This window comes from Bacillus pretiosus, assembly GCF_052947655.1.
In genome coordinates this window covers 155,001-212,671 of the sequence record NZ_CM129593.1, presented here as the reverse complement: position 1 = coordinate 212,671, position 57,671 = coordinate 155,001, and the positions used below count along the sequence as shown (strand labels likewise).

The 57,671-nt window shown below is 35.9% G+C and carries 55 protein-coding genes, 9 tRNA genes, 2 rRNA genes, 2 pseudogenes and 3 riboswitches (2 of these 71 cut by a window edge); of the genes and pseudogenes, 23 read left to right on the top strand and 45 right to left on the bottom strand.

Going from position 1 to position 57,671, the window contains the following annotated elements:
* Positions 1 to 44 carry the 5' end (the start) of a transglycosylase SLT domain-containing protein gene (locus ACU8YW_RS01220; RefSeq protein WP_048542991.1) on the bottom strand. Its footprint begins 490 nt before the window's first position, so the window shows 44 of its 534 coding nt (coding positions 1-44); it begins with the start codon at positions 42 to 44; its stop codon lies off the left edge, out of view.
* A gap of 250 nt (positions 45 to 294) precedes the next feature.
* On the opposite strand from ACU8YW_RS01220, the gene ACU8YW_RS01215 reads away from it, so the two are divergent.
* A complete protein-coding gene (locus ACU8YW_RS01215; RefSeq protein WP_106102574.1) occupies positions 295 to 1,944 on the top strand; it encodes a DUF2334 domain-containing protein in 1,650 nt (549 codons plus the stop codon).
* Between the two features lie 113 nt (positions 1,945 to 2,057).
* On the opposite strand, the gene ACU8YW_RS01210 is transcribed toward ACU8YW_RS01215, so the two are convergent.
* From ACU8YW_RS01210 to ACU8YW_RS01190, 5 genes are all read right to left on the bottom strand, one after another.
* A complete protein-coding gene (locus tag ACU8YW_RS01210) occupies positions 2,058 to 2,822 on the bottom strand; it encodes a TatD family hydrolase (RefSeq protein WP_306008149.1) in 765 nt (254 codons plus the stop codon).
* Between the two features lie 744 nt (positions 2,823 to 3,566).
* Positions 3,567 to 3,923: a YxeA family protein gene (locus ACU8YW_RS01205; RefSeq protein WP_048563001.1), complete on the bottom strand. Its 357-nt coding sequence runs from the start codon at positions 3,921 to 3,923 to the stop codon at positions 3,567 to 3,569.
* Positions 3,924 to 4,061: 138 nt separating this feature from the next.
* Positions 4,062 to 4,898, bottom strand: coding sequence for a YitT family protein (locus ACU8YW_RS01200; protein ID WP_000248044.1), 837 nt, complete (start codon positions 4,896 to 4,898; stop codon positions 4,062 to 4,064).
* A gap of 117 nt (positions 4,899 to 5,015) precedes the next feature.
* The gene (locus ACU8YW_RS01195; RefSeq protein WP_060486406.1) at positions 5,016 to 5,345 is read right to left on the bottom strand and encodes a PH domain-containing protein; all 330 of its coding nucleotides are present in this window, start codon (positions 5,343 to 5,345) and stop codon (positions 5,016 to 5,018) included.
* A 147-nt stretch (positions 5,346 to 5,492) separates the two neighbouring features.
* Positions 5,493 to 6,470 carry a LacI family DNA-binding transcriptional regulator gene (locus tag ACU8YW_RS01190; RefSeq protein ID WP_446894027.1) on the bottom strand — a complete coding sequence of 326 codons (978 nt, stop codon included), beginning with the start codon at positions 6,468 to 6,470 and terminating at the stop codon, positions 5,493 to 5,495.
* A 305-nt stretch (positions 6,471 to 6,775) separates the two neighbouring features.
* On the opposite strand from ACU8YW_RS01190, the gene ACU8YW_RS01185 reads away from it, so the two are divergent.
* Positions 6,776 to 6,871: a DUF3948 family protein gene (locus ACU8YW_RS01185; RefSeq protein ID WP_001060007.1), complete on the top strand. Its 96-nt coding sequence runs from the start codon at positions 6,776 to 6,778 to the stop codon at positions 6,869 to 6,871.
* 73 nt (positions 6,872 to 6,944) lie between these two features.
* Here ACU8YW_RS01185 and ACU8YW_RS01180 read toward each other — a convergent pair whose 3' ends face one another.
* A complete protein-coding gene (locus ACU8YW_RS01180) occupies positions 6,945 to 7,550 on the bottom strand; it encodes a lysophospholipid acyltransferase family protein (protein WP_000277788.1) in 606 nt (201 codons plus the stop codon).
* Positions 7,551 to 7,886: 336 nt separating this feature from the next.
* On the opposite strand from ACU8YW_RS01180, the gene ACU8YW_RS01175 reads away from it, so the two are divergent.
* A complete protein-coding gene (locus ACU8YW_RS01175; RefSeq protein WP_001060007.1) occupies positions 7,887 to 7,982 on the top strand; it encodes a DUF3948 family protein in 96 nt (31 codons plus the stop codon).
* Between the two features lie 60 nt (positions 7,983 to 8,042).
* Here ACU8YW_RS01175 and ACU8YW_RS01170 read toward each other — a convergent pair whose 3' ends face one another.
* Together ACU8YW_RS01170 and ACU8YW_RS01165 are read right to left on the bottom strand one after the other, a co-directional pair.
* Complete coding sequence (locus ACU8YW_RS01170; RefSeq protein WP_000894064.1) at positions 8,043 to 8,183, bottom strand: YrzO family protein; 141 nt, start codon at positions 8,181 to 8,183, stop codon at positions 8,043 to 8,045.
* 21 nt (positions 8,184 to 8,204) lie between these two features.
* Complete coding sequence (locus tag ACU8YW_RS01165) at positions 8,205 to 9,173, bottom strand: DMT family transporter (protein ID WP_142954002.1); 969 nt, start codon at positions 9,171 to 9,173, stop codon at positions 8,205 to 8,207.
* A 127-nt stretch (positions 9,174 to 9,300) separates the two neighbouring features.
* Between ACU8YW_RS01165 and ACU8YW_RS01160 the strand changes: the two genes are divergently transcribed.
* Positions 9,301 to 10,167: a LysR family transcriptional regulator gene (locus tag ACU8YW_RS01160; RefSeq protein WP_262800295.1), complete on the top strand. Its 867-nt coding sequence runs from the start codon at positions 9,301 to 9,303 to the stop codon at positions 10,165 to 10,167.
* Between the two features lie 267 nt (positions 10,168 to 10,434).
* Complete coding sequence (locus ACU8YW_RS01155; RefSeq protein ID WP_001060018.1) at positions 10,435 to 10,536, top strand: DUF3948 family protein; 102 nt, start codon at positions 10,435 to 10,437, stop codon at positions 10,534 to 10,536.
* A gap of 218 nt (positions 10,537 to 10,754) precedes the next feature.
* Here the strand turns inward: ACU8YW_RS01155 and ACU8YW_RS01150 are convergent, their stop codons facing one another.
* Positions 10,755 to 11,702, bottom strand: a complete 948-nt coding sequence (locus tag ACU8YW_RS01150) for a substrate-binding domain-containing protein (protein ID WP_087984958.1) — start codon at positions 11,700 to 11,702, stop codon at positions 10,755 to 10,757.
* A 143-nt stretch (positions 11,703 to 11,845) separates the two neighbouring features.
* Here ACU8YW_RS01150 and modA point away from each other — a divergent pair, with 143 nt between their 5' ends.
* From modA to ACU8YW_RS01115, 7 genes are all read left to right on the top strand, one after another.
* Positions 11,846 to 12,652: a molybdate ABC transporter substrate-binding protein gene (gene modA, locus ACU8YW_RS01145; protein WP_426934597.1), complete on the top strand. Its 807-nt coding sequence runs from the start codon at positions 11,846 to 11,848 to the stop codon at positions 12,650 to 12,652.
* Between the two features lie 5 nt (positions 12,653 to 12,657).
* A complete protein-coding gene (modB, locus tag ACU8YW_RS01140) occupies positions 12,658 to 13,332 on the top strand; it encodes a molybdate ABC transporter permease subunit (RefSeq protein ID WP_087984959.1) in 675 nt (224 codons plus the stop codon).
* 300 nt (positions 13,333 to 13,632) lie between these two features.
* Positions 13,633 to 14,484 carry a GRP family sugar transporter gene (locus ACU8YW_RS01135; RefSeq protein ID WP_000353549.1) on the top strand — a complete coding sequence of 284 codons (852 nt, stop codon included), beginning with the start codon at positions 13,633 to 13,635 and terminating at the stop codon, positions 14,482 to 14,484.
* A gap of 212 nt (positions 14,485 to 14,696) precedes the next feature.
* Complete coding sequence (gene proC, locus ACU8YW_RS01130; RefSeq protein WP_426934596.1) at positions 14,697 to 15,500, top strand: pyrroline-5-carboxylate reductase; 804 nt, start codon at positions 14,697 to 14,699, stop codon at positions 15,498 to 15,500.
* Position 15,501: 1 nt separating this feature from the next.
* Positions 15,502 to 16,335, top strand: coding sequence for a glyoxal/methylglyoxal reductase (pgoN, locus tag ACU8YW_RS01125; RefSeq protein WP_088061710.1), 834 nt, complete (start codon positions 15,502 to 15,504; stop codon positions 16,333 to 16,335).
* Positions 16,336 to 16,488: 153 nt separating this feature from the next.
* A riboswitch (SAM riboswitch) is annotated at positions 16,489 to 16,593 on the top strand.
* A gap of 132 nt (positions 16,594 to 16,725) precedes the next feature.
* Positions 16,726 to 18,366: a peptide ABC transporter substrate-binding protein gene (locus ACU8YW_RS01120; RefSeq protein WP_097907319.1), complete on the top strand. Its 1,641-nt coding sequence runs from the start codon at positions 16,726 to 16,728 to the stop codon at positions 18,364 to 18,366.
* Between the two features lie 408 nt (positions 18,367 to 18,774).
* Positions 18,775 to 20,403, top strand: coding sequence for a peptide ABC transporter substrate-binding protein (locus ACU8YW_RS01115; protein ID WP_097907320.1), 1,629 nt, complete (start codon positions 18,775 to 18,777; stop codon positions 20,401 to 20,403).
* A 42-nt stretch (positions 20,404 to 20,445) separates the two neighbouring features.
* Here ACU8YW_RS01115 and ACU8YW_RS01110 read toward each other — a convergent pair whose 3' ends face one another.
* The 3 genes and pseudogenes from ACU8YW_RS01110 to ACU8YW_RS01100 form a co-directional block, all read right to left on the bottom strand.
* Entirely contained in the window at positions 20,446 to 20,793 is a 348-nt protein-coding gene (locus ACU8YW_RS01110) for an ABC-2 transporter permease (protein ID WP_097891789.1), read from the bottom strand.
* Positions 20,790 to 20,981 (bottom strand): hypothetical protein, encoded by a 192-nt coding sequence (locus ACU8YW_RS01105; protein ID WP_097907321.1) that lies wholly within the window; start codon positions 20,979 to 20,981, stop codon positions 20,790 to 20,792. Before ACU8YW_RS01105 ends, ACU8YW_RS01110 begins: the two co-directional genes overlap by 4 nt.
* A gap of 11 nt (positions 20,982 to 20,992) precedes the next feature.
* A pseudogene (locus ACU8YW_RS01100) lies at positions 20,993 to 21,890 on the bottom strand (helix-turn-helix transcriptional regulator).
* Between the two features lie 172 nt (positions 21,891 to 22,062).
* Between ACU8YW_RS01100 and ACU8YW_RS01095 the strand changes: the two are divergent.
* Positions 22,063 to 22,530 (top strand): YusW family protein, encoded by a 468-nt coding sequence (locus ACU8YW_RS01095; RefSeq protein ID WP_088061704.1) that lies wholly within the window; start codon positions 22,063 to 22,065, stop codon positions 22,528 to 22,530.
* Between the two features lie 16 nt (positions 22,531 to 22,546).
* Here the strand turns inward: ACU8YW_RS01095 and ACU8YW_RS01090 are convergent, their stop codons facing one another.
* The 5 genes from ACU8YW_RS01090 to ACU8YW_RS01070 are packed head-to-tail and all read right to left on the bottom strand — an operon-like array spanning position 22,547 to position 27,846.
* Entirely contained in the window at positions 22,547 to 24,157 is a 1,611-nt protein-coding gene (locus ACU8YW_RS01090; RefSeq protein ID WP_097891795.1) for a peptide ABC transporter substrate-binding protein, read from the bottom strand.
* Between the two features lie 13 nt (positions 24,158 to 24,170).
* Complete coding sequence (locus ACU8YW_RS01085) at positions 24,171 to 24,944, bottom strand: ABC transporter ATP-binding protein (protein ID WP_060486393.1); 774 nt, start codon at positions 24,942 to 24,944, stop codon at positions 24,171 to 24,173.
* Entirely contained in the window at positions 24,941 to 25,951 is a 1,011-nt protein-coding gene (locus ACU8YW_RS01080) for an ABC transporter ATP-binding protein (protein WP_088609470.1), read from the bottom strand. The genes ACU8YW_RS01085 and ACU8YW_RS01080 overlap by 4 nt, the downstream gene beginning before the upstream one ends.
* Positions 25,908 to 26,912: an ABC transporter permease gene (locus ACU8YW_RS01075; protein WP_088061701.1), complete on the bottom strand. Its 1,005-nt coding sequence runs from the start codon at positions 26,910 to 26,912 to the stop codon at positions 25,908 to 25,910. Before ACU8YW_RS01075 ends, ACU8YW_RS01080 begins: the two co-directional genes overlap by 44 nt.
* A gap of 16 nt (positions 26,913 to 26,928) precedes the next feature.
* The gene (locus ACU8YW_RS01070) at positions 26,929 to 27,846 is read right to left on the bottom strand and encodes an ABC transporter permease (protein WP_000289321.1); all 918 of its coding nucleotides are present in this window, start codon (positions 27,844 to 27,846) and stop codon (positions 26,929 to 26,931) included.
* A 134-nt stretch (positions 27,847 to 27,980) separates the two neighbouring features.
* A riboswitch (SAM riboswitch) is annotated at positions 27,981 to 28,086 on the bottom strand.
* Positions 28,087 to 28,482: 396 nt separating this feature from the next.
* Here ACU8YW_RS01070 and ACU8YW_RS01065 point away from each other — a divergent pair.
* Positions 28,483 to 28,617, top strand: a complete 135-nt coding sequence (locus ACU8YW_RS01065) for a DUF3951 domain-containing protein (protein WP_087984984.1) — start codon at positions 28,483 to 28,485, stop codon at positions 28,615 to 28,617.
* An 18-nt stretch (positions 28,618 to 28,635) separates the two neighbouring features.
* Here the strand turns inward: ACU8YW_RS01065 and ACU8YW_RS01060 are convergent, their stop codons facing one another.
* Positions 28,636 to 29,139 (bottom strand): hypothetical protein, encoded by a 504-nt coding sequence (locus tag ACU8YW_RS01060; RefSeq protein WP_000756533.1) that lies wholly within the window; start codon positions 29,137 to 29,139, stop codon positions 28,636 to 28,638.
* A gap of 274 nt (positions 29,140 to 29,413) precedes the next feature.
* On the opposite strand from ACU8YW_RS01060, the gene ACU8YW_RS01055 reads away from it, so the two are divergent.
* On the top strand, positions 29,414 to 29,860 hold the full coding sequence (locus ACU8YW_RS01055; protein WP_000282867.1) for a hypothetical protein: 447 nt from the start codon (positions 29,414 to 29,416) through the stop codon (positions 29,858 to 29,860).
* A gap of 33 nt (positions 29,861 to 29,893) precedes the next feature.
* Here ACU8YW_RS01055 and ACU8YW_RS01050 read toward each other — a convergent pair whose 3' ends face one another.
* The 5 genes from ACU8YW_RS01050 to ACU8YW_RS01030 form a co-directional block, all read right to left on the bottom strand.
* Positions 29,894 to 31,144: a multidrug effflux MFS transporter gene (locus ACU8YW_RS01050; RefSeq protein ID WP_080377454.1), complete on the bottom strand. Its 1,251-nt coding sequence runs from the start codon at positions 31,142 to 31,144 to the stop codon at positions 29,894 to 29,896.
* 126 nt (positions 31,145 to 31,270) lie between these two features.
* Positions 31,271 to 32,989, bottom strand: coding sequence for a DUF3981 domain-containing protein (locus ACU8YW_RS01045; RefSeq protein WP_070169275.1), 1,719 nt, complete (start codon positions 32,987 to 32,989; stop codon positions 31,271 to 31,273).
* A 78-nt stretch (positions 32,990 to 33,067) separates the two neighbouring features.
* Entirely contained in the window at positions 33,068 to 33,601 is a 534-nt protein-coding gene (locus ACU8YW_RS01040) for an MFS transporter (RefSeq protein ID WP_048567287.1), read from the bottom strand.
* Complete coding sequence (locus tag ACU8YW_RS01035; protein ID WP_097891797.1) at positions 33,598 to 35,034, bottom strand: FAD-binding oxidoreductase; 1,437 nt, start codon at positions 35,032 to 35,034, stop codon at positions 33,598 to 33,600. Before ACU8YW_RS01035 ends, ACU8YW_RS01040 begins: the two co-directional genes overlap by 4 nt.
* A gap of 112 nt (positions 35,035 to 35,146) precedes the next feature.
* Entirely contained in the window at positions 35,147 to 35,911 is a 765-nt protein-coding gene (locus ACU8YW_RS01030; RefSeq protein WP_426934594.1) for a hypothetical protein, read from the bottom strand.
* A gap of 145 nt (positions 35,912 to 36,056) precedes the next feature.
* On the opposite strand from ACU8YW_RS01030, the gene ACU8YW_RS01025 reads away from it, so the two are divergent.
* The 4 genes from ACU8YW_RS01025 (at position 36,057) to ACU8YW_RS01010 (ending at position 39,754) form a co-directional block, all read left to right on the top strand.
* Complete coding sequence (locus tag ACU8YW_RS01025) at positions 36,057 to 36,965, top strand: NAD(P)-dependent alcohol dehydrogenase (RefSeq protein ID WP_426934593.1); 909 nt, start codon at positions 36,057 to 36,059, stop codon at positions 36,963 to 36,965.
* A gap of 80 nt (positions 36,966 to 37,045) precedes the next feature.
* A riboswitch (SAM riboswitch) is annotated at positions 37,046 to 37,160 on the top strand.
* An 85-nt stretch (positions 37,161 to 37,245) separates the two neighbouring features.
* Positions 37,246 to 38,058 carry a MetQ/NlpA family ABC transporter substrate-binding protein gene (locus tag ACU8YW_RS01020; RefSeq protein WP_087984969.1) on the top strand — a complete coding sequence of 271 codons (813 nt, stop codon included), beginning with the start codon at positions 37,246 to 37,248 and terminating at the stop codon, positions 38,056 to 38,058.
* 12 nt (positions 38,059 to 38,070) lie between these two features.
* Positions 38,071 to 39,111 carry a methionine ABC transporter ATP-binding protein gene (locus ACU8YW_RS01015; protein WP_098230802.1) on the top strand — a complete coding sequence of 347 codons (1,041 nt, stop codon included), beginning with the start codon at positions 38,071 to 38,073 and terminating at the stop codon, positions 39,109 to 39,111.
* The gene (locus ACU8YW_RS01010) at positions 39,086 to 39,754 is read left to right on the top strand and encodes a methionine ABC transporter permease (protein ID WP_088061690.1); all 669 of its coding nucleotides are present in this window, start codon (positions 39,086 to 39,088) and stop codon (positions 39,752 to 39,754) included. Before ACU8YW_RS01015 ends, ACU8YW_RS01010 begins: the two co-directional genes overlap by 26 nt.
* 37 nt (positions 39,755 to 39,791) lie before the next feature.
* Here the strand turns inward: ACU8YW_RS01010 and ACU8YW_RS01005 are convergent.
* Positions 39,792 to 40,568 (bottom strand): annotated as a pseudogene (locus tag ACU8YW_RS01005) (SDR family oxidoreductase).
* Between the two features lie 460 nt (positions 40,569 to 41,028).
* Between ACU8YW_RS01005 and ACU8YW_RS01000 the strand changes: the two are divergent.
* The 4 genes from ACU8YW_RS01000 (at position 41,029) to ACU8YW_RS00985 (ending at position 44,625) form a co-directional block, all read left to right on the top strand.
* Positions 41,029 to 42,330, top strand: a complete 1,302-nt coding sequence (locus ACU8YW_RS01000; RefSeq protein ID WP_088061687.1) for a DUF5068 domain-containing protein — start codon at positions 41,029 to 41,031, stop codon at positions 42,328 to 42,330.
* 140 nt (positions 42,331 to 42,470) lie between these two features.
* Entirely contained in the window at positions 42,471 to 42,962 is a 492-nt protein-coding gene (locus ACU8YW_RS00995) for an RNA polymerase sigma factor (RefSeq protein WP_088061685.1), read from the top strand.
* Entirely contained in the window at positions 42,962 to 43,873 is a 912-nt protein-coding gene (locus ACU8YW_RS00990) for a sigma factor regulator N-terminal domain-containing protein (RefSeq protein ID WP_426934592.1), read from the top strand. The genes ACU8YW_RS00995 and ACU8YW_RS00990 overlap by 1 nt, the downstream gene beginning before the upstream one ends.
* A 245-nt stretch (positions 43,874 to 44,118) precedes the next feature.
* A complete protein-coding gene (locus ACU8YW_RS00985) occupies positions 44,119 to 44,625 on the top strand; it encodes a DoxX family membrane protein (RefSeq protein WP_446894026.1) in 507 nt (168 codons plus the stop codon).
* A 72-nt stretch (positions 44,626 to 44,697) separates the two neighbouring features.
* Here the strand turns inward: ACU8YW_RS00985 and ACU8YW_RS00980 are convergent, their stop codons facing one another.
* From ACU8YW_RS00980 to ACU8YW_RS00885, 20 genes are all read right to left on the bottom strand, one after another.
* Positions 44,698 to 45,264 carry a DUF4256 domain-containing protein gene (locus ACU8YW_RS00980; RefSeq protein WP_088061681.1) on the bottom strand — a complete coding sequence of 189 codons (567 nt, stop codon included), beginning with the start codon at positions 45,262 to 45,264 and terminating at the stop codon, positions 44,698 to 44,700.
* Positions 45,265 to 45,381: 117 nt separating this feature from the next.
* The gene (locus tag ACU8YW_RS00975) at positions 45,382 to 47,346 is read right to left on the bottom strand and encodes a S9 family peptidase (protein ID WP_426934591.1); all 1,965 of its coding nucleotides are present in this window, start codon (positions 47,344 to 47,346) and stop codon (positions 45,382 to 45,384) included.
* 269 nt (positions 47,347 to 47,615) lie between these two features.
* Complete coding sequence (glmS, locus tag ACU8YW_RS00970; RefSeq protein ID WP_088061678.1) at positions 47,616 to 49,418, bottom strand: glutamine--fructose-6-phosphate transaminase (isomerizing); 1,803 nt, start codon at positions 49,416 to 49,418, stop codon at positions 47,616 to 47,618.
* A gap of 12 nt (positions 49,419 to 49,430) precedes the next feature.
* Positions 49,431 to 49,616, bottom strand: a complete 186-nt coding sequence (locus ACU8YW_RS00965; protein WP_033659100.1) for a hypothetical protein — start codon at positions 49,614 to 49,616, stop codon at positions 49,431 to 49,433.
* Positions 49,617 to 49,902: 286 nt separating this feature from the next.
* A complete protein-coding gene (gene glmM, locus ACU8YW_RS00960; protein WP_088609461.1) occupies positions 49,903 to 51,249 on the bottom strand; it encodes a phosphoglucosamine mutase in 1,347 nt (448 codons plus the stop codon).
* On the bottom strand, positions 51,242 to 52,741 hold the full coding sequence (locus tag ACU8YW_RS00955; protein ID WP_431145200.1) for a CdaR family protein: 1,500 nt from the start codon (positions 52,739 to 52,741) through the stop codon (positions 51,242 to 51,244). Before ACU8YW_RS00955 ends, glmM begins: the two co-directional genes overlap by 8 nt.
* Positions 52,734 to 53,555 (bottom strand): diadenylate cyclase CdaA, encoded by an 822-nt coding sequence (gene cdaA / locus ACU8YW_RS00950; protein WP_097907823.1) that lies wholly within the window; start codon positions 53,553 to 53,555, stop codon positions 52,734 to 52,736. The genes ACU8YW_RS00955 and cdaA overlap by 8 nt, the downstream gene beginning before the upstream one ends.
* Before the next feature lie 277 nt (positions 53,556 to 53,832).
* On the bottom strand, positions 53,833 to 54,726 hold the full coding sequence (gene rocF / locus ACU8YW_RS00945) for an arginase (protein ID WP_426934589.1): 894 nt from the start codon (positions 54,724 to 54,726) through the stop codon (positions 53,833 to 53,835).
* A gap of 209 nt (positions 54,727 to 54,935) precedes the next feature.
* On the bottom strand, positions 54,936 to 56,081 hold the full coding sequence (locus tag ACU8YW_RS00940) for a glycerate kinase (protein WP_426934588.1): 1,146 nt from the start codon (positions 56,079 to 56,081) through the stop codon (positions 54,936 to 54,938).
* A 116-nt stretch (positions 56,082 to 56,197) separates the two neighbouring features.
* A tRNA-Ala gene (locus ACU8YW_RS00935) sits at positions 56,198 to 56,270 on the bottom strand.
* A gap of 10 nt (positions 56,271 to 56,280) precedes the next feature.
* Positions 56,281 to 56,352 (bottom strand) — tRNA-Gly (locus ACU8YW_RS00930).
* Between the two features lie 5 nt (positions 56,353 to 56,357).
* A tRNA-Lys gene (locus ACU8YW_RS00925) sits at positions 56,358 to 56,433 on the bottom strand.
* A gap of 5 nt (positions 56,434 to 56,438) precedes the next feature.
* A tRNA-Gln gene (locus ACU8YW_RS00920) sits at positions 56,439 to 56,513 on the bottom strand.
* Positions 56,514 to 56,578: 65 nt separating this feature from the next.
* Positions 56,579 to 56,662: transfer RNA gene (locus ACU8YW_RS00915), tRNA-Tyr, on the bottom strand.
* A 17-nt stretch (positions 56,663 to 56,679) separates the two neighbouring features.
* Positions 56,680 to 56,755 (bottom strand) — tRNA-Val (locus tag ACU8YW_RS00910).
* Positions 56,756 to 56,760: 5 nt separating this feature from the next.
* Positions 56,761 to 56,835: transfer RNA gene (locus tag ACU8YW_RS00905), tRNA-Glu, on the bottom strand.
* A 22-nt stretch (positions 56,836 to 56,857) separates the two neighbouring features.
* Positions 56,858 to 56,930 (bottom strand) — tRNA-Thr (locus ACU8YW_RS00900).
* Between the two features lie 4 nt (positions 56,931 to 56,934).
* Positions 56,935 to 57,009 (bottom strand) — tRNA-Asn (locus ACU8YW_RS00895).
* A 9-nt stretch (positions 57,010 to 57,018) separates the two neighbouring features.
* A 5S ribosomal RNA gene (rrf, locus tag ACU8YW_RS00890) occupies positions 57,019 to 57,134 on the bottom strand.
* Between the two features lie 49 nt (positions 57,135 to 57,183).
* Positions 57,184 to 57,671 (bottom strand): 23S ribosomal RNA (locus ACU8YW_RS00885) (it continues 2,434 nt past the right edge of the window).

The window sequence follows — 57,671 nt, the reverse complement described above, 5'->3', positions numbered from 1 at the left end:
TACACCCCAAGAACAACTAAAAATCCTACAAAGAATTTCTTCACTACCACTACCTCTTTCTCCGCTGAAATTTGTCCCCTTTCAGCCTTCCTCCCTTTACAATTACCCACATTCTATCATTCTCTTACCCTTTTATCATAGCAAATAACTATATATATTATCATCATGCTTTAGACCGATTTTGTGAAAAAACAGCTGGTAAATACGTGCAAAAATGTAACTTTCATAGACTACAACGTATTTTTTGTATATAATTTTAAATTGAACTCTACATATAGAATAGGAGCAGACCAAATGAAAAAGTGCATCATACTCTTGTTCAGCATTTTACTACTTATCCCTATCCACACCTCTGCACAAACATCATCAAAACCAAAAGTACTTGTTTTATACAGTACACAAGACGATAAAATTACAAATAATATTCAAATCCTTAATACCCAATTAGGACATTTTACAAACGATATAACTACGAAAAGTTTAAAAAAGGCTAATGAAATTACTAATTCATCTTCTTATACACATATTGTTTATATCGGTGAACAAAAAGAAGAGTTTCCTATTGAAACAAAGCAACTTCTAGAAAATTTCTCAGGCCCAATATTAGTTTTAGGACAAAATGTTGAACAATTATCTCATCGCTTTTCTTTCATTACCCTAAAGGCTGATGATATACGAGTTAATAAAATCGAATATCCAAGCCATAAGCTTAAAAACACTTTAGAAGAGGAACGATTGATTCAATCTTTTGATACAAATGGAACTGTTCTTGCTAACGCTGTAAGTTCAAATAGCAAGAACCCACTAATCGTTCAGCATGAAACATCTTATTACGTCGCAACGCCACACCTCTTTGACTGGATGTCTCATTACGTTGGTGAAATGTTATTTTCTTACTTTGGACAAAAGCCAACGACAAATAAAGTAGAGGCTTATTTGCGTCTTGAGGACGTTCATCCGGCCGCAGATATAAATCAATTAAAAGAAATTGCTGAATTACTAAAAGAGAAAAAGATTCCTTACATGATCACTGTTATTCCTGTATATAAAGATCCTGATACAGGTAAAACACTGCATTTAAAAGATAAACCCGAACTAGTCGATCTTTTACGCTCTATGCAAGATGATGGTGCAGCAATTATTATGCATGGTTATACGCATCAATTTTATGATAGTGAAACTGGGGAAGGTTTTGAATTTTGGGACGTAAAAACAGATCAACCAATTCGTCAACCGAAGCATGAAAAACCAAAAACAAAAGATGACTTCCCTAATATCGAAGCATATAATGCATATGTAAAAAAAGGGGAAGAGTTTGAAGAAAAGTATACGACCGATCATATTGAAAAAGGTATTCAAGAACTTGTAGATGCCAAACTATATCCTGTCGCATTTGAAGCACCTCATTACACGATGTCTCAAAAAGGATATGAAATATTATCAAGGTACTTTTCAACTTATGTAGGACAACTACAGTTAAGTGATACAACTTGGAAATCCATGCACTCACCATTCTATACAAGTACCCCATCATTTTTACACGGAATGAAATTAATGCCTGAAACAGTTGGCTTTATTGAAGAAGATAAGCCACATGCTATTGCAAAGATGAAAGAACGTGCTGTATCTGTTGCTAAATTATCCGATGGAGTTATTGGTGCATTCTATCATCCTTACTTAGGTGTGAAACCATTAAAAGAAGTATTAAAGGATCTAGAAAGCATTCCAAATATAGAATGGATTGATTTACAAAAAGAAGCAAATGAAGTGAAAATGCAAGATATTCATATTACTACTAATAAAGACGGCATTCACGTTGACAAACCAACAAGCGCAAGCGATGTAATGGATTATATAAAACAATATGGATTCTTCCTTATACTTGGTTTCTTCATCATTGTCTTTCTATTGTTATTAAGACGTGGGAAAAAATTAGAATCTTAATACAAAACCACCAAGCATTTTGCTTGGTGGTTTTTTTAACTTAAACTAAAACGTGGCATGTTATTAATAACCCATTGATTATTTTCATAATAAAAAGGATAAGAGTAACGCTCCTATCCTTTCAAATAAAATTGAATCGTATTTTCATATATCGTTTTCGCAACCTTATTAACAGATACGTTTTTTATAACACTAATTTCCTTTAATACCTCTCGAATCATTCTCGGATGCGTCATAACATCCTCGTGAAATTCCCACGGTCCATCTGTTTCTACCATCATATATTCAAGTGGATAATACGAAACAATTTTTCTAATTTTGTCCTTATGTAAAACATCTGGTGTGATAGAAATATAATAACCGTTCCTCATCATCCGTTTCATTGTTGTTTCACTTCCTTTAAACCAATGAAAGTGTGCACATGAAACTTTATATTTCTCTAGTAAATCACATACAATATCAGCATCTTCATACACTGCATGCAATATAATGGGTAAATCATATTTACTAGCTAGTTCAACAAATCGTTGTAACACTGATATATATGATTTGATAGCAATACGCTCATCTTCTTTTCTTAAATAATACGGTAAGCCTACTTCACCAATCGCAACTATGTCTTCTACATGCTCTTCAATTAATTTATAAATTTGCTCACATTCTTCTTTATGAATCGGTTGCTCCGGATGAAAACCTATTGCTGGATGTACAAAAGGATATCGCTTTGCTAAAGATAAAGTTTCTTTACATGATTGATAATTCATAGATACCGCGATAAGCCCCTGTATCTCTTTACTATGTTCCACATCTTTAAGTAATCTACTTTTTTCTTCATCCTTATATTGGTCAACATGTATATGACTATCAATCCATTTCATCTTTATTCCCCCATAAAAAAAACAAGAAAGGATCTCCCTTCTTGTTTTATCATCTATATTATTTAACAATTAAGTTTGTTATGATATCAAATAATCCAATACATACTACGGCAACAGTAAAGTAGCTACAGAAATCTTTAATTGGAAACTTCACTACTTCTTCTTTACGCATCCCAGTTTTCTCCCTTCTTACTATATCCCTAATTATTTTATCTATTTGTATCTATTATGCAAAAAATATGACAAATTTACTATCGAATTAACTTACGTAAACCTTACAATGTTGTAAGGTTTATAAAAAGAGCCTCATCTAAATACAGATGAGGGCTATTAAAAAGTAGTTGGTTTTTCATTCTTCATTAATATTACAAACAGAGAGTAATACAGTGAGACTTTCTAATTACACTATATGAAATTCACTATCTTTTAACCATCGAATTACATTACAGAAGACTTACATGTTTGTAAGCTATGTGTAATGTAATTCGATAGTTTCTCTTACCTATATCTCGTACACTAAAGTTAGAAAGCAAGCCAAATAAGAAGAACACTCACATAACCAAATTACATTGCTAGTAGCTACTCTTCTTATACCTTTCACTCATGCTACTACAATGTACCCCCTTCCCCTTTATATAACAAAAAGAGCCTTAGTCCATATTGACTAAGGCTCTTTCATGAACCCCAAAATACCCCTACCTAGTATTTTTATTTTCGACAAAAAATAGGTGGGGGTATAATCTGCTATCTCATCGTTAAAAGTTTACTCTTCGCATTAATAGGAATATTTACAGCTTCAATTTCTTCAATCGCCTCTCCGTAGCGTCCTTTTGCATACACCTTTAACGCTTCATCTCTCTTTAACATATGCTTAACAGTCTTCTTTATTTTTTGTTCTCTTCCACGTTCGTCAAATGCAATAAATTCATATTCATACCACTCATCACCAATATGCTGACCAATTGTATTCACGACCGTATAGTATTCTTTCGTCTTATAAAGTGGATTATATTTATCGATAACTGGTCCAAGTTTCGTAGGCAGTAACATTACTACTATCACTATCATCGCTATTATAGTAGTGATCATTTTTTTCTTCATAATCAATCTTCCTCCTCTGCAGGATATATATACATCCATTTTAAAAAGAAGGAATAAAATCTACTATTGAATCTCATTACATTACACTTACATTATTGTAAGAATTAAAAAAGGTGAACGAATTTACTCGTTCACCTTTTAGCTCGCTTTAAAGCCACCGCCAAGTACATCGCGTACATCATGAATAACAACGAAAGCATCTTCATCTACTCGACTAATAACCTGCTTTAACTTAACAAGCTCTTGTTTATTTATAACAACATATAACACTTCTTTATTTTTACCAGTATATCCGCCGCGTCCTTCTAATACAGTGACACCGCGTGTCATGTTTTTCGTAATAGTTTCACGGATTAAATCCGGTTGATTTGAAATGATTGTAACAGCTGTTTTTGTATCCATTCCTTCTACAATGAAATCAATCACTTTCGCTCCGATGAATACTGCAACAAGTGTGTACATTGCTTTTTCTTGCCCTATTATAAATACAGAACCAGCAATTACCACAATATCAATAATAAGTACGCCTTTACCAACGCTCCACCCTAAATATTGATTGGCTAACCGAGCTAAAATTGCCGATCCTCCTGATGTACCTCCAGCTTTGAACATACAGCCTAATCCGACACCGACAAATAAGCCAGCGAATAGAGCTGCTAATAACGTATCACTATTTACATGATACTCAATATGTTCCGTAACATATAAAAACAAGGATGTTTCTACAATCCCTAAAATTGTATAAACCATCGTTTTCTTATCAAAAAATTTATAACCAATAGCTAGTAAAATTGCATTTATAGCAAAGTTTACAATCCCCGGTGACCAATCAAATAAATAGTACGTAACAACCGTTAAACCAATAATTCCACCCTCTGATAAACGGTTTGGAATTGCAAAGTAATTAATACCAATTGCGAATAATAATGAACCAATTGTAATTAGTGTTATTTCCTTTATACGTTGATTAACCATAGTTCATACCTCCCCCCATTTGACATTGTATCACTATCTCCTAGAGGTTTAGAAGTTGTTTTTATTGCACATTTTTACTCTTACAGATCGGGATATTATGTTTAAACAAAGGGGTGATTAATTATTCATATTCGCTCTAACTGTACGGACAAATCGCTCCACATTCCCCTTCTGAATATACTTAGCTCGAATGGTTTCATGATTACAAGTACATTCGAAATGCGGACGAAAATCTATGCTATCTATATGCAAATATGAATAATCTTTAAATGTTGCAGGATAGTATGGAAATTTCCCATAAAAGAGAAGACGTCTAGTAGTAGCAGCAAAAATCCCTTGTTGATACGATAGCGTAAAATTATCCTTCTCAAATATCCCTACGACAAAAGCCAAAATCTTTTCATCATCCTCTATATGCTTTTTCATACTCAATAAAAGTTCATTCATGCATATCCCTCCAAATACTATTCTTGAAAAGAATCCATGGATTATTACAGACCGGTGTAACTCCTTTATAAAGTATGAAACGCGTTTCCTGTCAAAGATATTTCAAAAAAATAATCCGTTATGCAATTTACACATAACGGATTAAAACTAAACAGTAGAGCGTTCCACAAGTTCGTATGGAATTTCCACCTTTTCCTGTTTAGAACTCTCACCACTTATTTGCCTATAAAACATTTCAAAAGCCTTTTTACCTATCTCCTTTAAATTTTGATCAATGGTTGTAAGTTGTAACACTTGCGAAATAGGTTGATTATCAAAGCCAATAATCGCTAAATCCTCAGGAACTTGAATACCTAATTTTTCAGCTTCTGTCATAACCCCAATCGCAACTTCATCTCCTGCTACTATTAATGCTTCGGGAAGATGCTGCATCCCCTTTAATTTATGAGCCACTTTCACACCATCTTCTAATGTAAAACATTCTGTAAAAATCCATTCTTCATTCACTTCTTCATCTATAGATTGCAATTGCTGTTTATAAACATCAAAACGCTTTTGACTACTCGGACCTAATTTCCTCCCCGTACAATAACCAATTTTTTTATAACTTTTCTCAATCAAATAATCCATTCCTAATTGAAAAGCTGCCGAATGATTCGTATATACACTTGAGATATTTGAAATATCATTATCTTCACAAGCAACGATTGTCCCATAGGAAGCATACGGCTCTATCGTTTCCCAATCATTCGCACGAGAACAAATAATAAGGCCATCCAATTGTTTTGTTTTTAACATATGTAAACTTTTCATTTCTTCTTTTTTATTATAATTCGTTTGGCAAAGTAGCACTCTGTAATTATGAGCTAACGCCACCTCCATCATCCCGCCCATCATCGCATCAAAACATGGATGATTAATATACGGTAAAATTACACCAACAATATTCGTTTTCCCTTTTGATAAATGAACGGCATTTGCGTTTTGTGAGTAATTCAACTTCTCAACTATCTCCATAACCGCTTTCCTTTTTTCTTCACTTACATATGGGTGATCATTCAACACTCTCGAAACAGTTGTAACTGAAACTCCCGCCATCTTTGCAATATCTTTAATATTGGCCATACACTCACCTCTACTTTTAACTTAATGAATTCCACGAACATATGTCAAACTTTCTCATCATTACACCTTCATTCGTTTTTCTTACAAAAGTGTAATTTTCCTGTAAGCTAATTCGATAGTTACTCTCCTCAATATTTCATACAATTAAGTCAGAAACAGGACAACAACTATTCGAAAGGGAGCGGATTCATATGATGAACAAAATGAAATCAAACAATTTTTTAAATACAATGGGCATGGTATTTTCCGCTCTAATCGATGCTAAAGCTGTTGCTTCTACATTAAACAAGTAAGGAGAATGCATCATGAATAACATCACTTTTAACAAATTAGATTTTTTAGGACTAGCTAGTGGCTCTCTTCTTCTTACTGCTTTTATTTACGCCGCTACGCTTGTATAACTTTTGTGTCCCCTTTCCCCTTTATTATAAATAGTAATAGAAAAGACGACCGTCTATGCCCGGTCGTCTTTTCTTACTTTTGATTTGATTGCAAAGTTTCCTTTAGCTCATCAAACTTCTCATTTAATTGATCTGTCATCATTTTCATAGCTGTCTTTCGATCTATTTGTTCTTCAGCATCAATTTGAATTGGGTCGCCAAAAATTAATTGTGCCTTTTTCCCTTTTATTAATTCTTTTACACTTGATGGACCAACATAAGCTGCCGGTACTAACGGGACATTAGAACGCAATGCAATCGTAACAGCCCCAGCTTTTAATGAAACGTCTTCTGTTGATCGTGTCCCACTCGGAAAAATCCCTACTACTTTCCCTTCTTTTAATAAGCGTGACGGAATTTTGAGTGTACTCGGTCCTGGATTCGCACGATCTACAGGGAATGCATTCACATTTTTAAAGAACCAATTTTTGAACTTCCCTTCAAATAACTCTTTTTTTGCCATGTAATGAATTTGGGTCGGGTACATCCCTGTGGCTAACATTAATACATCCATAAAACTTGTATGTGTACATGCAACAACATATGGGCCACCTTCTGGTAACTTTTCTCTTCCTTGCACTTCTACTTTCCCAGCTGTTTTAAATATATATTTCAACAAAAATGTAATTGGTTTATACATTTGTTTCGTTCCTTTCTGAATATCCGAATTATAATCATTTTCTTATAACGATTATAACACTAAGTTTTAGGAGTTGGTAATAATTTTAAGTATTAATTGTTACATTTCAATTCTTACAAAAGTGTAATTTTCTTGTAAGCTAATTCGATAGTTACTTCCCCAAATATTTCATACAATTAAGTCAGAAAGAAACAACAACTATTCGAAAAGGAGCGGATTCATATGATGAACAAAATGAAATCAAACAATTTTTCAGATACAGTGGGCATGGTATTTTCCGCTCTAATCGATGCAAAATCTGTTGCTTCTACATTAAACAAGTAAGGAGAATGCATCATGAATAACATCACTTTTAACAAATTAGATTTTTTAGGATTAGCTAGTGGCTCTCTTCTTCTTACTGCTTTTATTTACGCTGCTACGCTTGTATAACTTTGTGTCCCCTTTCCCCTTTATATAGAAAAAGACGACCGTCTATGCCCGGTCGTCTTTTTACATTTTTCTTTCTTTCAATTCTTTTAAAAGCTGTATCAGCTCAGCTTGTTGTTTTATCTTTTTACGACCATTTCGGTTAATTGCTGCAAGCTCGCAGGCAACTCCGACGGCGAAGAAAAACAATAAACTTTCTAACATGTGAAATCCTCCAATTGCCTATTAAACAGCTTGACGTAATTGCTCTTCTTGTAAACTTCGCTTGTTTATATTTTCTTCTTTTCTCTGACAAACGTTATTGCGAATAAGTGCTGCAATAACAAGTAAAGTCCCTATAATATCAAACATTGTTATTCGATATCCTTGCATCATCATAATAACTAAAGTCGTGATTGGTACAAAATTAATAAATAAAATCCCATTAATGGACGATAAAATTTTCACACCATAGTTCCAAGCAAGTAACGCTACGATACCTGGTAATGTCATCATAAACAATAAATCATATTTCACGATAGAAATCGTTCCCATATTCGGAACCGATACGTATCCAAACGATGTAATGATTACAGTTATAATCCCTGTGACAGTCGTACCGAATACACACGTCAACGTAGAATAACGTAATGTTGACCAATCACTACACGTTTGACCACCCATCGTATAAATAACCCAACCTACAACCCCAACAAATATAAAGGCCAGCGAAAACATGTTATCTTTCAATGTTAAAAAGAAACTCATATCCCCTTTCGTAATAACGAATACAGCCCCTACAAAAGCGATAATCATGCTCGTTATCATATACTTTTTCGGTTTTACATGCTTATATCCCCATAGAATACAAATAGAAATCATCGGCATCAGTGCTTCCATAATGGAGGCTACCATCACACCTGATTTTCCCATTAACATTTGACCTAAAAATATAAGTACATTATATACAGTAAACGCCATCGTTCCGAAAAAGACGAGTAACTTTCCTCTTCCCTCTAAACGAAATGCCTGTTTTCCTTCTTTCATTAACAACAATACAATCAGTACGATCGCCACTGCTCCATAGCGAATAAGCGAAAAATAAAATGGATCTATGTATTCTAGCGCATGATCAGCAACCGGAAACATTGCTCCCCACGACATACTTGCAATTAAACATGCTAAAGCCCCTATTATCATTTGACCTTTTTTCACCACAATCCCCCACTTCTTTCTATTTGCACAAAGAGAATTGTAAAAGAAAAAATATATCACGTAAAATGATTCAAAATGATGTTAACTATCATTTATAATGATAGTTAACATCAAGGAGGATCACATTATGGAATTAAGAGATTTACAAATCTTCCAGAACGTTGCCGACAAAGGTAGTGTAAGCGGCGCAGCAAAGGAATTAAATTACGTACAATCAAATGTAACTGCACGTATTAAACAACTAGAGAACGAACTAAAAACACCGCTCTTTTATCGTCATAAACGAGGCATGACTTTAACAGCTGAAGGAAGAAAAATGCTCGTTTATGTTAATAAAATTTTGCAAGATGTTGACGAGCTAAAACAAGTATTTTTAGATAGTGAAACTCCCTCTGGCATATTAAAAATCGGTACAGTCGAAACAGTAAGTACATTACCTACCATTTTATCTTCTTACTATAAACGCTATCCGAATGTCGATTTATCATTACAAGCGGGTCTAACAGAAGCATTGATTAGAGAAGTACTTGATCATCAATTAGATGGTGCCTTTATATCAGGGCCTATTAAACACCCACTAATTGAACAATACGATGTTAGTACAGAAAAATTAATGCTTGTAACACAAAATAAAGCTTTTCATATAGAAGAATTTACAACAACGCCCCTACTCGTTTTTAACCAAGGATGTGGATACCGTTCCAAACTAGAACGATGGCTTAAAGATGAAGGTTTGCTCCCAAAAAGAATTATGGAATTTAATATATTAGAAACGATATTAAACAGTGTTGCACTCGGCCTTGGAATTACACTCGTACCACAGTCTGCTGTCCACCATCTTTCTAAAGCTGGTAAAGTACATTGTCATGCAATCCCTGAAAAATATGGTAGTATTTCAACGGTTTTCATACGCCGTAAAGATAGTTATATGATGAATTCAATGCGTAGCTTTTTAAAAACAATTGAAGAGCATCATCATATCAATATGCTTTAAAAGACATTCTTACATGAATGTCTTTTTTTCTTACAAAAATGTAAGTCTCCCGTAAGCTAATTCGATAGTTGCAGGCGATCATATTTCCTATAATTAAGACATAAAGCAGGGCAACAACAATTCGAAAAGGAGCGGATACGCATGATGAACAAAATGAAATCAAACAAATTTTTAAATACAATGGGCATGGTGCTATCCGCACTTGTCGATGCAAAAGCTGTTGCAACTACATTAAATAAATAAATAAATAAATAAGGAGAGATTATAATGAACAACATTACATTTAACAAATCAGACTTTATCGGACTTGCAAGTGGAGCGACTCTTCTTACAGCCTTCATTTACACACTTGCTCAAGGTCTTGTTTAATACTTTGTTTCCCCAAACCCCTTTATATATAGAAAAGGCTGCTCGTCTTATAGACAAGCAGCTTTTTAGTTTATCCCGCTTTAATGGGCAGTAAGACCCCCACCTCAAAATTCAGCGAAAGCAAAGAATTTAGGTGGGGGTCGGGCTGCCCATTAAAGTCCGATTGGTGAGGGCTGATAATCAGTGGGGAATGAAGAAAACCCCCACTGATTAAAGTTTCACTTTATTTCATATATAACTTGACCTGTTTTCGTCATATCGTATCCGCCAATCGCTTTTAATTCATTATGAAATTCTTCCGATTGCAGAATATCTTTCACGACTTCGATCAGCTCTTCATTTTCTTTATTCTTCAAAATCACTAAATCATACTGTTCTTTCATGATTGGAATAAAGTCTACATTTACAATCTGTGAAAACTTTTCTGAACCTACTCCTACGTCAGCTTTTCCATTTGCGACTTGCGTGGCAACACCAAGATGATTCGACTCTTCCCATTCATATCCACTAATACGCTCTTTATTTAATTTTTGAATGCGCAATTGTTCATCCACTAACACCCTAATGCCAGAACCTTTTTCTCGATTTACAAATCGTATAGATGATTGAGATAAATCAGCCCATGTTTTTATATTTTTCGGATTTCCCTTTTGCACATAAAACCCAACGTTCCTTGCTAATAAATTAATCATCGTACATGGTTGTCCCACTAAAATACGTTTTACATACGGAACATTATATGTACCTGTTTCTCCATCAAACAAATGTAAGCTAACGATATTTCCTTCTCCTTGATACATTTTTACTAAACTCGTTAAACTACCTTGATATGCCCTTAATATGTTTGAACTTGGCAGGCGATTTTCTATACGTTTTGCCAACATATCTAACGTTAGTTCTTGTCCGCTAATAATACATGTATCCAAGCCCCTACTATCTTCGCTCTTTACAGGAGTACCTTGTATTTTCCCTGTTTTCATTTGCTTTATATATTGTTCTAAATCTGTTGCATCAATGCGCATCTGTCTACCAATTCTATAAGAAGGAAGTTCTCCTTTTTTAATTAGATCGTATACAGTTAATTTTGATACCTTTAATCGCTTCGCTACTTCTTCCGTTGTGTAGGAATGATGATCCATAGACGATTCCTCACTTTCTTCCTTCATTGTAACAAAGAAAAGAATATTTCTCCTATATTAAAAAACAACTATATCGTTCAAATTATATTCAATTATAACTAATCATATCTAGTTATAATTAGTTATAATTAGATATGATTGAATATATCAAAACGAAAGGGGATTTTTTTATGAACAAGTTTACATTACGATCCATCGGAGCACTTATACTTTCTTTTCTTCTTATATTTAGTGCCGCATGTACAAGCGGCGAAAAGAAAGAGAAATCAACTGCTAAAGAAGGAAAAGCAGTAGAACTTACTATATCAGCTGCTGCAAGCTTACAAGATGCACTAAAAGAAATTGAAACAAAATATAAAGAAAAAGAACCTAATATTAAACTTTCTTTTAACTTCGGTGCTTCTGGTGCACTTCAACAACAAATTGAACAAGGCGCACCTGCTGATTTATTCTTCTCAGCAGCCGAAGATAAATTCCAAACTCTTGTAAAAAAAGGATTCATTAATGAAAAAAAAGGGAAAAATCTTCTTGGAAATGAACTTGTTCTAGTTGTCCCAAAAGATAGTTCTCTTACGAAAATTCAAGATTTAAAAGATGAAAAAATTAAGAAAATCGCACTTGGTACACCTGAATCTGTACCCGCGGGAAAATACGCAAAGGCTTCTCTCACGCATGAAAATCTTTGGAATGACATTCAAAATAAAATCGTATTTACAAAAGATGTTCGCCAAGTGTTAACATATGTAGAAACAGGTAATGTCGATGCTGGTATTGTATACAAAACAGATGCTCTTATTTCAAACAAAGTAAAGATTGGTGAGACAGCAGCAGCTACTTCGCATGAGCCAATCCACTATCCTTTAGGTGTTATAAAAGAATCTAAGCACAAGAAAGAGGCGACTTCATTTTATGAGTATTTGCAGTCAAAAGATGCACAATCTATCTTTAAAAAATATGGATTTACAGTCCTATTATAATTGCCATGAGCTTTGATGCTATTTTTTCACCAATCTTTCTATCTATACGAGTAGCTGCATGCGCCACCATTATCGTTACAATTTTAGGGACGATTATTGGAAGGGCGTTAGCACGCTCCTCATGGAGATATAAAATAATATTAGAAACTATTTTCTTATTACCAATGGTACTTCCGCCAACTGTAATCGGCTTTTTTCTCATTATCATTTTTGGAAATAATAGTCCCATTGGAACGTGGATAGAATCAATATTTCAGCAGTCCATTATGTTCACATCTACTGCTGCGATCATCGCTTCTACAGTTGTTGCATTTCCGCTCATGTATCAATCAGCAAAAACGGGATTTTCTATTGCAAATATACAAATTGAAGAAAGTGCTCGCGACCTTGGTGCAAGTGAATATCAAGTTTTTCTGCACGTTACACTTCCGCTTGCATTTCCCGCCTTACTAAGCGGAATGATTTTGAGCTTTGTTCGTGCGCTCGGTGAGTTCGGTGCTACACTCATGTTTGCTGGGAACATTCCTGGTAAAACTCAAACAATCCCAACTGCAATTTACATGGCGATTGATGCAAGTAATATGCAGCTCGCTTGGACACTTGTAGTTATCACTATTAGTATGTCACTCCTATTTCTGCTATGTATTCAGCTTATTAATAAAAGAATTACTAACTCTTAAAGCAGCTTTTATCGAAGCTGCTTCTTTATTTCTTAGGAAATAAAATATACCACCGGGAAATAACTGAATTTTACCTTTTATTAAAATATACATTTTATTTGAATTCACTTTCTAAAATAGGCAATTTCCTGTTATTATATGGAGGTGTTTCAAAAAATGAAGAAATGAAAACGCATTTATATCGTGAATTCTTCATCCTGTTTTAGCGATCGGTAATCTTCTACTCTAGTAGTGGGGCATTACCGATCGTTAGAACGATATGTAATTATATTGGTATAGAAAACCGAAGGGAGTCTTGTAATGGACATTTTATTAGCGCTTCTTCCTGCAATTGCATGGGGAAACATCTTATTAGTAAGCGTAAAAATGGGCGGTGGTGCATATAGCCAAACGGTAGGTATGACAATCGGTGCTCTATTCTTCGCAACAATTATGTATGTATTTACTCAACCAGCTTTAACAATGACAGTCTTGATTGTTGGTTTTATTTCAGGTTTATTCTGGGCTTTAGGACAAGTAAACCAATTAAAAACAGTTGAAAAATTAGGTGTTTCAACTACTGTAACGATTTCTACTGGTATGCAACTTGTTGCAACTTCTATCTTTGGGGTTATCGCTTTCCGTGAGTGGACTACTACAACAACGATTGTTCTGGGAACGATTGCAATCCTATTAATCGTAGTTGGTGTTGTATTCACATCACTAGATGACAAAGAAAATGCACAGCCACCAGGACAATTGAAAAAAGGACTTCTTACTTTAATTGTTTCTACTTTCGGTTACCTTGTATATGTAATTATTATTCGTTGGTATAATATCGATGGTTGGTCTGCTATTTTACCACAAGCAGTTGGTATGTTTGTTGGTGCGGTTGTACTGACATCTAAACATAAACCATTTAACAAATATGCAATCCGTAATGCTTTATCTGGTTTACTATGGGGAACTGGAAACTTATTCTTACTTCTTTCATTACCACGTGTCGGAGTAGCAACAAGCTTCCCATTATCTCAAACTGGAATCGTTATCTCAACATTCGGTGCGATTGTCTTCTTAGGTGAAAAGAAAACAAAACGTCAATTGATCTTTATTGCACTAGGTAGTGTTTTAATTATCGGCGGTGCTGTATTGTTAGGTATGACAAAAGCATAAACTTATAATCTATTAATCCCTGAAGCAGTTATGCTTCAGGGATTTTTTATTACAACTATTTTTTAAGTATAATAATTTTTATAACCTTATTTATATTTACCCTCCTCCCTCCATTTCCATCCTTTTCACAATAAGTCTTTTCTTTTTACAAAATTCTCTTAAAAATGGTATCGTTTTTTATAACATATCTCCACTAGAAAGGAATAAAGGATATGCTAACTAAACATCGAATTCTATTTCTTGGTGCTGGTCGTATGGCAGAAGCTATATTTTCCGGATTACTTAAAACAAGCAAAGAATACATCGAAAAAATTATCGTTTCTAACCGCAGCAACGTAGAAAAGCTAGAACAATTACGAGCGCGATATAATGTGTCTATCACAACAGATTGGAAGCAGCATGTTACATCTGTTGATACGATTGTTTTAGCAATGCCGCCTTCTGCACATGAAGAATTATTAGCGGAGCTATCTCCGTTACTATCGAATCAACTTGTCGTAACGGTAGCTGCTGGCATTGGTCCATCTTATTTAGAAGCTAGACTCCCTAAGGACACGCCTGTTGCTTGGATTATGCCAAATACAGCTGCTGAAATTGGGAAGTCAATCTCCTTATATACAACAGGACAATCAGTAAACGAGATGCATCAAGAAACCTTGCAACTGCTTTTAAGAGGCATTGGTACTTCGCAACTTTGCACTGAGGAAGAAGTTCATCAGCTTACTGCAGTTACTGGAAGTGCACCAGCTTTCCTTTATTACTTTGCTGAAAGCTTGGTTGAAGCAACAAAAAGTTATGGCGTCGATGAAGCAACCGCAAAACACCTTGTCATTCAAATGATTTCTGGATCTGCTTCTATGCTTGAACAAACGCAAGATCCGGCTAACCTCCGCGAACAAGTAACAACGCCAGGTGGTTCCACAGCTGAAGGTCTCAAAGCTTTATATGAATATAATTTTTCAGAGGCGGTTCAAAAAGCAGTAGAAGCAACAAACAAAAAAGCTAGGGGGAAATAATATGAGTTTAACAAGTTTAAAAGACTATACTACATTACATAACGGTGTAAAAATGCCTTGGTTCGGTTTAGGTGTTTTTAAAGTAGAAGATGGTTCAGAAGTAATTGAGTCTGTAAAATCAGCAATTAAAAATGGCTACCGCAGCATCGATACTGCAGCAATCTATCAAAACGAAGAAGGCGTTGGACAAGCGATCCGTGAAGCAGGTGTTTCACGTGAAGAATTATTTATTACATCAAAAGTATGGAATAGCGATCAAGGATATGAAACAACACTTCAAGCATTTGAAACTACATTAGAAAAATTAGGTCTAGAATATTTAGATTTATATTTAGTACATTGGCCTGTAAAAGGGAAATATACTGAATCATGGAAAGCGTTAGAAAAACTTTATAAAGATGGCCGTGTTCGTGCTATCGGTGTGAGTAATTTCCACATTCACCACTTACAAGACGTATTTGAAATCGCTGAAATTAAGCCAATGGTCAATCAAGTGGAATACCACCCACGTTTAGCACAAGAAGAATTACACGCTTTCTGTAAAGAACATAACATCCAGCTTGAAGCTTGGTCACCATTAATGCAGGGACAACTACTGGATAACTCCACATTACAAGACATTGCGACAAAATATAATAAATCAACTGCACAAATTATTTTACGCTGGGATTTACAAAATGAAGTTGTAACAATCCCTAAATCTATTAAAGAACATCGCATTATTGAAAATGCAAATATATTCGATTTTGAATTAAGTGCTGATGACATGAAAGCAATTCAAGCTCTAAATGAAGATCGTCGCGTTGGTCCAGATCCAGATAACTTTGACTTCTAGTAGAAAAACCACTGCCATATGCAGTGGTTTTTCTCGTTAAATAAAACTGAAAATTTAAACTATATCCCGATTGGTTGACACTTCATCATCCAAGGTGTAAGATTTTGAATTATCAAAGAAACACAAAAATTAATAAAATTTATTCGTTTACTCATTGTATCAAGAGAGGTGGAGGGACTGGCCCTTTGAAACCTCGGCAACAGGTTCATTTTGAATACTGTGCCACTTCCTGCAAGCATTGTGCTTGAAAGATAGAATGAGGGCCTTCGTTTATATACGGGTGCATAACTTGTACGTAAAAATCCCTCTTTCTCAATATGAAAAGAGGGATTTTTTATTTTTCATTTCCCTCATCATCATCCAAACTTAATTATTTAGGAGGAAAATCAAATGAAAAAGAAGTTTGTACCCGGTATTGCATCAGTTGTAGGAGTAAGTATTTTATTAACTGGTTGCGGTAGTTATAAAAACGAAGCAAGCGGAGCAAATGCAAAAGACGAGGCGCCTAGTAAACAGGTTTTAAACTTATCTTCACCTACTGAAATACGAACAATGGATACAGCTCGTGCTACAGATACTGATTCTGGTCAAGTAATGAGAAACGTATTTGAAGGTTTGTATAATCTTGGTGAAGGTAACAAACCTGTCCCTGGCGTTGCGAAATCTCATGAAGTAAGTGGCGATAAAACGAAATACACATTCCACCTGCGAGATTCAAAATGGTCAAACGGCACTTCTGTCACAGCAAAAGATTTTGTCTTCGCTTGGCAAAGAGCTGTCGATCCAGCAACAGCCTCTGAATATGCATTTCTATTCTTTGATATTAAAAACGCAACAAAAATTAACAACAAAGAACTTCCAGCCGATCAACTTGGTGTAAAAGCAATTGATGACCATACGTTTGAGGTAGAATTGGAACGTCCTGTTCCGTACTTTATAAGCTTAACAGCGTTCCCAACATTTCTACCAATTAACGAGGAATTCTTTAAAGCACAAGGTGATAAGTATGCCTTAGAAGACAATACAATTTTGTACAACGGAGCTTTTACACTAAGCGATTGGAAGCATGAGCAAAGCTTTAAATTTAAGAAAAACCCTACCTATTGGGATAAAGATACTGTCAAACTGGAAGAAATCAATTTTAGCGTCGTAAAAGAAAAATCTACAGAAGTAAATTTATTCGAGTCAAAACAATTAGATCGTATCAAACTAACATCTGACTTCGTTGATAAATATAAAAAGGATGCTAACTTTAAAGAACGGCCAAACGTAGGGGTACAGTTTCTACGTATGAATCAACAAAACAAAGTACTTCAAAACGTTTCTGCACGCCAAGCAATCGATCAAACAATTGATCGAAAATCCTTTGTACATACGTTATTAAATGACGGCTCTACACCAACCTCTAGTCTCGTGCCGAAAAACTTTGCAAAAGGACCTGACGGAACAGACTTCCGTGCTGCAAACGGCGATTTAACAAAGGTTGATACAAAATCTGCTCAAGAATTATGGAAAAAGGCAAAACAAGAGCTTGGTTCTGAAAAGATAACATTAGAATTATTAACAAGTGATGCTGACCTTGATAAGAAAACTGGTGAGTTCTTAAAAGGACAACTAGAAAAGAATTTAGATGGATTAACAGTAAATGTGAAACCACAACCACGTAAACAACAAGTTTCACTTTTATTAAAAGGTGACTACGAAATTGGAATTGACGGCTGGAGCCCTGACTTTGCTGATCCAATTACATTCCTTGAGCTATTTACAACGAATAACCCTTACAACTTAGATCATTACTCTAATAAGGAGTTCGATGAAACAATAGCAAAAGTGAAAACAACTTTAGCCGGTGATGAAAAAGCTCGCTGGGAAGCATTACTAGCATCCGAGAAAATATTATTTAAAGACTCTGTTATCGCTCCTCTTTACCAAAAAGGCGAATCTTATTTAGAACGTTCTTATGTGAAAGGAATTGTGCAAGTAGACTTTGCAGGTCAATTAAACTTCAAATGGGCCAAAATTGAAAAATAAAGCGAAACTTTAATCAGTGGGGTTTTCTTCATCCCCCACTGATTATTAGCCCACACCAATTGTTTTTTTAGCAAAACATATTAAAAGCAGATTCCCTAATGCGAGGAAATCTGCTTTTTTAATATATTATTCTAAGAAATTAACAATCTATTTTTATTATTGACATATAGTTCTTTCCAGTGTTAATATTCTAAATAATCAAAGAAACAAAATATTTCACCATCAAAATATAACGTCTACTACGTTGAAACATATAACGATAGATTATAGATCAACATGTATATACATATAGAACACCTGATTACCTACATACACATATCTATAATAGGTTTTCTCTTCTTCTATAGCTACACTTCAAAACGTGGACATTACGACGTTACGAACAACACATTTAGGGAGGAACGAACAATGAAGAAAAAAGTTGTACCTGTTGTTGCATCTGTTTTAGGGGCAAGTCTATTACTAACTGCTTGCGGAGGAAATAAAGATCATGCAAGCGGAGCGAAAGCAAATGATAAACAGGCAATTAACTTATCATTCGCTTCAGAAATTCCAACAATGGATGTTGCAAAAGCAACGGATGGGGAATCCATGAGCGTAATGCGCAATGTTTTTGAAGGTTTATATGCAATGGGAGAAGATAACAAACCAATTCCTGGTGTTGCTGAGTCGGTTGACCTTAGTCCCGATAAAACAAAATATACATTCCACCTGCGTGATTCAAAATGGTCAAACGGTACTCCAGTTACAGCAAAGGACTTTGTCTTCGCTTGGCAACGTGCCGTAAATCCTGATACAGCAGCTGAATATGCATTCTTATTCTTCGATATACAGAATGCGAAACAAATAAGCCAGAAACAATTGCCAATTGATCAACTAGGTGTCAAAGCTCTTGATGATAAAACGTTAGAAGTACAACTAGACCGTCCTGTTCCCTACTTCTTAAGCTTAACGACATTCTCAACATTCTTACCAATTAATGAAGATTACTTAAAATCTCAGGGCAATAAATATGGTTTAGAAACAAATCATTTAATTTACAACGGTGCTTTCATATTAGATAACTGGAAACACGAGCAAAGCTTTCAATTGAAGAAGAACCCCAACTATTGGGATGCTAAAACTGTAAAATTAGAAGAAATCAACTTCAATGTCGTTAAAGATAAATCTACAGAAGTTAACTTATACGATTCAGGACAAATTGATCGCGTTGCTTTAACTGCAGAGTTTGTTGATAAATATAAGGGCGATCCAAACTTCAAGGACCGTGCTGAAGTTGGTATTCAATTTTTACGACTCAATCAAAAAAATGAAACATTAAAAAATCAACATGCACGCCTTGCTATTAACGGAGCAACGAATAAAAAAGCATACGTAGAAACAATTTTAAATAACGGTGCTGTTCCAGCTGAAGGAATGGTTCCTGCGAAATTCGCGAAAAGCCCAGAAGGCACTGACTTCCGTAAAGAAAATGGAAACCTAGTCAAAGATGATGTGAAAACAGCAAAAGAAAACTGGAAAAAAGCGAAACAAGAACTTGGTACTGACAAAGTAACAATCGAACTATTAACAAGTGATAATGCTTTAGCTAAAAAAACTGGTGAATATTTAAAAGGTGAACTAGAAAAGAACCTAGATGGATTAACAGTGACATTAAAACCACAACCACGTAAACAACAGCTGAAACTATTATTAAGTGGTGACTATGAAATCGGTATTGATGGCTGGGGCCCTGACTTCGCTGACCCAATTACATTCTTAGATTTATTTACAACAGATAGTGCTTATAACTTCGATAAATACTCTAACAAAGAGTATGATGAGCTCATTCATAAAGTGAAAACAGATTTAGCTAGCGATGAAAAGGCTCGCTTTGAAGCAATGAAGCAAGCTGAAAAAATCCTATTACAAGACGGTGCTGTCGCTCCTTTATACCAACAAGGTCGTTCTTACCTACAACGCGGATTTATTAAAGGGCTTGTAACAACTGACTTCGGTGGTGAATTTAACTACAAGTGGACAGAAGTTACAAAATAATAAAATAAAAAAGGTATCCAATCGCAGGATACCTTTTTTATTTTATACTTCTTTAACTACATAGCTTCTTCTCTTTACTATTCCTTTTATAGATACAGTAATTACTGCTACCAATTGTGTAACTAATATAATGACTAATAATGAAATAATATTTTTCTCTAAACTTACTCCCCCAAATATTATTGTATAATAGCCATTCGCTGCATATGTTGCGGGAAATAATTCACCGATTGTTTGATATGTTTTAGAAAGCATCTCATGTGGTACAATTACACCCGAACTTACAAGTTGTAATGATAGTGAAATTATATTAAAGATCATACCTGCATTTCCGAAAACAGTTATGAACATTTGTGTTAATGAAAGAAAGGCGAAGAAGACTATTGTCAATAATCCTCTTCCCCTTTTTTTTGCATCGAACTAAAACTCATCATAAATATAAACATAAACATCAAATATGTTCTCCACGTCAAAGAAGGTATATGCCCTGACCACAGATAGCTAATGAAATAGTTAATTCCCATAATACAAGACGATACTACTAAACTAATACTTATTAGTTTTGCATATTTGAACATATCTTTTCTCCTTACTTTTCTATCTCTTCAAATTGCAGATTTATTGGCTCTTCTAGTAGTGTTTCATAAAAATTTTCAGCCAAATCTGTTGAAGGAATTTTTTCATCCACTTCATCAAATCGAATACTATCTAGCCACACACAACCTTCCCCTGATAATAAGACACCAAATGCTATACCAAGTGCTTCTTCTTTTATATCTAATACAACCGAGTACGATTGCCAGTTATTCGTATTTTTAATTGGGCGATTTTGCATGTTATCCATAGCGAGTGGTTCTGTATCTTTTCCGTCTACTCTCATCCACAATCCTGCCCAATCTCTTACGTTCTCACTCTTAACAAATGCTGTTAAACGTAATCTTTTACCTACATATTTATCCGCTCGGAACATTTGCATTAATGTTGAAAATCCTCCATGTGTAACATTCTCTTTTGCCTTTATGTATGCAGATACTTTTCCTTGATGGGCAACTTCATAGTCTAAACCCATCTCATATTCAGCAGGATGACTCCCACTTAAGATCCATCCTTTCGGTATACCTTTTTGCATTGAAACACCCTCTCTTTCTATATAAAATGACTGGAAGTACTTTCGATATTTCTTCGGTGGCAATTTAAACATTCTTTTAAAGGCTCTCGTAAATGCCTCTTGTGAGGAAAAGCCGTATTGTACTGCAATATCAATAACAGCCCTCTCCGTTGACACTAAAGCTTGCGCAGCATGAGTTAACCTTCTCTCTCGAATATAATCCGTTACACTCATCCCAACATATCTTTGAAAGATGCGATGAAAATGGTACATCGATACTGCACTGTGAGACGCCACTCTTTCTGTTGTAAGCTCCTCATGTAAATGATCCTCTATATTCAATTGCTTGTTTTATCATCTCTTTATATTCTTCATGCATGTTAGTACCCCCTCACAACTTCAATTTACCATATACATACAAATCATTTTTGATTTAAATTGCGGATTATCCCTTGTGGCTATAGGGTAATAATTTATTTTCACCTCATACATAATTACATGATTTTGGGAAAAACTTGTATAGAACGAATTTACATAAGGAGGAATTTTTAATGAGAATTTTACTATCAGTTTTATTAGCTCTTATGCTAGTACCTGCATTAACAGGATGTAAAGCTCCTGTTAAAGAAGACACAACTTCTAATAAAAAGACTACAGAAGAGGCAAAGAATGAAGCTCCTGCTGATTTAAAACTAAACTTCAATGAATTCGATTTAAAGGCAGACTACCAAGATACAAAGAAAGACTACGAAGCTGACTATAAAAATGTAGCAGCAGATAAAAAAATGGAAGCAAAAATTGAAGATCATAAAGCAGATGTAAAATTAACAGGAGACGAGGCTATCACAAAATTAAGCCCACTTCTACAAGAATTAAAATTTAATAAAGATACTCCCGACCAAGAAGTAATCGATCAAGTAGTAAATGTGTTCAAACTTGATAAAGACTACCAAAAGTTTGATTTAGAAGTTGTCTTCTCTGATGGAACGAAAAAAGAATATAAAAGAGAAATAAAATAAAGAAGTAGGCGGTTGCCTACTTCTTTATTTTTGCATATCTTAAATCTGGTTTAGATCCAACATAATATTGAAGTCCAGATACTGATCCTTTTTGTAAGTAAGAATCAGAAGGGAATATAATTGGAATTAACGGTGAATCTGTAAACATAATATCTTCTGCTTTATGCAATAAATCAAAACGCTTATCTTCATTTTGTTCAACTTCTGCTTCTTTGATTAAAGCGTCAAATTCTTTATTATGCCATTTTGCATAGTTGTTTGGACCATCACCTGCATATAAATCTAGTTTAGTAATTGGGTCTAATAAAGAACCGCCCCATCCCATATAAGCTAATTGGAAATCACTTTGCTTATATGTATCGATGTAACTCTTCCACTCTTTATTTTCTAATTTAATATCTACACCAAGATTTTTCTTAAACATTTCCTGCATTGCTTCTGCTACTTTTTTATGCTGTGTATCCGTTGTGAATTTTAATGTTACTTCAGGTAATGTAGACCAACCTTGTTCTTTCATACCCTCTTCTAATAATTTTTTCGCTTCTGTTGTATCAAATTTTACGTAATCACCTTTTTCTTTACGGAAATCACGACCACTTTGTGTTTTTGCTCCTTCTGGAACGAATGCATATGCTTCTTGCGCATTGTTTTTATACAGTTTTTCAACGATAAACTTACGATCAACTGCTAATGAAAATGCTTTACGTACTTTCGCATTTGTGAATGGCTCTTTTTCTACGTTAAACGAATAAATATAAGATGAGAATCCCGCAACACGCTTATATTCTTTATTTCCTTTTTCTTTCTCAATCATTTCTTGTGGTAAACCACTTAGTAAATCTAATTCTTTTGATTTGTATAATTGGTACGCTGTTTTAGAATCTGGAATAATACGAAACTCAATTTCTTTTAATGTTACCTTTTTATCATAGTATTCTTTATTTTTTTGTACTGTAATTGCTTGGTTATGCTTCCATTCTTTTAACGTGAATGGCCCATTTGTAATTAACTCTTTTGGATCTGTTTTTAATTTGTTGTTGTCATCAATTGATTTTTTAGATAATGGAATAAATAATGAACTCGCTAATTTTTGTTTAATAGAAGCAACTGGGTGCTCAAGTGTTACCTTTAATGCTTGAGGATCAACAACTTGAATACCAACTTGGCTTTCTTCACCTTTTCCAGTATTATACGCCTCTGCACCTTTAATAAAGTACATTTCTGTCCCATTCATAGAACCCGTTTTCGGATTTAATAACCGCTTCCATGCAAATTCAAAATCATTTGCTGTAATAGGAGAACCATCTGACCATTTAATATCTTTCTTTAAATGGATTGTATATTCAGTTCCATCTGCATTTACTTCTTCTTTCTCTGCTAATTCATTTTGATATTTCCCATCACTATCTTGCGTATATAAGCTTGAGAATAAATGTCCAATTACATAACCTGATGTGCTATCTGTTGCAATAGCGGAATCCAGTGTATATGGATCGCTACCAATATTCGTTACTAATCGATCTCCTTCTCCCTTACCAGCACTTGCTTGTTGCGTCTCTTTCTTACCACAAGCGACAGAAGTAATCGCTAAAACAGTCATAATGACAAACAGTAAAAACTTCTTCATCCTACATTCTCCTTTAACCCGAAATTTTTGGTGTTGATGCTAATAATGTTTTTGTATAAGAATGTTGTGGATTACGGAATACTTCGTCCGTATTTCCAAATTCAACAAGTTCTCCTTTATATAAGACAGCCACTTTTTCACATAAGTAGTGAACCATCGGTAAATCATGCGCGATAAATAAATATGTATAGCCTTGTTCCTTTTGAATCTTTTGCAACAAGTGCACAATTTGGATTTGAAGTGAAACATCTAACGCTGAAATTGGTTCATCCAGGATTAATACTTCTGGCTCACATAATAACGCCCTTGCAATAGCGATCCGTTGACGTTGTCCTCCGCTAAATTCGTGTGGGTATCGATCAGTATATCGTCTATCTAATCCAACACGTTCTAGCGCATCACCTGCTACCTCATCTTTCAATCCTTTATCACCTAAACCGAATGAAATATATCCTTCTGTTACGCTATCGCGTACTTTCCAGCGCGGATTTAATGCAGCTGTTGAATCTTGAAAAATGAATTGTACTTTCTGCAAGAAATCTCGCTTATGAGCTGATTTCAACTTGTGAACAACTTGACCGTTATAATCAATTTGACCAGACGTTGGGCTCTCGATCCCAGCTATGAGCTTACCAAGTGTTGTCTTTCCTGAACCACTTTCTCCAATAATGCCAAGCGTTGTTCCTTTCGGGATAGAAAGTGATATATCTTTTAGCGCTATGATTTCTTTCTTTTTACTTCCATACGTTTTCGTTACTTGCTTTACAGTAATTAAATCTGTCGTCATGAGGCATTCACCTTCTCTTTTGATTTCGCTTGGTCATGCTCTAGAACATGTTGCCAACAATGTGAACTGTGTTCCCCAGAATATGCTGTTCTATCAGGGAAACGATGAACACATTCTTGTATTGCTACTGGGCATCTATTTACAAATGGGCACCCAAAGCTATTTAACGTTTCAATTGATGGTGTTGTTCCCTCAATGGCCCTAAGTACCTTTTCGGAATCATCCATATTCGGAATAGCTTGCAATAAACTTTTCGTATATGGGTGCTTAGGTGAACCTATCACTTCTTTTATCGTCCCTTTTTCAACAACACGTCCCCCGTACATCACAACTACTCGGTCAGCTACTTCACGTACAAGCGCCAAATCATGTGTAATTAATAAAATACTCGTATTTTGTTTTTCTTTGCGCTCTTTTAATAACCCCATAATTTGCTTTTGAATCGTTACATCTAATGCAGTTGTAGGCTCATCTGCAATAACGAGCTTTGGGTGACACGCAAACGCAATTGCTAAACAAATACGTTGCCTCATGCCTCCGCTTAATTGATGTGGGTACTGTTCAAAACGTTTCTCTGCTTCATGTATCCCTAAATCATTTAATAAGTTAATCGCAATTTCTTTTGCTTCTCTTTTCGATTTTTTCTCATGTTGCAAAATCACTTCTGTAATTTGCCTTCCTACTTTCATCGTCGGATTTAAAGAGGACAGAGGGTCTTGAAAGATAAATGAAATATCTTTCCCTCGAATTTGATTCCATTCTGATTCTTGTAAATTCGTCAACCTTTGAGATTGGAAAGAGATGCTTCCGTCATCAATGTGAATAGATTCTTGATTTAATCCGACAATAGATTGTGCTGTAACACTTTTTCCTGAACCACTTTCTCCTACAAGTGCAACGATTTCACCTTCATTAATAGAAAAGGAAACATGCTTCACAATTGCTTGCTTACTACTCTCTTTTTCAACGACCAATGTTACGTTTTCTAAAGATAAGAGCTGTCCCATGTTTTTTCTCCTTTCGATTCCGTTTTACAATCTTCGGATCAATTGCATCTTGCAAACCATCACCAATTGCATTAAATGCAAACATAATGAGTGCAATCATGATTGCTGGGAAGAATAATTGCCACCATTCTCCGCTTAGTAATGTCCCGAGTGCATCGTTCGTCATCGTTCCCCAGCTCGCTGCTGGTGATTGCACTCCGAGTCCGATAAAGCTTAAAAATGATTCTGAGAAAATAGCTGCTGGAATTGTAAATGATAAATTTACGATAATAATGCCTGTTAAATTCGGAATGATGTGTCCGTATATAATCTTCATATGCGATGTACCTAATCGCTCTGCTGCAATAACAAATTCTCTTTGCTTTAAAGATAATACTTGTGCCCTAACGAGACGTGCCATGCCAATCCATCCTGTTAATGCAAGGGCAATAATAATTGTAAAAAGCCCTGGTTTCATAACGATTAATAATAAAATAACAATTAATAAATATGGGATACCGTATAACACTTCAATCCCTCGTACAATCCACTCATCAATTAACGTTCCAAGGCGACTACGTCCTCTCACATATCCACTAAAGCCCCCGATTAGTACACCTATTCCTATATCAAGAGCCGCTGCCACTAATCCAACTGTTAGTGAAATTTTCCCTCCAGCCCAGGTGCGCGCCCATATGTCCCTTCCTAAATCATCTGTTCCGAACCAATGCTCACTACTAGGTGGGAGGTTTGTTGCTTCTTTTACTTGTTCACTCGCAGTAAATGCCGTTAAACTTTCGCCAACCAGTGAGAAAATAATAATTAGTAATAACGTCACTGCCCCTAAAACTGCTATAGGGTTTGATATAAACTTGCGAAACACTTCCTTCTTTCGACTAATCGTTTGCTGATCTTTATTTATCGTTAATTCTTTTTTCTCCTCATTCGTTAATAACTGTTTATTGATTTCATAAGCTCCCATTTAAATGCCCCCCTCCTTACGTAATAGAACGAATACGCGGATCCACAATACGGTGAATAATATCTGTAATGAAAATACAAGAAATTAATAATGCACTATAGAAAATCGTTGTTCCCATAATGACCGGATAATCCCGGTTAAAAATGCTATCTACAAAATATTTTCCTAGACCAGGAATGGAAAATATTTTTTCAATAACGAAAGTTCCTGTTAAAAGTCCAGCCATTAACGGTCCAACAAATGTAAGTACCGGAACAATCGCATTTCGAAGAGCATGTCTTATAATGATTTTCTTAATTGGTATGCCTTTCGCTCTCGCTAGCTTAATATAATCACTCTGCAAAACTTCAATCATATTAGAGCGAACAAATCTTGTAATAACCGCGATTGGTCCTAACGCTAATGCGAAGGATGGCAATACCGTATGTTCGAATGTGCCCCAAGACGCTACTGGTAAAAGTTCAAATTGTATAGCAAATACTTGTATAAATAGTGGTGCTAAAATAAAACTTGGAATAGAAATACCGAGAATCGCAAGTAAGCTCACACTATAATCAATTACTTTCCCATGATATAGAGCTGCAAATGTACCTGCTGCAATTCCGACTAATAATGAAATAACAAGTGCTTGTAAACCAATAATCGCTGATGGACCAAATCCTGTCGTTATAATTTCTGATACACCTTGACCTGTGGATTGAACAGATTCACCAAAATCAAAATGAACTACGCCATCTAAATAAGCAACATATTGATTCCATAACGGTTCATCAAGGTGATACTTCGCTCTCATGTTTTGTATCACTTCTTCAGGAAAGATTTTCGCATCTGATGAAAATGGATCCCCTGGAATGATATGCATAATCAAAAATGTTACTGTTGTAATGACCCATAGCGTGAACACCATAACCGATAGTTTTTTAATAACATACACTTCAATAACCCCCTAAACAAATGTATTTACTTTGTTTTATTGACATATTTGTTCCTATTACTTTTCCGCTTCTTAAAACACAAAAAGCCTTGATCTTAAGAAATAAGATCAAGGCTTAATAAACGAAGGCCCATCACTTATCTTTCAAGACTTGCTTGCTGGAATTAGCACGGTGTTCCTGTTACAGAACCCGCTGCTGAGGTGTCATAGGGCCAGTCCCTCTACCTCTCTGGATAAGTAAATTGCTATATTATTATTTGGTTCAAATTGTATATTTTGAATTATAATTCTGAAAAAATGAAAAGTCAATCAAATTGGATATATTTAGAAAAATCAGTTTTCAATCCTTTTATCGAAATTACAGTTTTCTCTTATAATAAAAAGAAATAATATTAAAGAAGTTATAAGATGGATCCCTTGCTTCTTGCTACTATAGGATTACCATTAACAATCGTTATACTTGTCATCATCGGGGTCTATAAAGTGAAACTTTAATCAGTGGGGGCATCCCCCACTGATTATTAGTTGAACCAATCGGGCTTTTAGGGGCAGTGGATCCCCTACCTAACTTCTTTGCTTTCACTGAATTTTGAGGTGGGGGTCTTACTGCCCGGCAAATAGCGGGATAAACTCTTTATTAAAAAGAAACGTATCACTTCTTTTTATACTCCATTCGATAATATTACCAGACAAACAATCTCTGAATTTCACGAAAAACAAAATGTATTAGTATCCGAGGATGAAGACGGAGATGGTAAGAAGAAAAAATAACCTTGCGCGTACGCAAGGTTATTTTTTCGTTTCTGCTTGAAAACGTTTATAGTATGTTGATGCTGTTGCAAAGTTAATTTCTATATCACGAATCAATGATGAGTCTTCTTCTTTAGCTAACTTCTGTAATTTTTTCATTGCTTGTTCCGATTCATTCAAGAAACCAGCGTATACCTCATGTTCTTGCTCTTTCGACTTTGGAACACGAATTTCTTTACGTATATTATCAATATCTTCTAACATGCTAGTCGTTACCTTTTGCACATCTTCTTTATATGTAGCATTCGTTATTTCCTTACCGCCCTTTTCTTTTGCCACTTCAAATAACTGTAGTGCTTTATTAATTTCTTTATTCATTTTCATATCGTATTTTTCATGTACTGCACGGTATTCTTTCATCTCTTCTGTTTGCTCAGTAGATTGCTCTACCTTTTCTTTCGGTTCTTTCGTATCTTTATTTCCATTACATCCTGCTAGAAGGATCATACTTCCCATTACAGCAATACCCAAAACCTTCTTCATCTCTTCTTCTCCTTTTATCTACAGCTACTACTCATTATAGTTTCTTTTATCTCCACTTGTTATTATACCGAGAACATCCTACTTTTTACACTTAAGACGCTACCTTAATATACATGCCTACATTTTTGTCACAGTATCGTCACTTTATGCAAATAACTTTTGCACTGCTTTACTACATCACCTTACAAAACTGTAAGCACACATAAAGAACAAACCATGCTAGACTTACATATGCATAACGCAAACATATGTAAGTTTTTAAGGAGAATCATCTATGTACAACACAATGCCTTTTATGGGAGAAGATATTCGTGTCCTTATTCGTGAAAAATCACTTCATATCGAAAATACAGAGAGCCTTCGCCGCGTATTAAAAAAGAAACATGCTCCATTTAAGTTAGCCCAATATTTAAAACAACAACATACAAATCAATTTCATACCGTGCTAAATATATCAGATAAATCATTAACAATCGAAATCATCGGTCATGTCTACATTGGAAACTTCGCAGATATCTTAAAAGAAATCCCACGTATACCGAAAATTGCTCCTATTATCGTTAAAAAAGCGTATAAAATTACCGACCATACCGATATTATCGACTGCGGGGAAAAAGAAGTCGATAGTAATCGCTGGGTGTGGGATAAACTTGCTGTTTTATATGATACGATCATGAATAATATGTATGAGGTATTTCAAAGAAATGAAAAAAAGAACTGATTCAAATATTCCCTTTGAATCAGTTCTTTTTTGTTAAGCCTCTAAATTTTGTCTTTGTTGTAGTTCAAACTGCTTTTCACTTCTTCTGGCCATAAATAGATAACATAATACAGCACCAATTTCACAAAGAGCTATTACAACCCCCATCGGTAATGCGGTGTTGCTTCCACCAATACCTACTAACGGTGCAACAAGTGCTCCTGAAATAAATTGTAATAAACCTAATAAAGCCGACGCTGTTCCTGCAGCTTGTTTCTGATTTCTCATCGCTAATGAGAACCCAGTTGTTGATACAACCCCGACACTTGATACGACAAGGAATAACGAGCATAAAACACCAATTAAACCTATTCCTAGTAAGATTGTCAGTAGTAAAGATAAACCACCAACGGCTGCAATAATAATACCGGAAACGAATAACGTTTTCTCATTCACTTTCCCTGCTAAACGGCCCGTAACCTGACTAGCAATAATAATACCGATACCGTTAATCGCAAAGAATAAGCTAAATTGCTGTGGTGATGCTCCGTATATGTTCTGCAACACAAATGGTGAGCCCGAAATGTAAGCAAACATTGCCGCCGTTACTAGCCCTTGTGATAATGCATATCCCATAAACAAACGATCTTTTAACAGTTTTCCATACGTCGCCAATGTCCCTGACAAACCACCTGTTTCTCTTTCTTCAGGAGGTAATGTTTCACGTAATACGAAAGTAGCTGATATTAACATGAATACACTAATTGCTCCGAGAACGATGAAGACACCGCGCCATGTTGTGAACTGTAGTAATTGTCCCCCTATAATCGGTGCCAAAATAGGCGCTGCTCCGTTTACTAACATGAGCAGTGAGAAAAACTTCGTCATTTCAGAACCTGAATACATGTCACGTACCATTGCACGTGATATAACAATCCCGGCCGATCCTGAAGCCCCTTGTAAGAAGCGCAATAACACTAAACTCCAAATAGATGGTGCAATAGCACAAAGTAAAGAAGAAGCAACATAAATAATAAGAGCGATAATAAGAGGTTTGCGCCTTCCGTAAATGTCACTAATTGAACCAACAAATAATTGTCCTACTGAAAGCCCAAGCAAACATGCTGTCAATGTAAGCTGTGCAAGAGATGCGCCTGTTTGTAAATCATCTGTTAATTTTGGTAAAGAAGGCAAATACATATCAATAGATAATGGCCCAATCGCCGTAAGTGTCCCTAATACAAGAATCATCCATAACCTATTTGTCTTGACAGGTTTATATATTTCGTGATTAACTCCATTCACTTTTCCGTTCACCCTTTCCGATAAATACTAAATCGTAACAATTATAGTTACAACATAAACATACGTCAAGTATAGTTCATTTTCCTGTTTCATACCGTAAAAAAAAGCGATAGAATTTCTATCGCTTTACTTTTTCAAATTGCTATTTGTAAATTTAGATACGGAAGACATCGCCTCTCCTGTATCTAAATATGTGATTTGAATTGGATCTCCCACTTCTGTAAACATAGCATATGGGAATTTCTTCACCGGTATCATAAATACTTTTTGTTCATTCTCTAACAGTACATACACAATTGTATTTTCACCTGATTTTTCTTTATATACACGTTGTACAACGCCTTCTTTTTGTGCTTCTTTACCATTTGAAGTCGGTCTAAATGAATCTCCACTTCCACTCAGCGCATTTTTATAATTCTCAAGCGCTTCTTTTTGCGTCGAACCTGTTGCAAATATTTTCGCATTAGAAGCATAGATAACTGTATGAGCACGTACTAATCCCCCGTCATCAATAACAGGTACAATCCAAGAAGGTTTACCATACACGTTATAAATAACCGGCATCGTTCCATGCCATTTCTCTCTCTTAAAGGAATTATCCACTACTTCCGAAGCAGCTGAACCATCCATAATCCCCTTCACTTCTTTTCCGTTATAGTAATACAACTTACCTGTACGCGCATCGATAAGCGAGTAACCTAACGCAGAATCTACTCCCTCTTTTGGAGAGGTGAAATCAGTAAAGTAATATAACGTTCCATCCTTACCGAAAATTGGTGTAACTCCTTCTTTCGTTCCCCACTCAGTCGGAATCTTCATATCCGTTTGCGAGAATTTCGTATTCCAAAATCCGTGAATATATTTACCGAAGTATGTATTTAATGTAGATGCGGTCTCGTGATTTAATACACCATCAACAAATTTAGGCGCTTTTCCTTTATCATATCTTTTCACTTCACCTGTTTGTGCATCTACTACTACAACGCCCTCTACCTCAAATCCAGATCTTCCTGAAATAAATTCACCATACGTCATTGTATAATACGGTTTCCCTTTATCATCCACTTCAAATTTAGGTTTCCCTTTAAAGATTAGATTTGGTTCTGCTTGCCTTACAACACGCTCTAAATTATTCCCGAAGAACATGCTCGGCACATATTTCATTTTATAACCAAGATGCAGTTTCGCTTCCGCATCAGGATTCGTACCTGACATCGTTACGTACCCTGGAATTGTCTCAGCTTTACGTGCTTTAAAAAAGCCTGAAACTTCAATCGGTGCTACATATAAAGCCTCACCATTTACCATTTGTGGCGTTAATTCCCCTAGCTCAAAATAAGCTACTTTCGGAATATCCCCAAATACTTTTTTCATTTTATTCTCCGCTGTCTTTGGCGGCACTGTAAACGGTTGATCATTTTCAGTAAACGGCTCTGAAATATCTTTCTCGATCTTCACAACAGAATCATATTTTTTTTGCGTGATTACTATATCGTGTAAATAACCAAAATAGCCGTAACTTGCGAGTAAAACAAACATTAGAAGTCCCTTTAACGTACCTTCTAATTTCCCTATTTGATTTTGTGAAAATAAAACAAGCCCAATTAAAACTGCTACTGCAACGGCATAATGAGTAAGAATCGAATCTGCTCGATCATCGATTAGCCAAAGATATTCATAGATTGCAATACCTATCCAAAATAATACAGGAATAACTAAAATGGATGATTTCTTACCCTTTACAACCTTCTCATCCCCTTTCTTATCCACTGCTCGAAGTTTACTACCGCTTCTTGTCCATGGAATCAAAAACAAAGTGAGAATAGCTAAAATTAAAAATTTCATCAAAGGCAATGTCCCCTTTTCTTTTATTTTCCCTTTTAGTATAACAAATAAAGGGTATTCAGGTAAAAATGGGGATGATTATATTTTTTTACTACTTAATACAATCCCACTCACTACATATAAGATAGATGCAATATAAAAAATGGTGCCAATCGTAAAGAAATCTACTAAATATCCCGTTGCAATAATTGCTATTGCTCCTCCAATCGATGTCCACACATGATATTTTCCAATCTCATAACCAGCATTTTCTTGCACAACCTTTCGTGCTAACGACGTCTTCTCGGTATTACGCTGCACAGCACCTAAAACTCCCATTACAATTTGAAGAATATACACATGCCAGACTTCCGTGGCAATCGGGAAACAAAGCATTAATATTGCCATGGACCAAGCATATATAATTAATAATTTTTGATCGCCTACTCGATCAGACATCTTTCCTACTAATGGATATACAAGTGCTGAAGTTAAAGCAAATAAGCCATACGCCCAGCCAAACTGCGAGAAGCTATTCCCAACATTCCGAAGCAATAGAATGTAAAAAGGAAATACCATACTTCCCGCCATCATAATTATGCTTTGTGACGCTACAAATCTTCTATATGTCATTTCGTATACTCCCTATAAAATAAATTCACAAATCTCTCTTTTGGATCCGCTTCTTTTTTCTTCTGAAGAAATTCTTCTATACGAGGATATGCCCTCTTTAACTGCTCCTTCGTTGGATACGAATAGTACGGTAAATAATAACTACCATTATGTTTTAAAGTAACATCAATCATTTTCTGAATGACATCTTCTGTTTTCTTTATTTCACCCTCTGAGCGTCCTTGGTTAATTAAAAGAACTAGCGCAAACATATCATCTTTCGCATAGGATAAAACTGCATTTTCATTCTTTTCCACATAACGAATCGTAATATTGAGCAAATTAAACTCTTCTTCATTTAATACGTTACGTAAATCATCTATGTATTCCGTGAAGAAATCTATAGGCACAAAGTATTCTTGTAACACTTCTGTTCTATTCGGATTTTCATATTCCATAAAGGCACTATCTGACCTCATAACATTATTTCGCGTCTCATACGCTCCATCTGTACGCTCAAAATAACTTCTTTGTATATCCCAAAATGTATTCTTTCCCCAATCGCTATAACGGGATAATCCGAGTAAAAATTTCGGTGCAGCTATAATAGTTTCCTCTTTTAATTCACTGTACTCTTCCCTCATATTTTGATTTTTCGCCAATGTATAATCTGTCACATACATCTCTTTTAAAAATGAATTGGGGGCAACAGAAATACGGGCTAAGTGCATACGAACATTTTCATCTCTTTTCACTTTATCTTTGAAATAAGATGTGTATTCTTTATAATCTATCATTCTCGTATGCATTTCATATAATTCATCATCAGTTAACTTTAATGTCACATCTAAAATGACACCAAATAACCCGTAACCACCTATGACATATGGAAATAGCTCTGCATTTTCTTCTCTACTTACATTACGTACCGTACCATCTGCCATTAACAATCTGAATGACTCTACTGTATCAATCAATGCTTCATGACGAATATCACGCCCATGTACATTCACACTTAATGAACCACCAACAGTAAAAATATTTTGAGATTGCATTACTTGAACCGCAAGACCATATGGATTGATTTTCTTTTGAATGTCATTCCATGTGACACCGCTTTGCACCCTAATCCTCTTCTCCTCCGGATCAAATTCTAATATTTTATTATACCCCTTCATATCAAGCATCGTGCCGTTCGGATAATACGTCTGTCCTCCTTGGCTATGTTGCATACCTGCAATGGAAATTTTCTCTCCGGAAGTATTTGCATCTTTCACTACCTGTTTTAATGAACGTTCATCCTCAGCATTTTCAACACGTTTAATTTTCGTCGGAAGCAACTTTCCTACATCGCTCATAATAGGGTGCTTTAGTTGCTCTTTATATGTATTTACAGATGTTGCAAGCAACACTGTATAAGCCACAATGACCACCGCTATCTTTCTTTTTTTCAAATGACACTCTCCTCTTCTACAGTTTTCCCTCTTCATATTGTACCTATTTTCCTATGAAGAAAGTATACAAAAAAGAGGGCACCTTATTTTAGGTCCCCCCTCATCAAAACTATTACTTTGCTGCCGGCAATTGTATTGGGTCAAACTTTTCGTACGACGTATATTTTGCGTTCGTAATAATGTATGCTTTATCCTTGCCGTTACTACTCATAATCATGTCTATCTTTGCTGATTCATATTTAAAATCTTTTGTAATGATATATTCTGCATCCACTTCTTCTATCTTCGCATTTTGTGCTTGTAACATTTTCTTCTGTGTTTCATCCATGCTAGTTAACATACTTTCTGTTTCTTGCCCTTTTAATGTAAATTTCAGTTTATATTTATCTCCGCTTTTCTCCATCTTCATTTTATCTAAAACTACTGCTGGTACTTCTAACTTATCTATAATATCTTGAGTCGCTTTCATTCCACCAGCGTTTAATTGCTCCTCTGGTACGGTTATAACTTCTCCTGTATTAGGGTTTTTTACCTCACCAGCAACTTTACCATCCACAGTATACACTACAACATCTGTACCGGAAATATTCATTTCAGAACGAGAATTCTTTGTCTTTGGCTCTAATTGCATCTTAGCCTTTAATATATCCATCTCTGTCCCCTCAGCTTTTACCCCTACACCATATGTCATCGTTACATGCTCTTCATTTTTAAAAGCTTCGTTCGTTTTCTTGAAAACATCCTTCGCTGCTAATTCTTTTTCTTTTTGAACTGATTCTTTTTTCGGTTCATCCGTCTTTGCTGTTTTCTCATTACTACACCCTACCCCTAGACTGATTGCAAGTACTAAACTTGAAACAAAAATAATTTTTTTCATAATGTCGCCCCCTTTCCCAAAATAATATCACCTCTTTTCCTATGAAATCTATATAATTTTTAATCTATATTCGCTATATAGCGACATGTTTAATGAAGGTTTTAAATATGATGTAAATAACAACAACTCATTTCAGGAGGTCATTATGAAGGCGATCATTTGCACACAGTATGGACCACCTAACGTTCTTCAGCTTCAAAATATAGAGAAACCTACACCTAAAAAGAACGAAGTATTAATTAAAATTCACGCAACAAGTGTATCGACTGGAGATTGTAGAATACGCGGTTTTAATAGTCCCCTCTTATTTTGGATTCCTATGCGGATCATATTAGGTTTCAGAAAACCGAGAAACCCTATACTCGGCGTAGAGTTATCCGGTGAAATCGAAGAAATAGGAACAGATGTAACTCAATTTAAAGAGGGAGATCCTATCTTTGCATTAACTGGCCTTCATGCTGGTGCTTATGCTGAATATACATGTGTACATGAAAGTGGATTAATAGCATTAAAACCTACCAATGTGACGTATGAAGAAGCGGCAGTTATTCCTTTTGGTGGAACTTCAGCATTGCATTTCCTGAGAAAGGGCCGTATAAAAAAAGGGCAACAAGTGCTCATATATGGTGCCTCCGGATCAGTAGGAACAGCTGCTGTACAACTTGCTAAATATTTCGGTACGACCGTTACGGCTGTTTGTAGTAATTCAAATTTTGAACTCGTTCAATCTTTAGGAGCCGATAAAGTAATTGATTATACGAAAGAAGATTTTACTAAGCCGGGCGAGCGCTACGATATTATATTTGATGCAGTTGGGAAGTATAAAAAATCCCTTTGTACAAATACATTAACATCCAATGGAAAATATGTATCTGTTAATGGAATGATGGCCAAGGTAAGTAAAGAGGATATGATTCTATTAAAAAAACTAGTCGAAACGGAAAAACTAAAGCCCGTTATTGATAGAACTTACCGATTAGAAGAAATTGCTGAAGCTCATATGTATGTGGAAAAGGGACATAAAAAAGGGAATGTTTCCATTACCTTAAAATAAAATATATTCAGAAAATAATATTGACAATTCTATTTGTAAGATTTACTATTAGTACCATATTAAAAAACTACATACACATACTCTTATCAAGAGTGGCGGAGGGACTGGCCCGATGATGCCCGGCAACCGAGCTTATGACGTATAAGCTAAGGTGCTAATTCCTGCAAAACGAGTTTTCGTTTTGGAAGATAAGAGAGGAACCTATTTTGTCTATTCGGCACCTCTCTTATTTTTGAGAGGTGCTTTTTATTTTGGAACGTATATGAAGGGGGGACTATAGATGAAAAAAGTATTATTGAGCATTGTAAGTGGAGCGGTATTATTGTTAGGTGCATGTGGTGCTAATTCTGATAAAGAGGTAAAAGCATTAGATGAGAAAAAGATTACTGTCGGTGTAACGGGTGGACCGCATGAACAAATTTTTGAAAAGGTAAAAGAAGTGGCAGCGAAAGACGGTCTCGAAATTGATGTAAAAGTATTTAATGATTATGTAGCACCGAACGTATCTTTAGATGAAAAAAGCCTCGATGTAAATAGCTATCAAACGAAATCTTATTTAGACGTATTTAAAGCTGAACGCAATATGAAATTAACTGAAGTATTTTCAACAGTAACATTCCCTATGGGCGTATATTCTAAAGACATAAAAGATGTAAAAGACTTAAAAGAGGGCGACGCAATCGCTGTACCAAATGATCCAACGAATGAACTTCGAGCTTTAAAACTATTTGAAAAAGCAGGCGTTTTAAAAGTGGATCCAAAGGCTACAGAAAAAGCGACTGCGAAAGATGTAATTGAAAACCCAAAGAAATTAAAAATTGTTGAATTAGAGGCATCTCAATTACCGACACAACTAAGTGAAGTGAAAGCAGCTGCAATTAATACAAACTTTGCATTAGGTGCAAAATTAAGCCCTGCGAAAGATTCTATTTTCCGTGAAGGAAAAGATTCACCATATGTAAACTGGGTCGTTGTTCGTACTGAAAATAAAGATGATGCTGTTGTAAATAAATTAAAGAAAGCTTATCAATCTAAAGAAGTAAAAGAATTTATCGAGAAAAAATTTGATGGTTCAGTTTTACCATCTTGGTAGGAGCTGACGATAATGATTGAATTAAAAAATGTATCCAAAGTATTTACAACAAAAAAAGGGAATGTAGAAGCTCTTAAACCTACTTCCCTTCAAGTAAAAAAGGGCGAAGTATTTGGAATCATTGGATATAGTGGCGCTGGTAAAAGTACATTAATTCGATGTGTAAATTTATTAGAAAAACCAACGACAGGAAATATCATTGTAAACGGCCAAGACTTAACAACTTTATCAGCAAAAGAACTAGCAAAATCGAGACAAAAAATCGGAATGATTTTTCAAGGATTCAACTTACTTAAAACTGTGACAGTTTATGAAAATATCGCATTACCGTTACGTCTATCTGGTCTTCCCAAAAATGAAATTGAAAAAAGGGTAGAAAAGTATTTACGTATTGTCGATCTTTTTAACCGAAAAGATGCATATCCGAGCGAACTTTCTGGCGGCCAGAAGCAACGTGTTGCCATTGCACGTGCACTATCACATGAACCGGAAGTGTTATTAAGCGACGAAGCAACGAGTGCTTTGGATCCAGAAACAACTGAATCTATTCTCGACCTATTATTAAAGATTAATGAAGAAATCGGGATCACAATTTTATTAATTACACATGAAATGAATGTTATCCAGCGTATATGTGACCGAGTTGCTGTTATGGAACATGGAGCAGTAGTTGAAAGCGGGACTGTGAAGGATATATTCACAAACCCACAACATGCAACAACGAAAAAATTCGTAAATAGTGCATTTGCAGCGAAGATTCCTGAAGACGTACAGAAAGAGCTACAAAGAACCGGTGAAATCGTAACACTTTCATTTATAGGGAACTCTTCTGGCGAACCAGCGTTAGCTATCGCTACAAAGCGCTTTCAAGTGTATCCGAATATTTTATCCGGTAATATTACACAGCTAAAACATGAAGCATATGGGAAACTGATTATTCATATGCAAGGTGAAAAAACTGAAATAGACCGTGCTTTATCATTTTTACAAGAGCAAGGGATCATCGTAGAAGGAGGTAGAACAGATTATGGGAAACAAGTCCTTTTTGGATGAATGGGGTAAAGTCATATGGGAAGCAACCATTCAAACATTTCAAATGACATCTATTTCACTATTCATCTCTATCCTTATTGCACTACCACTTGGCGTCACGCTTGTTTTAACGAGACCTGGTGGACAACACGAAAATAAAATCATTTATCCAATTCTTAATACAATTATTAACGTTATTCGCTCTCTTCCATTTATCATTCTACTATTCTTTATTTTACCTTTTACAAAGTTTCTAATGGGAACATCCATTGGTGTGCAAGGTGTCATCGTACCGCTTGTCGTCTTCACTGCTCCCTATATCGCAAGATTGATGGAGACAGCATTATTAGAAGTCGATCGTGGTGTTATTGAAGCTTACCAAGCAATGGGCGTTTCTACTATAAAAATCATTTGGCACGTTATGGTGAAAGAAGCTCGTCCCTCCCTTGTACTTGGGTTAACAATCGCAACAATCGGCTTAATTGGCGCAACAGCAATGGCTGGACTTGTAGGTGCTGGCGGTCTTGGTGATTTAGCATATCGATTCGGGCACTTACGCTACGAACCGGAAGTAATGTATGCAACAGTCTTTATTTTAATTATCCTCGTTCAAGGGTTGCAGTCTTTAGGAAATGGTGTTGCACGAAGATTGAAGAAAGATTAAAAAAGAAGGTATCTCACTAGGGTGAGATACCTTCTTTTTACCTTTTAAATCCACCTTCAGAATGAATAACTTGTCCAGTAATCCATTCTGCTTCTTCACTTACTAAAAACTTAATGAGTCTTGCCGCGTCCCTCGGCTAACCAATTCTACCAAAAGGAAACATCGGCTTTAATCCTTGCTTTATCTCTTCAGTCATCCAGCCTGTACTAGTTGGACCTGGATTAATTGCATTCACTGTTATACCTAGGTGGGCGACTTCAGCTGACAACGAACTCGTAAGGGCATCAATAGCTCCCTTCGTTGTTGCATACGCTAGCTCTCCAACCATAGGCCCTTGAAATTGTCCCGACGTCATATTCACAATTCTACCACCAGATTTCTTATCAAATCCTCGGGCAAATTGACTACTTAACAATGTAGTTGCACGAACATTTACTATGTAGTGCTTATCTAATTCTTCAGCAGTCAAATTAGAGAAATCATTATTTGTAGAATACGCTGCATTATTAATTAATATATGAGGGTAGCCTAGTTGTTCAGTAACTTTATTTATAAGCTCTTTCGGTGCATCATTCTGAGTTAAATCTAACTCCATACTCGATACTTTCACACCGTTTTTTAGTAACTCTTCTTTTAATTGTGTTTGTTCACTTTGATCAACGCCCCAAGGCATTTCTTTATCGTACGCTGTCCAATACGTAAAAAATATATCGTATCCTGCTTCAGCTAACTCTTTACAAATTGCTGCGCCTATACCATCTAGACGACTTACACCTGTAACAACTGCTATTTTATTTTTTAATTGATTCATCATATACTCCTCCAATTTAAAGGACGCATACTTTATATAAGAGATATGAATTTCCCTACACATTATCCTTACAAAAGGGATGTACAAACCGAATATGCAGTCCTTGAATGATTTACAGATAACTAAATAAACCCTCACTTATGAGAGAAAAATTTATCTATCTAGTTTCTAATCATTACAAGCTCATCCACATATTAAGTCCTTGTCCCCTTTCCATATATCTCTATTTCTATCATACCAATATGATGTAATATTTCAAATGATAAAAAAATAAAAATCGATATTCCATGGCGATCTTCCACTAATTTTAATATATTACAATAACTAAATAATTAAAATAATTAGAAAAACACTGGTAAATACTGGCTACATTTTTTATAATAAAATGTGGGGCTAATGTGAGAGTTGTAAACGGTCTGATTATACAGACTCAACTAGTTTTAAACAAATAGGGGGAAGAAACATGTCAAAAAAATTACTTTCTTTATTTTCTACAGTAATCGTAGCAGCGTTTGTAATAACTGGCTGTGGTCAAAGCGATACGACAAATAAAGAACAAAAAGAAAATACAACAAAAGAGAGCAAAACAGAAAAAACGGATACAACGAAAGAAAATAAACCTGAAGATAAAAAATCCGAAGATAAAAAAACTGAAGATAAAAAGCCTGAAAATACAGCTACTAGCTCAAGCGATTACTCTAAGCTGATTTCCTATATGGAAAAAGAAACAGGTGGTAAAACAAAAGTTCTTTTTGAAAATAAGGAACCACAAGTGTATAAAGCTGAAGATGTTTCAGTATCAATGAACGGTTACACATTAGTTGAATTAAATGGATTCCATACAAACTTCGACATTCCGTTTAATCGTCAAACAGAGGGCGGAGTTATTCTTGTGAACTACAGCGTAAAAAATAGTTCAGCTAAAGATATTTATTATATGCCAGCATTGGACATGTCATTTACTGGTGCGCAGAAAACGTATAGTAACTATAAAGATTTAATTCCAAAAGAAGATCAGCTACCAACTAAGCTTGCTCCAACGAATGATTACTTAGTAAAAGCAGGGGAAACTATTACTGGTTATATCGCGTATCCATTCGGAAAAGATGATCTAGCGAAAATCTCAAGTCTCTCAACAGTCTCAGTCACAGTCCCAACTGCACAAGCTAATAAAGGAAAATTTGATGCTCCAATCGGAAGTCCTGGAAGCTTTTCATTAAGTTTAAACAAACAAGGTGCTGAAAAGGTTGCAACAGATAACACTTTCTACCAAGATAAAGCTACAGCTAATAACATGGGCGATAAAAAAATGTTAAAAGAGAAATCAAGTATTAATAACAGCCAAGAATTAGGCGCTGTTAATGTTACATTAGACGGATACCAATTCACTCAATTCACACCAAATTCCGTCGAAGCTCCACGCTTTGCAAATTTTAAAAACGGTCTTGTTCTGTTAACAGTAAAATTCAAGCTTGATAACAAAGATGCTCAAGACGTTTCACTATCTCCTATAAGCTCTACATTAAGAGTGAATGATGGTACACAATATACGATTAATGAAGGTATGCTATTAAATTATGACTATAATGCTTCAGTCAAAACAGGAACATCTGGAGAGTTACTACAAGTATATATTTTAGATCAAGAGCAGTATGAAAAGATTTGGAAAGACAAAAGCTTTGAGATTGAGTTAGGACCTATGAGAAATAAAGAAGCTAAAGATATTTCACAAGGTAAAAAAGTTAAATTTACATTACCTAAATAAATTACTAAGTATATATTAGAAAAGGCATATAACATATGATTGTTATATGCCTTTTCTATTTGTATAAAGAACAAAATTTTAATTTAAGTGTATACATTTATCATTACCTATCCGTTGTATAAGTGTAGGGAGGAAAAGTGATGGGAAAAGAAAATATATTGACCTCCTATCTTATCAATTTAGGGGAGGAAGTGTTCAAACTACTATTAGCGAAAGGGGCTATAAAAGAAGATGCAGAAGACATCATCCAAAATACCTTCTATAAAGTATACACATTGCTAGATAATCTAACCGAGAGTAACATACGTCCATGGTTTTTCAGAGTCGCATTAAACGAATACATTGACTTGAAAAGGAAAAAAGAGCAACAAAACATTTATTTAACTGAAGAGATTTATTCAAAATTACAATATACAGACCGAGAATTAGACGCTGTTTTAAATAAAGATGAGATTTTCTATCTATTAAAAGATATAAAACTAGAATATAAAGAAGCTTTCTTTTTAAAGTACTACTACAACTTTTCATATGAGGAAATCGCCCTAATACTAGATATTCAAGTAAACAGCGTCAAACAAAAGTTACATCGTGCACGTAAAGCAGTTCACTCAAAAATAGGAGGAAAATCTTAATGGATACTTCTTTAAAAGATGCATTAAAAAAAGCTAAAAGGAAACATTTATTTAAAAGTATCATTACCTCTATGATCGTTGTAATCATACTTATCCCTATACTTTATAAAGTTGGCAATTACTTCGCAGCAAAAAGCTCTACGAAGCTTCACGAACGACTCTTTTTACATAACGCAATTGCAGAACCGAATGTACAAATTAACTCTCAAGTAACGAGTAATTCATCCATGTTTGGCGGCAATATTATATCAAATCGTTCTAAAAATATTAATGGTTACGTAGTCCCGTGGAATACATTAACAAGCTCCTATGGTTGGATCCGTATCAATATCGATTCCAATGAATTAACGCCTGGTTTTTATTGGTCCAATAAAGAGTTCTATGAGTACGATAAACAAACAAAGAAAAAATTTGCAACATTTTATAATCCCGCTATTAAGGAATATTTTGATGGTGTCCAAAATGAATTAGGGGAAGTTTCACAAATGAACAACTATGTTGCCGAAGTTGCTATCTCTTTCAACCAGCCCTACACACTACAAGAAATTAAAGAGAAGATTCCAGACAACTTAAACATTGTATGGTTATACATGACCTCACCAATTGGAGATGAAAGTAAAGGACCCGCTGGTATGCCAATTTACGGATTTAATCCAGACAAGTCCCCTGAAGAAGCGTACAAAGAGTTCGTTGATTCACTTAACCAATACGATGAAGATGGACATGACGAAGATATCCAGAAGTTTTTAAAATCAAACAAGGACAAACCATTCGATCAAGTGAAAATCTTAGGAGTTATGCTAACAGGAAAAACAGAAAACTTTAAGGCATTAGAAAACCAAGACTTTATTCGCGGTGCTTCTGTAGGGGTTACTGCACAAGTTGTTCCTTATATAAAACCGGAGAAATAATAAGGAAAAGACAAGATAAACTAATAATAGCTAGTTAAAAGAACATACATGAATCTGTTTACTATGGGAGCTACATATTTTAGTGAAGAGCTCCCTTCATGAATTGTTCACCCTCCAAACAATTCATTTACAAATACTTTATGTACAAATGAAAAATCATAATTTTTGTTCACACTTTATCCATTGTGAATATTTTCACAATGGATATATAATAAACATGTAAATAAAATATTGGAGGGATTTCAATGGTTATCAATTTTTTAAGAACTGATAAACGTGCTGCTTTCATATTATTATTTTTAAGATTTTACATAGGATATGCATGGCTCACTGCTGGGATAGGTAAAGTTTTCGGACAATCTTTTGATGCAAGTGGTTTTCTAAAGGACGCTATTGCTCAGGCATCAGGTGATCACCCTGCCGTACAAAGTTGGTGGGCAGATTTCCTTCAACACTTTGTTCTTCCAAACGCAGACCTATTTAGCTTTTTAGTTCAATGGGGAGAAATTTTAGTAGGTCTAGGTTTAATTTTAGGTGGATTAACAAAAACTGCTGCATTCTTTGGAATTATAATGAATCTTTCATTTTTACTAAGTGGAACTGTTAGTGTAAACCCAAATCTGCTTATTTTAACTATGTTCATTTTAGTTGCAGGTCATAACGCTGGACGTATTGGATTAGATGGCTATGTTTTCCCTAAACTTTTCCGTAAAAACAACCATGAAACATATAAGTTAAGTAAAACTGCGTAGTAACCGTTTACTTTTAAAATATAAATAAAAAAAAAGAGCCTAAGTATAGGCTCTTTTCTACTTACTCCAAATTTAAACTCTTAACGAACCACGAAATCCTCTAGCAGCATAGTAGGAATCTGCTCCATTGTGGTACACAAAAACGTGTCCAAATCGATAATCGCAAAATAGAGCACCACCGAGTTCTCGAATATCTGAAGGCGTTTGTACCCAGCTTGATGATTTCATATCGAAATCCCCAAGCTGTTGCAACTCTCGATATTGTTCTTCCGTTAATAATTCAATGCCCATAGCAGTTGCCACATCAATAACGTTATTTTCTGGTTTATGTTTTTTTCTTGACTCTAACGCTTCAAGATCATAGCAAAGGCTTCTGCGCCCTTTAGGACTCTCCTTTGAACAATCACAGAAAGTATACTCGTCCTTCTCTTCATCATAAGCAACAATATCCGGCTCACCGCCAGTTACTTCCATTTCATAAATTGACCATAATTTTTCAGTATTAGTAGCCAGCTTCACTTCAACTTTATCCCATTCAAGACCTTCATGGCGGTTCATGTTTTTCTCAAAACGAGCTTGTAATACTTTTAATAGTTCTTCACGTTGTTCTACAGATAACTCATTTTTATTCTCTGTCATATTAGTCCTCCGAATTCCGTTCCCTATAATCATTTAAATCTTCTCAATAATGGTTTGCATACAGTTTACAACAATCTGATACAATTGCACAACGAAAAATCCCTGTGCGGATATCCATTATATAGTACGAAAATCTTTCATGCTTTCTCCAAGAATATAGTGTGAAAACCACATCAAGTTCTGCTTCATAATAGCCACATTCATTCCTGGCTGATTCGAACTATATGCCATTCCTTTAAATATAATTAACTCCGTATCAACTTCCATATCTCTTAACCCTTCATATAGCTCATATGCATTTGTAATTGGAATTCTTACATCCTTTTCCCCATGTTGAATTAAGGTAGGCGTACAGGCTGATTTAATATATGTCATTGGTGATGTTTTCTTATATACCTCTGGATCATTCCATGGAGTATTTCCTAAATACATGCTAATAAAGTAAGGGATATCTGTATTTACATAATGGGTACTCCAGTTCGTAATGCCGCCCCCAACTGAAATAGCTTTAAATCTACTGCTACATGTAGAACAGAAAGCTGATATATATCCTCCGTTACTCCATCCCATAACCCCTACTCTCTCTTTATCTACAATCCCTTTTTCAACTAGTGCATCCACTCCAGATATAACATCATCATAATCAGCAAGTCCTTGTTTTCTATAGTTTGCTTTTAAAAATTCATTACCATAACCAGAACTTCCTCTATAGTTTGGCTCTAAAACGATAAAGCCTTTGTCGATAAACTGTTCAATCGGATATTTCTCATTAAAACAGTCTGAAAATATCGGAAAGGACGCCCAATTCGGACCACCATGGATTACTACTAATAAGGGATATTTTTTATTTGCGTCAAACTCTACTGGGGTTGATAAAACTCCTTCTATTTCCAGTCCATCACTACTTTTCCATGAGATGATTTCTCTGTTACTTTTAAGCCTTCCTTCGAAAAAGCTATTTTCATTTGTTACTTTTTTATCATCCAAATAGATTTCAAAGGTTTCATTTGTTATAGCCTTATTATAGGTTATATGATTGCCATCCCTTGTTATAGAGGCATCCATTATAAAGCCATCTACTTTTTCGCTTAACATTTCCACAGTGCCATCCTCACATAGCAATCCAATACGATAATTCGTTTTATCCTGCCATCTAATTAAAATCCCTTTAGCTGTCCACTGTAATGGCATAACCGTACTATCAAAATTTGTTAAAGGTTGAATTACCTCTCCAGTATTCATATCATATATCTCTAATGTATTATCTTGTATATGATTTCTATAGTAATCCTTCTCTCTTATGCTTGCTGCGTAACATATTTTATCGTCCTCAGGAGAAAAGCAGACGCTCGCTCCTAACAACTTATCTATATTCATCTTTTGTAGTTCCCCAGCTCTAACATCTAATATATATATATCACCATTCATATAATCGTTTAAGCTTGGTGTAACCATACATACAACCTTTTTCCCATCATTTGAAATATCAAAGTTATGTATATAAAAATCTTTACCATTCGTTAGTTGATAAATACCGCTAACTTTCCGTTCCTGTTTATCATTTTGTATCACTTTTTCTATTTCAACGTAGTATAAACAATTATTCCGATGTTCCTTACCTACATGGTGAAAATCTCCATATAGTCCCTTACGTTTCTTTATTTCCTCACATTCTTTTGACTGTGCAATATAATAAAAACCTTTACCAGTAGGCTCCCATTTGAATGTATTAACTCCTTCCTTCTCATCCGTAATTTGAACCTCACTACCACCTTCTATTGATTTTACAAAGATCTGATTTGTATTAGCCCCCTCACCGCTTGGGCTAAGGTATGCAATGCTCTTGGAATCTGGAGACCATAATGGATGTATACTATCTATATCCCCATTTGTTAGTGGGTAACTCTGCCCTTTATCTGCTTCATATATCCATACATGATTTCTATACGTATTATCTTCCCAGTTAGCGCTCTTCTTAACAAATGCTACGTTTTCGCCATCATCACTTATGTTTGCACTTGATAAGACCGGTAATGAAATAATCTCTTCTATACTTAAATATGTTTTTGCTTTCACTTTCATATAATAAGCCCCCTTGTAATGTCCATGAATCTATTGTCTCTTCTTGTCGTAATAAAGGAAATTGTTCACGAATACTTAAAATGATAACGGAAAATTCAGATAAATAAAAGTGGATCTGATAAAGTTAAAATTTAATCTATAGGGTTCTATCCACTTACCAATTTTAGATGTTCTTTTTCAGCATAAAAATACCCCTTTAGATAAAATATCTAAAGGGGTACAAATTCGTAAATTTATTTTAAAGCTATATTTATTAACCTACCAATCTCCTACTCAACAGTAACAGACTTAGCTAAGTTACGTGGCTTATCAACGTCACACTCGCGGTGAAGTGCTGCATAGTATGAAATAAGTTGGAATGGAATAACTGCTACTAGCGGTGCTAGCGCTTCGTGTACAGCTGGTAATACGAAGCTGTCACCTTCCATTTCTAAGCCTTTCATTGAGATGATACATGGGTTAGCTCCGCGTGCTACTACTTCTTTCACGTTACCACGAATTCCAAGGTTTACGTGCTCTTGTGTAGCAAGTGCGATAACTGGTGTACCATTTTCAATTAAGGCGATTGTACCGTGTTTTAATTCTCCTCCAGCAAATCCTTCTGCTTGGATGTAAGAGATTTCTTTTAGCTTTAACGCACCTTCTAATCCTACGTAGAAGTCTACGCTACGTCCGATGAAGAAACAGTTACGAGTTGTTGCTAAAAATTGTTTTGCTAATGCGTCCATTTCTTCTTTTTGATCACAAAGTTGTACCATTGCATTCGCTACAAGTCCTAATTCGTGTGTTAAATCAAAATCAAGAACTTCGCCTTTCGCTTTAGCAATGTCCGCAGCTAAAATTGAAAGTACCGCAAGCTGAGCTGTGTAAGCTTTCGTTGATGCAACTGCGATTTCTGGTCCCGCGTATAACGGAAGTGTATAATCAGCTTCACGAGAAAGTGTAGAACCAGGTACGTTTGTAATCGTTAATGCTTTATGACCCATTTCATTCGTTTGTACAAGTACTGCACGGCTATCAGCTGTTTCACCACTTTGTGAAATGTAAATGAAGAATGGTCTCTCTGTTAATAATGGCATATTATAAGAGAATTCACTTGCTACATGCACTTCAACTGGCATTTTTGCAAACTTCTCGATAAATTGTTTTCCAACAAGACCTGCATGATAACTTGTTCCACATGCAATGATGTAAATACGATCGCTGTCTAAAATTGCGTTACGGATATCTTCATTCAGTTCAATCTCGCCATTTTCATCTTGGTACTTTTGAATTATATTACGGATTACAAGTGGTTGCTCATCGATTTCTTTCAGCATGAAATGAGGGTATGTTCCTTTTTCAATATCACTTGCGTCTAATTCCGCTGTAAACGGTGCACGTTCAATCGTTTCACCTTGTAAGTTTTTAATTGTAATACTTTCTTTCGTTACGATTACGATTTCTTTATCCATTAACTCAATAAATTGATCTGTAACTTGTAACATCGCCATAGCGTCGCTCGCCACAACATTAAAGTTGTCACCAACACCTACTAATAGCGGGCTTTTGTTTTTAGCAACATAAATCATGTTTGGATTTTCAGCATCAAGTAATCCGATTGCATAAGAGCCATGTAAAAGAGATAGCGTATTACGGAACGCTTCTTCTACACTTAGTCCTGTGCTCACTTGTTGTTCCATAAGCTGTACGATAATCTCTGTATCAGTTTCACTTACGAACGTTACATCTTGTAAATATTCTTTTTTCACTAATTCATAGTTTTCAATTACACCGTTATGAACTAGTGTAAAGCGTTTTGATGTACTTTGATGCGGATGCGCGTTTACTTTGCTTGGAACACCATGTGTAGCCCAGCGTGTGTGACCGATCCCCACGCTTGCTGCTACGTTCTCATCTACGATTTCGCGAAGTTTTGCAATACGACCTTTTTCTTTGTATACAACAACACCGTTACCTGTTTGTACTGCAATACCTGCTGAATCATATCCACGATATTCTAGCTTTTCTAAACCTTTTAATAAAATTTCCTTTGCATCTTGCTCTCCAATAAATCCTACGATTCCACACATGTTTAGTCGCCGTTACAAATGCTTACATTGCTCTGCGAACATGTAACGACATAGTCCGATACCATTTTTATTTATACTAAAAAACGGATTACATATTGCTAGCCCTGTAAGCTTGTAACGGCTTTCACCTTCCTCTCGATTGGGTTTAAGTCCGTATATACTTATACAGCTAGTTTTCATCCGTTCCTTTTCTCTCATCACACTTTCACCTTTGTCCACTAAGTCACCTTAATGATTTAAGTAAAAGCTTGCGGTTGTGATGAACAACCGGGAGTCATCCGCCGAAATCTCGATAAACTCCACCTCGTCAACTACACTACTTGTAGTTCTGGCGCTTCTATAATTTACAATATTTCCTTTGAGAAAAAGAACAAGACCATCTTATAACAAACATGGATAAACCGTCAATGAAATTTTTTTCATCGTCTATAAAACATATGAAAAAGGAGCACTTTTTGTGCTCCTTTTCAATAAATTTATCGAATTATTCAGCGCCAACTTCAGCTTTCACAACTTCTACAATGCGATGTACATATGCGTCACACACTTCTTGTGTTGGTGCTTCTGCCATTACACGAATAAGTGGCTCTGTTCCAGATGGACGAACAAGAATGCGGCCATCACCGTTCATTTCTTCCTCTACAACACGAATAACTTCTTTAATTTTTTCATTTTCTAATGCTAGTTTTTTATCTGTTACACGAACGTTTACTAGTAATTGTGGGAATTTTGTCATCTCACCTGCAAGCTCAGATAATGGTTTTTTCGTCATTTTCATGATGTTTACCAGTTGAAGTGCACTTAACATTCCATCACCAGTTGTAATGTAATCAAGTAAGATAATATGACCCGATTGTTCTCCACCTAAGTTGTAACCACCACGCTTCATCTCTTCCATTACGTAACGGTCACCAACTGCTGTTTTATCACTTGTGATATTGTTAGCTTCAAGTGCTTTGTAGAAACCTAAGTTACTCATAACAGTTGAAACGACTGTATTATGCTTTAGTTGACCAGTTTCTTTCATGTACTTCGCACAAATAAACATAATTTGATCGCCATCAACGATGTTTCCTTTTTCATCTACAGCGATTAAACGGTCACCATCACCATCAAAGGCAAGACCGATATCAGCGCCTTTATCTTTTACTAATTTAGCTAATACTTCTGGATGCGTAGAACCTACTCCATCGTTAATGTTCATGCCGTTTGGTGAAGTTCCCATTGTTGAAATATCAGCCTCTAAATCCGCGAATAAGTATGGAGCTAAAGAAGACGTAGCACCATGCGCACAATCTAAAGCGATATGTAAACCAGAGAAATCTTCCTCTACAGTTTGTTTAATATATTGTAAATATTTTTGTCCGCCTTCAAAATAATCACTCACTTGTCCAAGATTTGTACCTGTTGGACGTGGTAGTTCATCAACTTCTTTGTCTAATAAAGCTTCGATTTCTGCTTCTTGCTCATCTGTTAATTTAAAACCGTCTGAACCGAAGAATTTGATTCCGTTATCCTGTACTGGATTATGAGATGCAGAAATCATAACACCTGCTTGTGCATCTAACGCTTTTGTTAAATAAGCAACACCTGGTGTAGAAATAACGCCAAGGCGCATTACTTCTGCTCCAGTTGATAATAGACCTGCTACTAAAGCTCCTTCTAACATATGTCCTGATATACGTGTATCACGGCCGATAATTACTTTTGGACGATCTGTATCTTTTGTTAATACATAACCACCAAAACGTCCAATTTTGAACGCTAATTCAGGTGTTAACTCCTGGTTCGCAACCCCGCGTACTCCATCTGTACCAAAATATTTACCCATTATGATTCGCTCCTTTTTCTGGCTCTTTTTGATTATCTACTGTTGGCTCTTGACTAGTTTCTTTTGTTGGCTCTTGACTAGTTTCTTTTTCTTTTTCTTTATCTTTATTTTGTTCCTGTTCCGTGTCAGGCTTAGGTTCAGGTTCAGGATTTTTTGGTTTTTCAGTTTGATTATCTTGGTTATTATTTGAATCTGGTTTTTCACCGTTACCCTGTACTTCTTTGTCTGGATTTTCTTTCTTCACAATTGTGACTTTAGCACTTTTTTGCTTTGGCTCTATTGAAATATTACCAGGACCGCTCACTTGAATAGAAACATCCTTCGTCCCCGGAGATACATTTTGCAGATTAATGGCTGCTGTTATTTGAGCAGCTGTTATTTTATCTACTATACTTGTTTCTCCTGAAATATCAACGCTTATCTTCCCATCTTGCGGCGAAAGTAGCTGGGCCGTAACATCTTTAGAAAGTCCATTTTTTTGAATTGATATACCATCAATCGTTCTTGTTTTCGTTTGTTTTGTTTTTTGCACTCCTACCGAAACCTTCACTTGATTCGGTTTTGCACTTGTTACACCCTTTGGCAATAAAACAGAGGTATCGAATGTTGTAGACTCTGTCAATTGACTAAGATCTACTTCGACCCCCTCTATCGATTGTATATTATCCAAGATATCTTTTGGGCCTGCTATCGTTACTTCTCTCGGCTCAATGCTAATATTTGTAACGGCCAATCCTTCTGGTAAACTCCCCTTTTTCGTATACGTTACAGGAACAGTTTTTTCAGTATTATTGGCCGTAGCTTGCGTCGCCACATTCAATGTTACACTAATTTTAGATGGACTCGTTCTTACATTTAAACGTTTTCCTTCTCTATTGTATAATGTAACTTCAGCTGTTTTTGTAACAGTTTTATTAACACCTTTTAAATCAATATACGCCTTAGCAGATGAAATACTTTCAATTTCTTCTTTCGTCCCAACTACCTCAACAGTATCAGGTTTAATGTTTGATTTTTCGAGAGTAGAACCCGCTGGCATTTGATCCTCATTTGATAATTTTAAGTCTACATGGACGTATTTTCTCGCTTTTTCATGTAGAGTAATTTTAATTGTTGATGGCTGAACTGTTCCTTTCACATCATCTGGAAGCCCGTTCGTTTTCAAAGAAACTTCATAAGTTCCTTTTTCGCTATCTCTCAAATCAACTGGTATATCAAATTGTTTTTTTGCTTTTGCTGTAGCAACTGCTGCTTTTGGGCCCTCTAACTTCACCTTAACGCCCTCTGACGGAATACCACTTACAATATATTTCTCTTCATCATACTTAAGGTTAATGGCATAATTAGTTAAGGTTTCTTTCGCATCATTTGCGAAAGGCATTATCCCCGATGTCGTATTTTTTTCAGTTAAAGTCGCTGACATAAAAAGCATACACGCCAATAGTAATGAGATCCCTTTTAGAAACCAATGATTCTCCATTAACTTATCCATGACGCTTTCTCCTCCAATTCCATAAAGACGAAGAAGTCGTTTTTTCGTTCACACTAAATTCAGCTAACAACATATCTTTCAGTTGTTCTGTCTTCAAATCACGATGCAACTTACCATTTTTCGTTAAAGAAATTTGGCCAGTTTCTTCCGACACAACTACTGTAATACTATCAGTAACTTCACTAACTCCCATTGCAGCACGATGCCTAGTTCCTAGTTCCTTAGAGATAAAAGGACTTTCCGATAACGGAAGATAACACGCTGCTGCTTTAATGGTACTTCCTTGCATAATTACTGCTCCATCGTGAAGAGGTGTATTAGGAATGAAAATATTAATGAGTAATTCCGATGATACGTTTGCATTTAGCGGAATACCCGTTTCCACATAATCACCCATACCAGTCTCTTTTGACAAAGTAATTAATGCACCAATTCTACGTTTTCCCATATATTCCGTCGCTTTCGCTATCGCTGTTGCAACGATTTCAGGCTCATCGTCCTCCTGAGTTCCAGTACGCGAAAATAAACTCCCGCGTCCTAGCTGCTCAAGTGCTCTTCGCAATTCTGGCTGGAAAATAATAATAACGGCTAAAAATCCCCACGTTAATACTTGCTCAGTTAGCCAATAAAGCGTATGTAATTCAAGGAAAATACTGATCATCCGAACGACAATAATAACTGTAATCCCTTTTAAAAGTTGAACAGCTTTCGTCCCTCGGATTATGAGAATTAGCTTATATATAATAAACCATACAACGGCAATATCTAATACCGTACTAAGATATTTCAAAATGGTCGTATCTTCAAAAGGCATGCTAACCCTTCCTCCTACTTACGAGCAATTCTATCCATATATTGAAATATTGTTTTATGCTCTATCTGTATGTATTTCCAACAACTAGTTAATTATACCATACATGAAACAAACGACAATTACAAACAACCCTCCTTTAGTCTAAATTGGTAAGATGTCAAACATTATTATCGTACAGTATAATATAAATCATTATTATCGTACAGTATAATATAAATCATTATTATACGCTTATTTTCAAATAAAAAAAGCAACTTCTCAGTTGCTTTTCTTACATTTATTTTAGTTTTTCACCGAATAAAGAACCCATTAAAGCAACTGCTGTTGTTGCCGTTCTGTTTCGCTCATCTAAAATTGTATTTACTTCAACAAACTCAGCAGATGTAACAATATCAGCTTCCGCTAACATTTCCATTGCTAAATGGCTTTCACGATAAGATAGGCCACCAATTACAGGGGTGCCAACTCCTGGTGCATCATGAGGATCAAGACCATCTAAATCTAATGATAAATGTACACCATCAGTATGAGATAAATAAGCGATTGTTTCTTCCATAACGGCCGTCATACCCATACGATCAATCTCGTGCATCGAGAATACTTTAATACCTTCATTGCGAATAAAGTCTTTTTCTCCTTCATCTAATGCACGTGCACCGATAATGACAACATTCTCTTTTTTCACCTTTGGATATGCCCCGTATAAATCTACAAGCGTTTGATGTCCATACCCTAAACTTGCTGCAAGTGACATGCCATGAATATTTCCAGATGGTGAAGTTTCTTCTGTATTTAAGTCACCATGTGCATCGTACCAAATAACACCTAAATTTTTATAATGTTTCGCAACACCAGCTAATGTACCAATTGCGATACTATGGTCACCACCTAATACAAGTGGAAAACGTCCCTCTTCTATAATATGATCCACCTTACTTGCTAATTCGTTACATACAGTTGCAACTTTTGTAAGGTTTCTTAAGCTTGTATTTACATCTATTTCTTTTTCTCTCTCTATACATATATCTCCCATATCTTTAACGTTATATCCAATTTCTTCAATTCTTTCAATTACGCCTGCATAACGGATTGCACTCGGCCCCATATCTACCCCGCGACGCATCTGTCCTAAATCCATTGGAACTCCAATAACTGAGATTTCTTTTTTCATAGATAGTATCCCCCTTTTATGCCTTCACTAAATATTTTAAATCTTTTATATAGTCTGACTCAACTCGACATTTTTCTGTATGGATATACAAATTATTCACTTGTATTCGCCTTAAAAACCCAATTTCAAGACTATTCTATGTATAAAGTTAACTTAATGAAACAACTACCATCATTATTATTAAATAATAATAAAAAACACTCCTACATTTAGAAGTGTTTTTCTGATGCTATTTTCCATACTGCGGCAATATTCTTTGCTGTCATTTCGATATTCTCTTCCGCTACTTTATATGCCTCTTCTAATGTCATAGGACTCGCTGTAATACTAAATACTGCATCGATTCCTTTTTCATGAACAGCTGGATAATTCGGAGATACAGATCCTCCAATAGCAATGACAGGAATACGAAAATGCTTTGCACGCTCCGCAACACCTACAGGTGCCTTTCCATATGCTGTTTGTTCATCTATTCTCCCTTCGCCAGTTATAATTAAATCTGCTCCTTCTATATGCTTATCAAAATTTGTATAGTCTAATACAATTTCAATTCCTCTCCGCAAGTTTCCCTTTAACACTGCAATAACAGCTGCTCCCATTCCTCCTGCGGCTCCTGCGCCAGGTATTTTAGATACGTCGCAAGATAAGTATTGTTTAAGGATATTCGCATAATGCTTTAAATTCTCATCCAGCTCTTTCATCATCTCTGCATTCGCACCCTTTTGCCTCCCAAATACGAAAGATGCTCCTCTTATTCCAACTAACGGATTATCTACATCACATGCTGCTTCTATCTTTATATGCAGTAAGCGTGAATCCATGCATGAAAAATCAATAGCGACAATCGAATGTAACGTTCCTCCAGATGGCTCTATTACTTCCCCTTTTCCATTTATAAACCTGACCCCTAAAGCTGACAACATACCTGCTCCGCCATCATTTGTAGCACTTCCGCCAAGTCCTAAAATAATGTGCTCAGCTCCTTCGTCTAGCACATGTAGTATAAGCTCTCCGGTTCCTTTAGTCGTTGTAATAAGTGGGTTTCGCTTTTTAACCGGAACATGTTGTAATCCTGATGCTGCTGCCATTTCAATAAACGCTGTCTTTTTATCTTTAGACATACCGTAAAAGGCTTGTACACGTTCTCTAAGCGGTCCTGTCACATGAAGAGGTATCATTCTTCCATCTGTAGCATCCACAAGTGAATCAACCGTTCCTTCACCTCCATCTCCAATTGGTATTTTTACGTACTCTGCTTTAGGAAAAATTGCTCCAAATCCTCTTTCAATAGCTTCACATACTTTTATAGCTTTTAAGCTTTCTTTATATGAATCAGATGCAATAACAACTTTCACAATTATCCCCCATCCTTTACTTTTACATTTTCTTCATTTTAAACGACAAGTATGAAAGTTGTCTTTTTAAATACAAAAAAAGCTTACATCATATGATGTAAGCTTTTTTATTTAGATGGAGCCTAGCGGGATCGAACCGCTGACCTCCTGCGTGCAAGGCAGGCGCTCTCCCAGCTGAGCTAAGGCCCCTTAGTAATAAAGCGGAAGACGGGATTCGAACCCGCGACCCCAACCTTGGCAAGGTTGTATTCTACCACTGAACTACTTCCGCGAAAATGGTGAGCCATGAAGGATTCGAACCTTCGACCCTCTGATTAAAAGTCAGATGCTCTACCAACTGAGCTAATGGCTCGTAAATGGCTGGGCTAGCTGGATTCGAACCAGCGCATGACGGAGTCAAAGTCCGTTGCCTTACCGCTTGGCTATAGCCCATTAATATTTACTAGTATGGTTATCTTTTCAAAAAAATAAACCCTCTCAGGTTATTTTAAAGAAAATGGTGGAGGGGGGCAGATTCGAACTGCCGAACCCGAAGGAGCGGATTTACAGTCCGCCGCGTTTAGCCACTTCGCTACCCCTCCGACATTTAAAATATATATGGTGGAGGATGACGGGATCGAACCGCCGACCCCCTGCTTGTAAGGCAGGTGCTCTCCCAGCTGAGCTAATCCTCCAAAAGTGGTGACCCGTACGGGATTCGAACCCGTGTTACCGCCGTGAAAGGGCGGTGTCTTAACCACTTGACCAACGGGCCAAAAATTTCAAAACTCTTCCCAAGCTTCCAACCGGGCTTGAACCGGTGACCTCTTCCTTACCATGGAAGTGCTCTACCAGCTGAGCTATGGAAGCATAATGGCTCCGCAGGTAGGACTCGAACCTACGACCGATCGGTTAACAGCCGATAGCTCTACCACTGAGCTACTGCGGAATAATAATAGCCTGGCAACGTCCTACTCTCACAGGGACAAGGTCCCAACTACCATCGGCGCTAGAGAGCTTAACTTCCGTGTTCGGTATGGGAACGGGTGTGACCTCTCTGCCATCATTACCAGACTATTGAAGGTATATTCCTTCAAAACTAGATAACATTGCTTCATATTATATGGTTAAGTCCTCGATCTATTAGTATTCGTCAGCTCCACATGTCACCATGCTTCCACCTCGAACCTATCAACCTGATCATCTTTCAGGGATCTTACTAGCTTACGCTATGGGAAATCTCATCTTGAGGGGGGCTTCATGCTTAGATGCTTTCAGCACTTATCCCTTCCGCACATAGCTACCCAGCTATGCCCTTGGCAGAACAACTGGTACACCAGCGGTGCGTCCATCCCGGTCCTCTCGTACTAAGGACAGCTCCTCTCAAATTTCCTACGCCCACGACGGATAGGGACCGAACTGTCTCACGACGTTCTGAACCCAGCTCGCGTACCGCTTTAATGGGCGAACAGCCCAACCCTTGGGACCGACTACAGCCCCAGGATGCGATGAGCCGACATCGAGGTGCCAAACCTCCCCGTCGATGTGGACTCTTGGGGGAGATAAGCCTGTTATCCCCGGGGTAGCTTTTATCCGTTGAGCGATGGCCCT

Coding starts and splice junctions, on each gene's coding strand:
- ACU8YW_RS01010 (WP_088061690.1), top strand. CDS start 39,086: ATGGGAAACAAGTCCTTTTTGGATGAATGGGGTAAAGTCATATGGGAA.
- ACU8YW_RS01190 (WP_446894027.1), bottom strand. CDS start 6,470: ATGGCCAATATTAAAGATATTGCAAAGATGGCGGGAGTTTCAGTTACA.
- ACU8YW_RS01115 (WP_097907320.1), top strand. CDS start 18,775: ATGAAGAAAAAAGTTGTACCTGTTGTTGCATCTGTTTTAGGGGCAAGT.
- ACU8YW_RS01210 (WP_306008149.1), bottom strand. CDS start 2,822: ATGAAATGGATTGATAGTCATATACATGTTGACCAATATAAGGATGAA.
- ACU8YW_RS01170 (WP_000894064.1), bottom strand. CDS start 8,183: ATGTTAGAAAGTTTATTGTTTTTCTTCGCCGTCGGAGTTGCCTGCGAG.
- ACU8YW_RS01120 (WP_097907319.1), top strand. CDS start 16,726: ATGAAAAAGAAGTTTGTACCCGGTATTGCATCAGTTGTAGGAGTAAGT.
- pgoN (WP_088061710.1), top strand. CDS start 15,502: ATGAGTTTAACAAGTTTAAAAGACTATACTACATTACATAACGGTGTA.
- rocF (WP_426934589.1), bottom strand. CDS start 54,726: ATGAAAAAAGAAATCTCAGTTATTGGAGTTCCAATGGATTTAGGACAG.
- ACU8YW_RS01195 (WP_060486406.1), bottom strand. CDS start 5,345: ATGAATGAACTTTTATTGAGTATGAAAAAGCATATAGAGGATGATGAA.
- ACU8YW_RS01025 (WP_426934593.1), top strand. CDS start 36,057: ATGAAGGCGATCATTTGCACACAGTATGGACCACCTAACGTTCTTCAG.
- ACU8YW_RS01020 (WP_087984969.1), top strand. CDS start 37,246: ATGAAAAAAGTATTATTGAGCATTGTAAGTGGAGCGGTATTATTGTTA.
- ACU8YW_RS01060 (WP_000756533.1), bottom strand. CDS start 29,139: ATGAAGAAGGTTTTGGGTATTGCTGTAATGGGAAGTATGATCCTTCTA.
- ACU8YW_RS01015 (WP_098230802.1), top strand. CDS start 38,071: ATGATTGAATTAAAAAATGTATCCAAAGTATTTACAACAAAAAAAGGG.
- ACU8YW_RS00990 (WP_426934592.1), top strand. CDS start 42,962: ATGGATACTTCTTTAAAAGATGCATTAAAAAAAGCTAAAAGGAAACAT.
- ACU8YW_RS01095 (WP_088061704.1), top strand. CDS start 22,063: ATGAGAATTTTACTATCAGTTTTATTAGCTCTTATGCTAGTACCTGCA.
- ACU8YW_RS01175 (WP_001060007.1), top strand. CDS start 7,887: ATGAATAACATCACTTTTAACAAATTAGATTTTTTAGGATTAGCTAGT.
- ACU8YW_RS01160 (WP_262800295.1), top strand. CDS start 9,301: ATGGAATTAAGAGATTTACAAATCTTCCAGAACGTTGCCGACAAAGGT.
- glmS (WP_088061678.1), bottom strand. CDS start 49,418: ATGTGTGGAATCGTAGGATTTATTGGAGAGCAAGATGCAAAGGAAATT.
- ACU8YW_RS00955 (WP_431145200.1), bottom strand. CDS start 52,741: ATGGATAAGTTAATGGAGAATCATTGGTTTCTAAAAGGGATCTCATTA.
- ACU8YW_RS01180 (WP_000277788.1), bottom strand. CDS start 7,550: ATGTATAAACCAATTACATTTTTGTTGAAATATATATTTAAAACAGCT.
- ACU8YW_RS01085 (WP_060486393.1), bottom strand. CDS start 24,944: ATGACGACAGATTTAATTACTGTAAAGCAAGTAACGAAAACGTATGGA.
- ACU8YW_RS01040 (WP_048567287.1), bottom strand. CDS start 33,601: ATGACATATAGAAGATTTGTAGCGTCACAAAGCATAATTATGATGGCG.
- modA (WP_426934597.1), top strand. CDS start 11,846: ATGAACAAGTTTACATTACGATCCATCGGAGCACTTATACTTTCTTTT.
- ACU8YW_RS01155 (WP_001060018.1), top strand. CDS start 10,435: ATGAACAACATTACATTTAACAAATCAGACTTTATCGGACTTGCAAGT.
- ACU8YW_RS01075 (WP_088061701.1), bottom strand. CDS start 26,912: ATGGGAGCTTATGAAATCAATAAACAGTTATTAACGAATGAGGAGAAA.
- ACU8YW_RS00980 (WP_088061681.1), bottom strand. CDS start 45,264: ATGACAGAGAATAAAAATGAGTTATCTGTAGAACAACGTGAAGAACTA.
- ACU8YW_RS00965 (WP_033659100.1), bottom strand. CDS start 49,616: ATGAGAGAAAAGGAACGGATGAAAACTAGCTGTATAAGTATATACGGA.
- ACU8YW_RS01105 (WP_097907321.1), bottom strand. CDS start 20,981: ATGTTCAAATATGCAAAACTAATAAGTATTAGTTTAGTAGTATCGTCT.
- ACU8YW_RS00985 (WP_446894026.1), top strand. CDS start 44,119: ATGGTTATCAATTTTTTAAGAACTGATAAACGTGCTGCTTTCATATTA.
- ACU8YW_RS00995 (WP_088061685.1), top strand. CDS start 42,471: ATGGGAAAAGAAAATATATTGACCTCCTATCTTATCAATTTAGGGGAG.
- ACU8YW_RS01135 (WP_000353549.1), top strand. CDS start 13,633: ATGGACATTTTATTAGCGCTTCTTCCTGCAATTGCATGGGGAAACATC.
- ACU8YW_RS01080 (WP_088609470.1), bottom strand. CDS start 25,951: ATGGGACAGCTCTTATCTTTAGAAAACGTAACATTGGTCGTTGAAAAA.
- ACU8YW_RS01030 (WP_426934594.1), bottom strand. CDS start 35,911: ATGAAAAAAATTATTTTTGTTTCAAGTTTAGTACTTGCAATCAGTCTA.
- ACU8YW_RS01215 (WP_106102574.1), top strand. CDS start 295: ATGAAAAAGTGCATCATACTCTTGTTCAGCATTTTACTACTTATCCCT.
- ACU8YW_RS01000 (WP_088061687.1), top strand. CDS start 41,029: ATGTCAAAAAAATTACTTTCTTTATTTTCTACAGTAATCGTAGCAGCG.
- ACU8YW_RS01090 (WP_097891795.1), bottom strand. CDS start 24,157: ATGAAGAAGTTTTTACTGTTTGTCATTATGACTGTTTTAGCGATTACT.
- proC (WP_426934596.1), top strand. CDS start 14,697: ATGCTAACTAAACATCGAATTCTATTTCTTGGTGCTGGTCGTATGGCA.
- ACU8YW_RS01045 (WP_070169275.1), bottom strand. CDS start 32,989: ATGAAATTTTTAATTTTAGCTATTCTCACTTTGTTTTTGATTCCATGG.
- ACU8YW_RS01150 (WP_087984958.1), bottom strand. CDS start 11,702: ATGAAGGAAGAAAGTGAGGAATCGTCTATGGATCATCATTCCTACACA.
- ACU8YW_RS01205 (WP_048563001.1), bottom strand. CDS start 3,923: ATGAAGAAAAAAATGATCACTACTATAATAGCGATGATAGTGATAGTA.
- glmM (WP_088609461.1), bottom strand. CDS start 51,249: ATGGGTAAATATTTTGGTACAGATGGAGTACGCGGGGTTGCGAACCAG.
- ACU8YW_RS01055 (WP_000282867.1), top strand. CDS start 29,414: ATGTACAACACAATGCCTTTTATGGGAGAAGATATTCGTGTCCTTATT.
- ACU8YW_RS01200 (WP_000248044.1), bottom strand. CDS start 4,898: ATGGTTAATCAACGTATAAAGGAAATAACACTAATTACAATTGGTTCA.
- cdaA (WP_097907823.1), bottom strand. CDS start 53,555: ATGCCTTTTGAAGATACGACCATTTTGAAATATCTTAGTACGGTATTA.
- ACU8YW_RS01185 (WP_001060007.1), top strand. CDS start 6,776: ATGAATAACATCACTTTTAACAAATTAGATTTTTTAGGACTAGCTAGT.
- ACU8YW_RS00975 (WP_426934591.1), bottom strand. CDS start 47,346: ATGAAAGTGAAAGCAAAAACATATTTAAGTATAGAAGAGATTATTTCA.
- modB (WP_087984959.1), top strand. CDS start 12,658: ATGAGCTTTGATGCTATTTTTTCACCAATCTTTCTATCTATACGAGTA.